We start from the raw sequence: 57,500 nt of genomic DNA on the forward strand, positions 1-57,500 counted from the left end.
GCCGCGCTGGGCGCGCCGCGCCGCCTCAGCGCCGGCCTGCTGACGCTGGCGGTGCCGGCGCTGGCCGCCGCGCTGTACCTGCAACTGGGCACGCCCGACGCGCTTGATCCGAACCGCATGACGGCCTCGGCCGAGCAGGCGCGCCAGACCGAGCTGGCCGAGCTGGTGGAAGGCATGGCGGCGCAGATGAAGAAACAGCCGAACGACGTCGCCGGCTGGACCATGCTGGCGCGCTCCTACGCCAGCATGGGCAATTTCGAGGACGCCGCCAACAGCTATCGCCACCTGATCAGCCTGGACCGCGACAACCCCGACCTGCTGGTCGACTTCGCCGACGTGCTGGCCATGTCGCGCGGCAAGACCATGCAGGGCGAGCCGGAACAGCTGGTGCAGCAGGCGCTGCGCATCGATCCGGAAAACGTCAAGGCCCTGTCGCTGTCGGGCAGCACCCTGTTCGAACGCGGCGAATATGACGGCGCGATCCGGCAATGGAAAAAAATCCTGCCGCTGGTGCCGCCCGATTCGGAAACCGCACGCAACACCATCGACAGTATCGGCATCGCGCAACAGCGCGAGGCGGAACTGAAAGCCCCCTGATTTCTTACTTGAGAGGTAGACCATGAAGATGCATATCGCGGCCGTGTTGGCCATTACCAGCAGTTTCATGTTGGGCAGCGCGTTGGCTGCAGATACGCCGGCGCCGGCTGCGGCCTCGCCGCACGCGGGCATGCACGGCCAGGCCGCCAGCGCCGAGCCGCTGAAACCGTTGCCGAAGCAGGACAAGCTGACCGTGCGCGGCTGGTCGTCGCCGGCGCCGGCCGCGTGGACGCCGGTGCAGCCGGCCAGCGCCATGCGCGCGGCGCAGTTCATCCTGCCGGGCGGCACCGGCAAGACCGACGATGACGGCGAGATGGTGGTGTACTTCTTCCCGGCCGGCGACGGCGGTTCGCAGGACGCCAACATCCAGCGCTGGACCGCCGAGGTCACCGATGCGGCCGGCAAGCCGGTCAAGCCCGCCGTCACCACCAGCAAGACCGGCATGACCAAGGTCACGCTGGTGACGCTGCAAGGCGCCTACACGCGCGGCGCCAACATGCTGCCGGACGCCAAGCGCAAGACCGGCCAGACGCTGATGGTGGCGATGGTCGAGACCACCATGGGCCGCATCACCTTGCAGGCCTATGGCCCGAGCAAAACCGTGGCGGCGCACCGCGACAGTTTCATCAAGCTGGCCAACGGTTTCGTGCCGGGCTGATTGTTATGGCTTGATCCGCAGTGTGCGCGCCACCAGCGCCGCATTCTGCGGACTGTCCCATTCCTTGCTGCCGTAATGGCGCGCCAGGATGCGGCCGTTGGCGTCCACCAGCAGCGTCAGCGGAATGCGGTCGGCGCCCAGCATGGTTTCCAGTTGCAGCGCGTGGTCGAGGAAATTCGGGAAGCTGACGCGCGCGTCTTTGAGGAAGGCGCTGGCGTCGTTGCGGTAATCGTCGGTGGAGATGCCGATCACGTTGAACTGGCCGGCATAGCGGCGCGCCAGCCGGTCCACCGACGCCATCTCGGCGCGGCACGGGCCGCACCAGCTGGCCCAGACGTTGATCAGCAGCGGCTTGCCGCGGAAGGAGGACAGGTTGCGCGCCGCACCGCCCAGCGGGTCGAGCGCGGCCTGGCGCAGCGGGGCGCCGACCGCGACCGGATCGGCGGCGCTGGCGTTGCCCAGGGCCAGCGCCAGCAGGAGGAACAGGGTTTTCATGGAGCGCAAGTATAGAGACCTTGCGCCCCTGCAAACCTTGACTTACATCAACTCCACCTCGATCAGCGCATCGTTGGAATAGCGCTTGTTGCCGATGGGAGCGGAATACGACTTGCCGTCCTTGGCGACCTTGAGCGGCACCCGCACCTCGCCGTCCACCAGCGTGGCGCTGGCGATCGCCACATCGCTCTTCACGCCCATGTCGAAGTCCTTGAAGCCGCACCAGTCGGTGCTGAGCATCAGGGTGTTGATCATGGCGCGCATCAGGAAGGGGATGTAGTTCTTCGCCACCGCCATCAGCACGCGGCACTCGAGCCGGATGTCGCCCAGCCGCCGCATGCCTTCCGGCACGCCGGGGCTGCGCACCAGCGGCATGAAGCCGTAGTAGTCCTTTTTCTGGTTGAGCACGACGTCGGCGTTTTCGTCTTCCGCCTGCTCGTTGCGCGGCAGCAGAAAGCTGTGCTGGGCGTCCAGCGGCAGCGCGATGTCGGTCTTCTCGCCGGACAGCCGCACGGCCAGGCTGTCGAGCGCACCGGCCGGCGCCTTGCCGCGCGGCGTCATGCGGAAGCGGACTTCGGTGGCCCTGGGCGCCAGCTCGTGGTTGTCCTCGAAGGCATCCAGCCCGGACAGCATGTAGCGGTACGGCTGCAGGTCCGGGCTGCGGGTGCCGTTGACGACCACCATCGGGCCCGGATCGTCCTCCGGTTCCGCCGCCATCGCCGGCTGCCACAATATCGGCAGCAGCAACAGCAGCGGAACAGCGCGCAGCTTAGACTTCCTCACGGCGACGGCGCATGTACACGGCGACGGCGATCATCGCGATACCGGCCACGACGCCGACCCACACGCTCGGTCCGGCCAGGGTCTCCCACGAAGTCCTGAAGATGGCGTCCGGCAGCGGCGGTCCGTTGCCTTCGTGCGACAGGGTGACGGTGTCGCGGCTGAAGGCGAACCACGATCCCGGCACCACGCCCAGCAGGATGCGGTTGGTGATGTGGCTGGCGAACCAGGGCGCGTTGATGCCGAAGTGCAGCGCCTTCTGCGCCCACAGCAGCAGCAGCGTGGTGATCACCGGCGTGCCGACCGCCCACAGGAATACCTTGGAACGCGCCATGCTCGACACCATCAGCAGCCAGCCCACGGTCGGCAGCGCCCACAGCACGTACACCGGCAGCAGGCCCACCAGCCGCAGCGGCGCCAGGTAGAACTCCGGCGAACCCAGCACGGCGCCGAACAGATTGGTGCCATGGTTCAGCAGGATGGCGCAGCTGACCACCAGCACCAGCAGGCCCAGCACAATGGTGATGCCCATCGTGATCAGCGGCGCCACCACCATCGCCAGCAGCACCTTGGACAGCACGGTGGTGGCGTCCGACACCGGCAGCGATTTCCAGAACAGCAGGCTGCGGTCGCGGCGCTCGTCGTGCAGCGCGCCGAGGCAGTAGAAGAACACCAGCAGGCCCAGCACCATCAGCACCGGCATGCCCGCGCCGAGGTAGGCCTGGGCCAGCGTGTCGGCGATGCGCGCGCGCACCGCGCCTTCGATGGTGACCGTGCCGATGGCCTGGCCTTCGATGAAGATGCTGTCCAACTTGCCGAGGAACAGGGCGCTCAGCGCGAGCAGGGCGATGGCCGAGGCGATCGCCACCGGGGTCCACACCAGCATGCCCTTGTTTTCCCACATCTCGCGCTTGATCAGCCATTTCATGGTTTTCATGCGTAACTTCCTTTCATGGTCGCAACGAACAGGTCAGCCACGCTGGGCGTGCGCAGTTCGCCGAAATTGGCCAGTTGGCCCCGCTGGACGCCGTCGAACAGCATCACCGGCTTGCCGAACACGGTGCGCTGGCTGACCGGCTGCAAGGCGTTGGCGGCGGCGACGAATTGCGGCTCGACCATCACCTCGGTGAAGCGCTCGCCCACCTCGTCCATGCTGGCGGCCAGCGCGATCCTGCCGTTTTCGATGAACAGCAGGTCAGTGAGGATGTGCTCGACTTCCTCGATCTGGTGGGTGGTGATCAGGATGGTCTTGTTCTCGTCGAAGTAGTCTTCCAGCAGGTTCTGGTAGAACTGCTTGCGGTACAGGATGTCCAGGCCCAGCGTCGGCTCGTCCAGCACCAGCAGCCTGGCGTCGATCGCCATCACCAGCGCCAGGTGCAGCTGCACCACCATACCCTTGGACATGGCCTTGACCTTCATGTCCGGCGTCAGCTTGGTGTTGGCGATGTACTGCTCGGCCTTGGCGCGGTTGAAGCGCGGGTGCACGCCTTCGACAAAGGCGATCGCGTCCTTGACCTTGAGCCAGCGCGGCAGGATGGCGACGTCGGCGATGAAGCAGACTTCGTTCATCAGCGCCTCGCGCTGGGTGCGCGGGTCCATGCCGAGCACCGACAGTTCGCCCTGGAACTGCGTCAGGCCGAGGATGGCCTTGAGCGTGGTGGTCTTGCCGGAGCCGTTGGGGCCGATCAGGCCGACGATGCGGCCCGCCTCGACACTGAAGCTGGCGCCATCCAGCGCGGTCTGCTTGCCGTATTGCTTGCGCAGGCCGCCGGCGGTGATGACGGCGCTCATGCCGCACCTCCCGGCGCCGCCTTCAGCAGCGCTTCCAGGTCCAGGCCCAGGCGGCGGATACGTTCCAGCATCACCGGCCAGTCTTCGCGCAGGAAACGTTCGCGTTCGCTGGCCAGCAGTTTGTCGCGGGCGCCATCAGTTACGTACATACCTAATCCTCTCCGTTTTTCCACCAGCGTTTCGTCCACCAGTTCCTGGTAGGCGCGCGATACCGTGATGGGGTTGAGTTGATAATCGGCGGCGATCTGCCGTACCGAGGGCAGGGCGTCGCCCGGTTTGAGCAGGCCGTCGAGCATCATGCCGACCACCTTGTCCTTCAGCTGCCGATAGATCGGCGCGTTGTCATTCCACATACATGTTTACCCCTTACGTGTGTTGATGAAGTGGTGTTGTAGTGAACTATAACACTAGGAATCAAAAAGGCAAGCAATGTTTATATTTTACCGACGCACGATTGAAACAAGTTCATTATTGATGGAATGCTATATAGTCACCGAGTAACCTCAACTAACACACTAGGGGATTTATGAGTGCCAATAACATCGCTCAGCGCCTGAGCACGCTGATCACACAGCACGAAAGCAGCATTCTGGCGGCCTGGACCGCCGAACTCGGCAGCAAAACCTTCCGCAGTGACGAAGCGTCGGTGCAGCGCCACACGCGCCAGTTCCTGGCCCTGCTGCCGGCCGCCATCGCCACCGGCGGCACCGACGACATCAATCACCGCAACTGGGACGAGGTGCGCAACCTGCTGAACGAAATCTCGGCGCAGCGCGCCAAGCAGGGATCGACGCCGAACGAGACCGCGACCTTCGTGTTCTCGCTCAAGCAGCCGCTGTTCACGCTGCTGCGCACCGAGCTGGCGGCGGAGCCTGGCGTGATGGCGGAAGTGTCGTGGGCGGTCAGCACCTTGCTCGACCAGCTGGGCCTGTACACGGTGGAAGTGTTCCAGAAGAGCCGCGATCAGATTATCGTGCGCCAGCAGCACGAGCTGATGGAGCTGTCGACCCCGGTGGTCAAGCTGTGGCAGGACATCCTGGCGCTGCCGCTGATCGGTACGCTGGACAGCGCGCGCAGCCAGGTGGTGATGGAAAGCCTGCTGGAAAAAGTGGTGGAAACCGGCGCCGCCATCGCCATCATCGACATCACCGGCGTGCCGACCGTCGACACCCTGGTGGCGCAGCACTTGATGAAAACCATCGCCGCCGCGCGCCTGATGGGCGCTGACTGCATCATTTCCGGCATCCGTCCGCAGATCGCCCAGACCATCGTCCACCTGGGCGTGAACCTGGAAGACGTGATCACCAAGGCCACCCTGGCCGACGCCTTTGTCGTGGCGCTGGACCGGGTTGGCGCCACCATCAGCCGCAAGGGTTAAACGCACGATGGAACGCATACCTATTCTGCGTATCGGCGACCTGCTGCTGGTGACCATCCAGGTCGACATGCACGACCGCCTGGCCATGACGCTGCAGGACGACCTGACCGAGCGCATCGTGCGCGACCGCGCCAAGGGCGTGCTGATCGACATTTCCGCGCTGGACCTGGTGGATTCGTTTATCGGCCGCATGATCAGCAACACCGCCGCCATGGCGCGCGTGCTCGACGCCCAGACGGTGCTGGTCGGCATGCAGCCGGCGGTGGCGATCACGCTGGTGGAACTGGGCTTGACCTTGCCCGGCGTGAAAACCGCGCTGAATGTCGAGAAAGGCATGAAGCTGCTAGGGAAGAGCTACGAGTGATGAACACCGCAACCGTGGATGTCAGCCGCTACCGCTCGCCCCTGGTGAACAGCTATGTTGACCGCGCCGACCTGCATCAAGTTTTGCCGCTGGAGACCGACGAACACGTGGTGGCCGTGCGCAAGGCGGTACGCGAGCACGCCATCGACATGAAGCTGAGCCTGGTCGACCAGACCAAGCTGGTGACCGCCGCCAGCGAACTGGCGCGCAACACCATCAAGTACGGCGGTGGCGGCGTGGTGGTGCTGGAACGGCTGCGCGACGGCCTGCGCAAGGGATTGCGGCTGGTGTTTGCCGACACCGGTCCCGGCATCGAGGATATCGAGCTGGCCTTGCGCGATGGTTACACCAGCGGTGGCGGGCTGGGACTGGGACTGGGCGGCACCAAGCGCCTGGTCGACGAATTCAATATAGACTCACGCCCCGGCGAGGGCGCAGCGGTAGCGATTATTAAATGGAAAATCTAAGCAGTTCGCTCGACCCCGCCGCATGGATCAGCATCAGCCATGCGAGCGACGTCGGCGCCGCCCGCCGCAGCGGTCAACTGCTGGCAACGCAGCTGGAGATGGACGAGACGCGCAGCGGACAGCTGGCCCTCATCATCACCGAAGCCGCCACCAACATCCTCAAGCATGCCGGCGAGGGGCGCCTGCTGGCGTCCATCGTCAACCACGCGGACCAGGCCTGCATCGAAGTGCTGGCCATCGACGACGGCCCCGGCATCGGCAACCTGACACAGGCGATGACCGACGGCGTGTCCAGCGCCGGCACCGCCGGCACCGGGCTGGGCGCGATCCGCCGCCTGGCCGACCAGTTCGACGTGTACGCGCCGTCCGGCAAAGGCACGGTGTTGTTCGCGCGCCTGTGGCGCACCGCGCCGCCGGCCAAACAGGAGGAATTTGCCAGTGGCGGCGTCTGCCTGCCGCTGGCCGGCGAAACCGAGAGCGGCGACGCCTGGGCCGTGGCGCGCCAGGCGGGCCGCGTCACGCTGATGCTGGCCGACGGCCTGGGCCACGGCGAGCAAGCCGCCAAGGCCGCCGCCGCCGCACTGGAGACCTTGTCGGCGACGCCGGCGTCCGGCCCGCAACGGCTGATCGCCTCCTGCCACGAAGCGCTGCGGCCGACGCGCGGCGCGGCGCTGGCCATCGCCATGCTCGACCCGTCCCAGCAGCAACTGACGTTTGCCGGCATCGGCAATGTCAGCGCCAGCGTGTATGCGGATGGCGCGCGACGCCACCTGATGTCGCACAACGGCATCGTCGGCCACAATATGCGCACGGTGCAGGAACTGAGCTTTCCATGCCCGGCCGGTGCGCTGGTGATCCTGGCCAGCGACGGCATCACCACCCAGTGGGATCTGGCCCACTATCCGGGGCTGGAAGCGCGCACGCCGGCGATTATCGCGGCGGTGTTGCTGCGTGACCACAGCCGTGGCCGCGACGACGCCAGCGTGCTGGTGGCCGCCATGCCGGGGAGCGCATGATGCCCTTCGTTCGCATTCTGCAGGTCGGCATCGACAGCGCACCGGATGTGGTGGCGGTACGGCAGCGTGCGCGGCAGATCGCCGGCATGCTCAATTTCGGCGTGCAGGACCAAGTGCGCATCGCCACCGCCGTGTCGGAAGTGGCGCGCTGCGCCTACGGCCGCCTGTCCGGCGGGCGGGCGACGTTTGCCATCAACGCCCAGCACAAGCCGCCGCAGTTGCGCGTGATCGTCAGCGCCGAGGGCGCGGCGCGGCCGCCGGCCAGCATCGAGATCGAGACCGCGCCGCCGCAGCTGGACGTGGCGCTGGTGACGGCGCAGCGCCTGATGGACGACTGCAGTGTGGTCAGCGCCTCGGCCAGCTCGCTCAACGTGGTGATGAACAAGACGCTGCCGCCGATGTCGGAAGTGCAGGCGCAGGAACTGAGCACGCAGATCGGCGCGCGGCTGGCCGCCATGCCGGTGCAGAGCACCTATACCGAGATCGAGCAGCAGAACCGCGAGCTGGCGCAGGCGCTGGCCGAACTGCGCGAGCGCCAGGATGACCTGCTGGCGCTGACGCGCGAACTGGAAGACACCAACCGCGGCGTGGTGGCGCTGTACGCCGAGATCGAGGAAAAGGCCGAGCGGCTGCGCAAGGCCGACGAAATGAAATCGCGCTTCCTGTCCAATACCAGCCACGAGCTGCGCACGCCGCTCAGTTCCATCCGCGCGCTGACCCAGCTGCTGCTGGACCGCATGGACGGCCCGCTGACGCCGGAGCAGGAGCGCCAGGTGGCCTTCATCGCCAGCGCCGCCGGCGACCTGTCGGAACTGGTCAACGATTTGCTGGACCTGGCCAAGATCGAGGCCGGCAAGGTCGAGGTAACGATGGCGCCGATCAGCATCGGCGAGATGTTCAGCGCGCTCAAAGGCATGCTGCGGCCGCTGACGCGCCACTCGACGGTGGAGCTGGTGTTTGTCGAGCCGGCGCCGACCACGCTGGTGTCGGACGAAGGCAAGGTGACGCAGATCCTGCGCAACTTCATCTCCAACGCGCTCAAGTTCACCGAGCAGGGCCAGGTGGTGGTGGAGTTGGTGGATGAAGCCGAGGGCCGCATCACCCTGGCCGTGACCGACAGCGGCATCGGCATCAGCCCGGAGAACCAGCAATTGATTTTCGAAGAATTCAGCCAGATCGAGCACCCCTTGCAGCGCCGCGCCAAAGGCACCGGCCTGGGACTGCCGCTGTGCCGCAAGCTGGCCACGCTGCTGGGCGGCGAGGTCGAGGTGCATAGCGCCGAGGGCCAGGGTTCGACGTTCTATCTGCGGCTTCCCGCCGTTCCCCATGAATAAGGATACCGTCATGGATAACAGTTCCATCCTGATCCTCAACGTCGACGACAACGACGGCGCCCGCTACGTCAAGACGCGCATCCTGAAAAGCGCCGGCTTTGCCGTGATCGAGGCCGCCAACGGCACCGATGCGCTGGAGATGGCGCGCAAGCAGGCGCCGGCGCTGGTGCTGCTGGACGTCAAGCTGCCCGACATCAGCGGCATCGAAGTGTGCCGCCGCATCAAGGCCGACGTGGCCACCTGCACCGTGCTGGTGTTGCAGACCTCGGCCGCGCTGATCGGCCGCGACGACAAGATCCGCGGCCTGGACGGCGGCGCCGACAACTACCTGGCCGCGCCGATCGAGGCCGATGAACTGATCGCCAACGTCAACGCGCTGCTGCGCCTGCAACGCACGCAGATGGACCTGCGCAACAGCGAGGAACGCTTCCGCCAGCTGACCGAAAACATCGAGGACGTGTTCTGGATGTTCGGCGTGGCCGACCACCAGCTGCTGTACGCCAGCCCGGCCTACGAACGCCTGTTCGGCCGCCCGCTGGCGCAGTTGCAGCAGTCGCCGGACGACTGGCTGGAGGCGGTGCACGCCGACGACCGCGCGCTGGTGCAGGCCGACTGGCTGGCGTTTGCCAACAGCGGCCATTACGACCAGGAGTTCCGGCTGGGGCAGGACGAGGCCATCCGCTGGGTGCGCGACCGCGCCTTCCTGGTGCGCGACGACCAGCAGCGGCCGTACCGCATCGCCCGCATCACCAGCGATATCAGCGAGCGCAAGAACATGGAAGGTCTGCTGCGCCAGGCGGACGAACACAAGGACGATTTCTTGGCCACGCTGGCGCACGAACTGCGCAATCCGCTGAGTCCGATCCGCAGCGCCGTGACGCTGATGAACACGGTGCCGGCGACGCAGCCGGAAGTGCACCAGCGCGCCCGCGACGTGATCCTGCGCCAGGTCGACCATCTGACGCACCTGGTGGACGACCTGCTGGACGTGGCGCGCATCTCGCAGGGCAAGCTGACCTTGCGCCAGCAGGATGTGGAATTGCATGCGGTGGTCGATCCGGCCATCGAGACGGTCAAGGCGCTGTTCGAGGCGCGCGGGCACGTGCTGACGGTGGACCTGCCGCCGCAGCCGGTGTGGCTGCACGGCGATCCGGTGCGGCTGTCGCAGATCATCGGCAACCTGCTGCACAACGCCGCCAAGTTCACCGATCCCGGCGGCCGGATTGCCGTCCGCGCCACGCTGCCGCAGCCGGAGCGCATCCGCATCGCGGTGACCGATAACGGCATCGGCATCACCTCGTACAACCTGGCGCGGATTTTCGACATGTTCGCGCAGGGCGCCTCGACCCGCGACCGCGTGCACGACGGGCTGGGCATCGGCCTGTCGCTGGTGTCCAAGCTGGTGGAGATGCACGGCGGCACGGTGCAGGTGCGCAGCGACGGCATCGGCCAGGGCAGCACCTTCATCATCGAGTTCCCTTTGCAGCAGCCGGCGCTGGTGACGCCGGTGGTGGCGGAAGCGGCGCCGCTGCTGGGCGCGCAACGCCTGCTGCTGGTCGACGACAATATCGACTCGGTGGGCGTGATGGCCGAGCTGCTGACGCTGATGGGGCACGAGGTGCACACGGCGCACAACGCCGAGGATGCGCTGGTGCTGGCGCGCGCGCAACTGCCGCAGACCATCGTGCTGGACCTGGGCCTGCCGGGCACCGACGGCTACACGCTGGCGCGCATGCTGCGCGCCGAGCCGGCGTTTGCGCACACGCGGCTGATCGCCCACACCGGCTACGGTTCCGACCAGGACCGCGAGCGCACCCGCGCCGCCGGTTTCGACTTCCACCTGGTCAAGCCGGCCAACTTCGACGACCTGGAGCAGGCGCTGCGGCCGGTGGCCTGACGTCAGCCCGCGCCTTGCAGCAGTTTCAGCTGCAAGGCGTTGAGGATGGCGGCGCCGGAGGCGGTGTTGTCGAAGATGCACCAGCCGTTGCGGTCTTGCAGCCACGCCGCCACGCCGGCCAGGTAATCTTCATCATAGGACGAATAGTAGATGCGCGGACTGCCGTGCAGGCGCACGTAGGCGTCATCCGTGGTCGCCACATACGGCCCCGGCTGGCCGGCCGGCGGATCGGCGATCACGCGCGTGATGCGGTGGCGTTGCAGCAGGGCGCTGGCGTCGTCGCCGAACCAGCTGCCGTGGCGCGCCTCGCAGGCCAGCATGCCATCGAAACGGCCGCGCAGTTGGTGCAGGAAGTCATCCGCCACGGTCGCATCCAGCGCCAGGCTGGGCGGCAGCTGCACCAGCACGCAGCCCAGCTTGCTGCCCAGCGCGCCGGCCTCGGCGGCGAACCGGTCGAGCAGGGCGGCGACATCCTTCAGGCGCCGCTCGTGCGTGATGGTTTTCGGCAGCTTGACCGAGAAGCTGAAATGGTCCGGCACGCTGTCGGCCCAGCGCGCGTAGGTCTGCGGCTGGTGCGGGCGGTAGAAGGATGAGTTGATTTCCACCGCGTTCAGCACGGCGGCGTAGCGTTCCAGATGGCTGCCCGCGCCGTCAAAAGACGGCGCGGCGTCGCGGCTGATACTCCAACCGGCACAACCCAATCGCGTCAGAGTCATATAATGCGCAGGTTCCGTATTTTTGAAGGATGTTGCAATGGATCTTAAACGCTACGCCAAAATCGCCGCGCCACTCATGCTGGCCGGCCTGGTGGCCGCCTGCGCCAGCCTGATCGGCCCGCGCGAAGTGGTGCTGCCGCAGGAGCGTCTGCAAGCCAGCCTGGACCGCAAGTTCCCGCTGCACCAGCGCGCGCTGGGCGTGTTCGAGGTCGAACTGAGCCATCCACGGCTGGCGGTGATGCCGGAGAACGACCGCGTGGCGCTGACCGTGGATCTGGGCGTGACGCCGCTGCTGGCGCGCCAGTCCTGGCATGGCAGCATGCTGGTGTCCGGCCGCATGCGGGTGGATAGCGTGAACAACGCCATTTATATCGCCGACGCCCATGTCGACCGTTTCATCGTCGACAACATGGACGAGGGCAAGCAGGCGCAATTGGCCAGCGTGGCCAATCTGCTCAGCGACAAGCTGATCCGCGATGTGCCGTTGCATACCTTCCGCCCGGAAGAGTTGCGCTATGCCGGCGTGCAGTTCGTGCTGACCGGCATCGATACCCGTCCCGGCGGTCTGGTGGCCAAGTTGCAGCCGGCGCAGTAGGAATTTCGCGCCGGCCGGCTGCATTTCGCGCCGCGCCGGCGCATTTCGTCGCATGGCAATCCGTCGCGCCCGGGCCGGGCGCATAGTGGCTACATCGCAGTTCAACCACTACTTAAACGGAGCACGCCATGATCCAGCAAATCGTTTCCCACACTCCTCTCTACGTCTGGGCCCTGTTGGCCTTCCTGCTGTACCGCGGCTGGCTGGCCAGCAAGGACCGCGAAACCACGCTGCAAAAAGTGGCGCTGATTCCACTGGTGATGGTGGGGCTGGCGCTGTCCGGCATGCACACCGGCGGCGTGCTGGGCGAGGGCGTCTGGGCGGTCTGGGCGCTGGGTGCGGCGGCTTCGGCGGCGGCGATCTGGATGTTGTCGACCAGCGAAGTGGTGGTCAACCGCGCGGCCGGCACCGTCTGCCAGCGCGGCAGCTGGATGCCGCTGGGCCTGATGGTTGGTATTTTTGTCACGAAATACACGGTGGCGGTGGCCTCGGCCATGCATCCCGAACTGGCGCAAAGCCTGGTTTTTGCGACCGCTGTTACCTTGCTGTTCGGCGTGTTCAACGGCCTGTTCCTTGGTCGCCTGGCGCGCTATGCCGCCGCCTGGCTGCGCCAGCCGGCGCCGGTCGCCGCCTTGTGATGCGGGGCCAGAGCTTCTACAATCTGTTCCATTGTTTAATTGTAGAGGCAAGTCATGACGATTTTCGGTATCGGGTTGCATGTGCTGGTGGCGATTTTCTTCGCCATCCACGCCATCCGCAGCGGCCAGCAGTTGTACTGGGTGGTGATTCTGTTCCTGTTCCCCGGCCTCGGCAGCATTGTGTATTTCTTCGCGGTCTACCTGCCCAATTCGAAATTGCAGCACGGCGCCCGCAAGGCGGTAAACGTAGCGGCCAGGACGCTGGACCCGGGTCGCGAACTGCGCGAGGCGCGCGATGCCTACGAATTCACGCCGACCGCGCAGAACCAGATGCGTCTGGCCAGTGCCTTGCTGGAAGCTGGTAACGCCGAGGAAGCTGCCGCCACCTACGAAGCGTGTTTGCAGGGGCCGTTTTCGGGTGATCTGGAAATTCGTCTTGGTGCGGCGCGGGCCACGCTGGCCAGCGGTAGGGCGGCAGCGGCGGTGGCGCATTTGCAGACCATTCGCGGTAGCGATGACAAGTTCCGTCCCGAGCAGGTGTCGTTATTGCTGGCGCAGGCGCTGGCGGCGGCAGGCCGTCAGGATGAGGCGCGGGCCGAGTTTGAGTTGGCGTTGAGTCGGTATAACAGCTTTACGGTGCAGGCCGAGTTTGCAATTTGGGCGGCTGGGGTGGGTGATGCGGAGCGGGCGAATCAGTTGTATGCGGAATTGCAGCGGACCATGGAGCGCTGGGCGCGGCATACGCGGGATTTGAATCAGCAGCTGGTGCGCCGCCTGAATACCGCAATGTCCTCGATGAATCGTTAGTACCCCCAAACGAAAGGGTCTGACCCCGTACGGGGTCAGACCCTGGCCGCAGTGGTGTGCGGGTTGTACGGGTGCCGCAAGCTGTTACAGCAGTACCGCGCCACTCAAATCATGGCGTGTTATCTTGCCCTGCGCGTCTATGGCAATCCAGCCCCCGCGGGGTGGGGTCGCATCCACCTCCCAATCCGGCAGCACATAGCGCCGTTTGTCGCCGATGTGATGCAGCGCGGGGCGGTGCGTATGGCCGTGAATCATGACATCAGCCCCAGTTTCGGCAAACACCCCGGCAATCGCCTCGGGGGTAACGTCCATAATCTCATAGGACTTGCCGCTCTGCTCCTTGCGGCTGTCGGCGCGCAAACCGGCCACGATGGCCTTGCGCTGCGCCAGCGGCATGGCGGTGAATTGCGCCTGCCACGCGGGCTGCCGCACCATGGCGCGGAATTCCATGTATTTGATATCTTGCGTGCACTGGGCGTCGCCGTGCAGCACCACCACGCGCTGGCCGCCGATGTCGGCAATCCAGGTCTCGGGCAGCAGGGTCAGGTTGACGGCTTCCGCAAAGCGGGCGCCAACCAGGAAATCGCGGTTGCCGGCGATCCAGTAGACCGCCACGCCGGCGTCGCTGACGGCGCGTAGCGCCGCGACCACCTGCGTGTGGAAGGGATCGGCGATGTCGTCATCGCCGGCCCAATACTCGAACAGATCGCCGAGCAGATACAGTTGCTGCGCGTGCCGCGCATGCCGCTCCAGAAAGTCGAAAAACGCCGCACTGGTCGCGGGATGCGCAGGCTGCAAATGCAGATCGGAAATGAACAGCGCGCAGACTTCAGACATTGCTTAGGCTGCCAGTTCGATGCTTTCGATGATCACGTCTTCCGCCGGCACGTCAGCGAACATGCCGCTGCGGGTGGTTTTGACTTTCTTGATCGCGTCCACGACTTCGGTGCCTTCCACCACTTTGCCGAACACGGCGTAACCCCAGCCGTCCTGGCCTGGGTAGTCCAGGAAGGAGTTGTTTTTCACGTTGACGAAGAACTGGGCCGATGCCGAGTGCGGCGCCGAGGTGCGGGCCATCGCCAGGGTGTATGGCTCGTTTTTCAGGCCGTTCTTGGCTTCGTTTTCCACGGTGGTGTCGGCTGGCTTTTGCTTCATGCCTGGCTCGAAACCGCCGCCCTGGATCATGAAACCGTCGATGACGCGGTGGAAAATGGTGTTGTTGTAGTGGCCGGCTTCCATGTAGGCCAGGAAGTTGGCGACCGATTTTGGCGCTTTTTCCGCGTCCAGTTCGGCGGTCATGGTGCCCAGGTTGGTTTTGATGATTACTTTGGTCATTTTATTAGTCCTGAATAGGTTAAAAAATCCGGCAAGGCCGCTATTTTACTGTTTTGGCTGGATTGGTGTCTTCAAAATCGTCGCGGACTTCACGGTGACGGGCACGACCGGCAAGTTCTGGAACATGCCCTTGTCATCCACCAGCACCGCCTTGATCTTGTCGACGGTCTCCTGGCCCTTGATGACTTTGCCGAACACGGCATAGCCGCCGCTGCCGTCCGGGCCCGGCGCGTCCAGCCCCGCATTGTCCTCGACGTTGATGAACCATTGCGAGGTGGCCGAGTTCGGATCTCCCATGCGCGCCATGGCCAGCGAGTACTTGACGTTGTGCAGGCCGTTGCTGGCTTCCAGCGGGATCGGCTTGTTGGTCGGCTTGCCCTTGAGCTTTTCGTCGTAGCCGCCGCCCTGGATCATGAAGCCGTCGATCACGCGGTGGAAGATGGTGTTCTTGTAATAGCCGGATTTCACGTAGGCCAGGAAGTTGTCGACTGACTTGGGCGCCTTGTCATGGTCCAGTTCCAGCACGATATCGCCCATGGTGGTCTTGAGCTCCACCTGCGGCGCGGCGGCCAGGACGGCGCCGGACAGGGTCAGGCCGGCGAGGGCGGTCATCACTGTTTTGTACATCGGTCTTCCTCTTGTTGATGTTGAATAGGCAAAATCCCGTTGCAGATGCGGCCTATGCTGTTTTTATCAATGCTATACTTGTTCCATTCTACCCCTTAGAAGGTGGAAACAAGAACATTCCCGAGGTTCCCCCAGGCACACGATGACAACTGGTGCGCGCTGTTTCAGATGACGCGCCGGGCCATTGTATTGTCCGAGGCACCCAGTAAAACGCATGAGTCCGATGAGCAATTTAAAGATTTACAACACGCTGGCGCGTGACAAGCAGACCTTCGTACCTGTCGAGCCGGGCAAAATCCGCATGTATGTCTGCGGCATGACCATCTACGACTACTGCCATATCGGCCACGCCCGCATGATGATGGCGTTCGACGTCATGTACCGCTGGCTGATGGCGTCCGGTTATGAGGTCACCTACGCGCGCAACATCACGGACATCGACGACAAGATCATCAAGCGCGCGGTGGAAAACGGCGAGACCATCTCGCAGCTGACCGGCCGCTTCACTCGCTACATGGACGAAGACACCACGGCGCTGGGCATCCTGCCGCCGACGCTGGTGCCGCGCGCCACCGAATACGTGCCGCAGATGCTGGCGCTGATCGAAACGCTGGAATCGAAAGACCTGGCCTACCAGGGCGAGGACGGCGACGTCAACTACGCGGTGCGCAACTTCCCGCAATACGGCCGCCTGTCGGGCAAGTCGCTGGACGACCTGCGCGCCGGCGAGCGCGTCGATGTCAACACCGGCAAGCGCGATCCGCTCGATTTCGTGCTGTGGAAGGCGTCCAAGGAGTCCGAGCCGGAAGAGGTGAAGTGGGATTCCAAGTGGGGCAAGGGCCGTCCGGGCTGGCACATCGAGTGCTCGGCCATGTGCTCGGCGCTGCTGGGCGAGCATTTCGACATCCACGGCGGTGGCGCGGACCTGCAGTTCCCGCACCACGAGAACGAAATCGCGCAGTCGGAAGGCGCGTTCGGCCGCAAGATGGTCAACTACTGGGTGCACAACGGTTTCGTGCGCGTGGATAACGAGAAGATGTCCAAATCGCTGGGCAACTTCTTCACCATCCGCGACGTGCTGAAGAAATACGATGCGGAAGTGATCCGCTTCTTCATCCTGCGCGCCCACTACCGCAGCCCGCTGAACTATTCGGACGCCCACTTGGACGACGCCCGCGTCGCGCTGACCCGCCTGTACACGGCGCTGGACGGCGTGGACGGCGACGGCGCCGCGCTGGATTGGCAGGAGGCGCACGCCGTGCGTTTCGCCGAGGCGATGGACGACGACTTCAACACGCCGCTGGCGCTGGCCGTGCTGTTCGACCTCGTAAGCGAGCTGAACAAATCGAAATCGCCGCTGCTGGCGCGCCAGCTCAAGGGCCTGGCGGACGTGATCGGCCTGCTGGCCCGCACGCCGCAGCAGTTCCTGCAGGCGGCCGTGGGCGGCGAGGGCGGCGATGACGCCGGCATCGTCGACGCCATCGCGCGCCGCGCGGAAGCCAAGAAGGCCCGCAACTTCGCTGAATCGGACAAGATCCGCGCCGAACTGCTGGCCCAGGGCGTGGTCCTCGAAGACAAGCCTGACGGCACCACCAACTGGCGCCGCGCATAACTATGGTCAACGCCAAGGACAACGAGGGCGCAGGCAGCCCGGTATCGGCCGTGCCGCCGTACTGGGAGCAAGCCAAGATTGAGCTCATGAAGCGGGACCGCATCATGAACAAGCTCATCCCGCAATTTGGCGACCTGCACCTGGTCGGCCATCACGACCCGTTTACCACCTTGGCGCGTTCCATCGTCGGCCAGCAGGTGACCGCCAAGGTGGCCGATGTCGCCTGGAAGAAATTGCTGGTGATCAGCCCGAAATGTACGCCGGCGCAAATCATCAAGGCCGGCGCCGAGCAGTTGAGCGCCTGCGGCCTGTCCAAGCGCAAGACCGAATACATCCTCGACCTGGCCGACCACTTCAAGAACAAGCGCGTGCATACGGCCCAGTGGGACCAGATGGACGACGAGGCGGTGATCGCCGAGCTGGTGCAGATCCGCGGCATCGGCCGCTGGACAGCCGAGATGTTCCTGATATTTAATCTGCTGCGGCCCAATGTTTTGCCGCTGGACGACCCCGGTCTGATCCAGGGCATCAGCCAGAATTACTTCTCCGGCGAGCCGGTGTCGCGCAGCGATGCGCGCGAGGTTTCCGCCAATTGGGAGCCTTACCGGACGGTAGCCACCTGGTACTTATGGCGTAGTTTGGATCCGGTTGCTGTAGAATAGATACTCTAATCGCTGCGCGAGGCCTTTTTGTGTCCGTCACAAGGAGCCAACTGAGCCGCAGCCGAGAATAAACACGGAGGTACAATGACCAAAACGACTTTCCTCAATTTTGAGCAACCGATTGCTGAACTCGACGGCAAGATCGAAGAATTGCGCTTCGTCCAGGACGATTCGGCAGTCGATATCTCTGAGGAGATCGACCGTCTGGCCAAAAAGAGCCAGCAACTGACCAAGGACATCTACGCCAAGCTGACGCCATGGCAGGTCTCGCAGATCGCGCGTCACCCGCAACGTCCATACACCATGGACTACGTGAACGAAATCTTCACCGACTTCCACGAACTGCACGGCGACCGCACCTATGCGGACGACCTGTCGGTGGTCGGCGGCCTGGCGCGCTTCAATGGCCAGGCCTGCATGGTCATCGGCCACCAGAAGGGCCGCGACACCAAAGAGCGCGCCATGCGCAACTTCGGCATGCCGAAGCCGGAAGGCTACCGCAAGGCCATGCGCCTGATGAAGCTGGCCGAGAAGTTCGGTATTCCGGTGTTCACCTTCGTCGACACCCCGGGTGCGTTCCCGGGCATTGACGCGGAAGAGCGCGGCCAGTCGGAAGCGATCGGCCACAACCTGTACGTGATGGCGGAACTGAAAGTGCCGCTGATCGCCACCATCATCGGCGAAGGCGGCTCCGGCGGCGCGCTGGCGATTGCCGTGGCTGACCAGGTCATCATGCTGCAATACGCGACCTACTCGGTGATCTCGCCGGAAGGTTGCGCCTCGATCCTGTGGAAGACCTCCGAGCGCGCCGCCGATGCGGCCGAAGCGCTGGGCCTGACCGCACACCGCCTGAAAGCCATTGGCCTGATCGACAAGATCGTCAGCGAACCGCTGGGCGGCGCGCACCGCGATCCGAAACAGATGGCAACGCTGCTGAAACGCGCGCTGGCCGACTCGCTGCGTCAGTTCCACGGCATGAAAACCAAAGACCTGCTGGAAGCCCGTCACGAGAAGCTGATGAGCTACGGTAAGTTCAAGGAAACCACGCCGCAAGAATAATTCCGCGCGACGTGAACACCGACCGGGGGCTTGTGCCCCCGGTTTGCATTTGGAGCAGACAGTGAAGCAGCAGAAGCCAACCCTTACCTCAACCTTTGAACAAGCTGTCGGCGCCGCGCGCGCCCAGAGCGGCGCGGGCGAGGGCGCGGCCCGGCGCATCGCCGTCGCCCTCAGCGGCGGCCTGGACTCGTCGGCCCTGCTGCACCTGGCCCACGCCTACGCGCAGGCGCACGGCGTGGCGCTGTACGCCTTCCACGTCCACCACGGCCTCAGCCCCAACGCCGACGCCTGGCTGGCCCACTGCGAACAAGCCTGCGCCACCCTGGGAGTCACCTTCGAAGCGCGCCGCATCCAGCTGCAAGACCAGAAAAAGTCCGGCACCGAAGCGGCCGCCCGCAAAGCCCGCTACGCCGCGCTGGGCACGCTGTGCCACGAACACCAGGTCAACCTGCTGCTGACCGCCCACCACCTCGACGACCAGGCCGAAACGGTGCTGTTGCAACTGCTGCGCGGCTCCGGTCCGGCCGGCCTGTCCGGCATGGACGCCGCCAACGCCGCGCCCGACCTGCTGAACAACGCCACGCTGGTGATGGCCCGTCCGCTGCTGCCGGCCTCGCGCAAGCAGCTGGAGGCCTATGTCGCGCAGCACAACATCAGCCACATTCACGACGAATCCAACGACGACCCACGCTACGCCCGCAACGCGCTGCGCCACACCGTGATGCCGGCGCTGGAAGCGCATTTTCCCGGCTTCCAGGAGCGCTTCGCGCGCAGCGCCCAGCACGCGCAATCGGCCACCCGTCTGCTGACCGAGCTGGCCGAGCAGGATCTGGCCGCCGCGCTGGACGGCGACACCCTGGACATCAGCAAGCTGCGCGCACTGAGCCAGGACCGCAGCTACAATCTGCTGCGCCACTGGTTTGCCACGCGCGGCTACAGCATGCCGAGCACCGCCTGGCTGTCCGAAATGCTGACCCAGCTGCTGGAAGCCAAATACGATGCACAGCTGCTGGTCACGCATCCAGACTGCCACGTGCGCCGCTACCGCGACCGCCTGCACCTGACGCCGAAGCTGGAAGAACTGGAAGGCGAACGCGAAGACCAGTTCGACGACAAGCCCGGCACCAACTTCATCTGGAACGGCGAAGCCGAGCTGTCCTTCCCGGCCTACGGCGGCGTGCTGCACTTCGAGCCGGCCGACGAAGGCTTTGATCCCGCCTGGCTGCGCAGCCAGCCGCTGCTGATCGAGTTCCGCCGTGGCGGCGAACGCCTGAAGCTGGCGCCGAACCGCTCCACGCGCCCGGTCAAATACCACTACCAGGCGCTTAACATCCCGGCCTGGGAGCGTGGCCGCCTGCCGGTGGTCAAAAATGCAAAAGACCTGCTGTTCGCCGCCGGCATCGGCATGGACTGCCAGCATGTCGGCGCGGGAGCAGGGCGGGTGCGTCTGCGCTGGCAAGCTGTATAGACATTAACCCCCTATCTGCCGAATTTTGTATGTAGATATGTCTATTCAGTATGAGATTATGAGTTTTTTGACTTGTTATTTTGCACTGCGGCAGGTAGAGTTTAGGGTTCCATTTACCTTTATTTGAGCGGAAAACTCTCTGTTATGGCTTTAATCGTGCACAAATATGGCGGTACGTCGATGGGTTCGACGGATCGTATCAAGAACGTCGCGCGGCGCGTCGCCAAGTGGCATGACGCCGGGCACCGCATCGTGGTCGTGCCGTCGGCAATGTCGGGCGAAACCAACCGCCTGATCGCCCTGGCCAAGGAAATCCAGGCCCAGCCGGACCCGCGCGAACTGGACATGATCGCCTCGACCGGCGAGCAGGTCTCGGTCGGCCTGCTGTCGATGGCGCTGCTGGCGATTGGCAAGAAAGCCGTGTCCTACGCCGGCTGGCAAGTCGCGATTAAAACCGATTCCGCATTCACCAAGGCCCGCATCCAGTCGATCGACAACGAAAAGGTCAACCGCGACCTGGACGATGGCAAGATCGTCATCATCACCGGTTTCCAGGGCGTGGACGAGGGTGGCAACATCTCGACCTTGGGCCGTGGCGGTTCGGACACTTCCGCCGTGGCGATCGCCGCCGCGATGAAGGCCGACGAATGCCTGATCTTCACCGACGTTGACGGCGTCTACACCACCGACCCGCGCGTGGTGTCGGAAGCGCGCCGGCTGAAGGCGATCACGTTTGAAGAAATGCTGGAACTGGCGTCGCTGGGCTCGAAAGTGCTGCAGACCCGTTCGGTGGAATTTGCCGGCAACTACCGCGTGCCGACCCGCGTGCTGTCGTCGCTGACCGACCCGATGCTGGACCTGGAAGTGGAAGCCAACTCGGGCACCCTGATTTCGTTTGAGGAAGATAAAAACATGGAACAAGCAGTCATCTCCGGTATCGCCTTTAACCGCGATGAAGCCAAAATCACCGTGCTGGGCGTGCCGGACCGTCCGGGCGTGGCCTACCACATCCTGGGCCCGGTGGCCGACGCCAACATCGAAGTCGACATGATCATACAGAATCAGTCGGTCGACGGTAAAACCGACTTCACCTTCACCGTGTCGCGCAACGACTACGTGCGCGCGATCGACGTGCTCAACAGCACCAAGGAACAACTGGGCGCTGCCAGCATCACCGGCGACGCCAAAGTGTCGAAAATCTCGGTGGTGGGCGTGGGCATGCGCTCGCACGTGGGCGTGGCCTCGCAGATGTTCCGCACGCTGTCGGAAGAGGGCATCAACATCATGATGATCTCGACCTCGGAAATCAAAATTTCCGTGCTGATCGACGAAAAATACATGGAACTGGCCGTGCGCGCGCTGCACAAAGCGTTCGAGCTGGAAAAGGCATAATTTTCTCAAAAAACCGTCAAGTTGCCTTGACCAAACGGGTCGTGGTCTATACTATGACGGTCGTCTGCTCCAGCGCGGTTTGTTGGAAAAGACATAGTTGAGCAATCGACTAGGAGACGTGGCCGAGTGGCCGAAGGCACATCCCTGCTAAGGATGCATACGGCTTATACCTGTATCGTGGGTTCGAATCCCACCGTCTCCGCCAGAACAAACAAAAAAGCCTCCCCTGCGGGAGGCTTTTTTGTTTGCGCCGGACGGAGCCGGTGCGCCAAGGCGGCCGGTTCGAAAGGCTGGGCCGTGCGGGCCCAGCCCTCTCCGAATCGCCCAACTGCTGGCGCTGTGCGCCAGCTCCGCGCGCCGGGGGCGCGCGACGCCCGCGTCACCACACCGCCAACCTTGACCAAACGCACACCACCCTATAATATTGCGCTCGTCTGATCTACACATGTAGAAACGACATAGTTGAGTAATCGACTAGGAGACGTGGCCGAGTGGCCGAAGGCACATCCCTGCTAAGGATGCATACGGCTTATACCTGTATCGTGGGTTCGAATCCCACCGTCTCCGCCAAAACACTAAAACCCGCTTCGTGCGGGTTTTTTCATTTCTCGGCCTCCTATGTTCTGCGTCCGGCGGCATGATTTGTGCCAAGTCCCCATGTTTGGTATATTGATCTAAAAATCATATCGATATATGGTTTGCTTCGAACCATTCATCCTTATTTAGCGAGAGAATCGCTATAAAATTTATATCAAAATAGGGCGAAAAATGAACGAGAAGGACCTGGAAAAAGATCTGGCATGTCTGTGCAACGAGCCTGACTTCCGCGCGTTGCGCGAACAGCGCTACAAGTTTGATCCGTTCAAGGTGTTGAAAGTGGAGCGTCAGGAACTGCGACATACGACCACGCTCTCCTGGCTGCTCGATCCGCAGCAGACACACGGCCTGGGCGATTCGTTTCTTCGCTCATTTTTGACGGAGATAGGCGGCGACGGCACCATGCCCGATCTGCTGATCAGCGACCAGACAGCACTCATGGGCCGCGTCGCGGTGCAACCGGAACTGCGATTGGGCGGTGAGCAGCTCCTTTCCCAGGTGATCCTGGACGACGAGGAGGCGCCAAGGGCGCGGCCCCGGGTCAATGGCGAGCTCGATGTCTTGATCGAGAGTGAAACCTGGGCGGTGGCGATTGAAGCAAAAATCGACAGCAAAGAAGGGGAAGCGCAGCTTCATGACTATCGCAGCTACCTGGATCAGCGATTCTCTGGGCACAAGAAACTGTACTGCTTTTACCTGACTGTCCACCCGGAACCTGATGTTCTCGGGAAAAATCTGGAATGGCGCGGCATACAGTGGGGCGATCAGGTGGCCAAGGCACTGAAGTCCGCCTTGCTGGGGAAATATGGTTCGTCGCCGGAGCAGGCCCTGGCGCGCTGCCCATCGGACGAGCGGGCGCTTTGTGAATTCCTGCATCACTACATGGTGATGCTCGAGCGGCTTGCCGACGCCCTGCACGGTGTCGCCGACACCGTGCAGGTGCTGGCAGACAGGCATTACGGCACGCTGGTGGCGCTGAAAGAGGACCTGCTACGGCGGGAAAACCACCGTTTCCCTATTTTCCCCTGGTCGACCTCGCCGAGCTGGGCAAGGCAGTATTGGGAATGCCGCGACGTGCTCGATATCTTGATCCGCAGTGTGCGTTCGCCCGAAGCCAGCTTCACCGCCAGCGTTGTTCAGCGCATGATCGCGCAAGCGCCGGGTCATATGCAGGTGAGCTACCTGAGCGGGGAGGGGGCGAACAAGGCGACCATCCGTTTTGTTCCCGGAGTGTGGATGGACTGGCAGGTCACGAGCGGTGGCCAGCAAACGCCGCTGCACGCCCTGATGTTCTACCACGTGGCCTTGCGGCGTCACAGGAAAGACATCGAAATCAAGCTCTTGTTGCCCGGCGCCGGCAATCAGCAGCTGCAGACTGAACTGGTCAGGCGACTTCTGGCAGTAAAAGAAAGTCATGGATCGGAATACACCAGGCCCAAGGAACCCTACCTTGCGGACTTCATCGAGGGGGAGCTCAATACGCTCAAGCTCTATACTCTGTCGCTCGGATGGGAGGTGCGCGACGCTGAACTGGTCCTCAACGATGGCGCGGACGAGAAAATCGCCACATTCTGGAAGGCGGTCAATGAACACACTGACCTTCTGGAGCGCCTGCCAGGCGCACACCAGGCGGATTTTTGGGAGGATTGGGTAGCGCATCGCGCAAAACGATGACTGGCGCCTTGCCTGCGCGATATGACAAGTATCGATACAGGCGTCGCCGGGATGCGACGTGATTTGTCGCGTGACGCCTTATCATGAACATGCGCCGAGGGACTCCGGGCGCAACGTTGTATATGCAATTTTTAATGAAAGATTTTTCCATGACAGACAGCACCAGCATAGATACCAGGTTTACGCTCAACGATATCGAGGTCGGCTCGCGTTTGTACGAAGCGCTGGTCCGGCATGCCCAGGCCACCCAGGGCGCCCCGATTGTCTACGGCGACCTGCTGGCGCTGGCGAAAAGCCTGCATCCGGAAGACCCTGTGGTGCAACGCGCGGTGCCGGTCGGGATCGGGATGAAACTGCTGTTCGTGGAGGCGTTTTGCCGCTCCCACTCTTATCCGAACCTGGCCTGCCTCGCGGTAAATAAACTGACCTTGACGCCGGGGCCGGGATACATCGGTGACTGGGAGGCCGACAAGCGCGCCGTTGCCGCGTTCGACTGGTCGACCGCCGACGCGCGGCTGCCCGCGTATATCAGCGAAGTGCGCTCCGCGCTGCCGAAAAAAATCAAGCGCCGCAAGGAGAACGAGGCGGACGAGGTGTGGTGGACCTACTTCAACGCCAACCGGAGCGCTTGCGCGCAGGTCACGGCGGACGATAAGGAAGAGATCATCAATCTTCTGATGGCAGGGCTCGACCCGGCTGCTGCGCTCGAACAGGTCCTGGCCGCGAAAGCCGAATTCGGCAACGAATAGCGAGCTGGCCATGCCCCAGCTGATCGAACACATCGACGCGATCGCCCGCCAGAAACGGCGCGCGGTGCTGTATCTCGAATTTCATCCCGCAACCGGGTGGCGTCATTACCGGTATCAGGCGGATGCGGCGCGCGACATTGTGCTGGCCTGGCTCGACGCGCACCAGATCGGCTGGCAGCCGTGCGGACCCATTGCCGATCCCTGCACCATGCCGCCGTACCTGGGGCAGGTGTACCTCGACGTGCCCTACGACGAGGCGTTGCCCGCTTACCGCACCCTGCGCGATTACCTCGAACTGCCGGACGGCAGCATGCGCCATGCCGGCGTGAATTTTTATGCGCTGCCACTCGAGCTGGCCGATAACATCGCGGAACACGACGAGGAAAAAACGTCAAACGGCGTCGGTCCTGACTGACGGACCAGAAAACGCCATTCCCTGGAGGGAGGCGGTTTTTCTGATGCACCCTCAGATTGTATAAAATATCCAAAGTGGGTTATGATCGGTCAGACGGCGCCGTGCTGCCGTGCCTACCTTTCAACGCATTTCAAAGGATCTACCGTGAGCGACAATATTTTCACCGGCACCATTCCCGCCCTGATGACCCCGTGCACGGCCGACCGCCAGCCGGATTTCGATGCGCTGGTCGCCAAGGGGCGCGCACTGGTGGATATCGGCATGAGCGCGGTGGTGTATTGCGGCTCCATGGGCGACTGGCCGCTGCTGAGCGAAGCGCAGCGTCAGGAGGGCGTGGCGCGTCTGGTGGCGGCCGGCGTGCCGACCATCGTCGGCACCGGCGCCGTCAATTCGAAGGAAGCGGTGTCGCACGCGGCGCACGCGGCCAAAGTCGGTGCGCATGGCCTGATGGTGATTCCGCGCCTGCTGTCGCGCGGCGCCTCGCCGGCCGCGCAGAAGGCGCACTTTTCCGCCATCCTGGCCGCCGCGCCGGCGCTGCCGAGCGTGATCTACAACAGCCCGTACTACGGCTTCGCCACCCGCGCCGACCTGTTCTTCGCGCTGCGCGCCCAGCATCCGAACTTGATCGGCTTCAAGGAATTCGGCGGCGCCACCGACCTGCGCTATGCGGCCGAGCACATCACCAGCCAGGACGACGAGGTGACGCTGATGGTGGGCGTCGACACCCAGGTGTTCCACGGCTTCGTCAACTGCGGCGCAACCGGCGCCATCACCGGCATCGGCAATGCGCTGCCGCGCGAAGTGCTGCAACTGGTCGACCTGTGCCGCCGCGCGGCCAAGGGCGATGCGGTGGCGCGGCGCCAGGCGCGCGAGCTGGAGTCGGCGCTGGCGGTGCTGTCGTCGTTCGACGAGGGCACCGACCTGGTGCTGTACTACAAATATCTGATGGTACTCAACGGCGATAAGGAATATAGTCTGCACTTCAACGAAACCGACGTGCTCAGCGACGCCCAGCGCCGCTACGCCGCCGATCAATACGCGCTGTTCCGCACCTGGTACGCCGCGTGGTCGAAAGAACTTGCCGCCTAAATGAATTTGCCCGCCACCTCGCTTCGCCTTTCTCCCACCACGGTTGCCGACCAGGCGGCCGACGCGCTGCGGCGCAAGATCATGTCCGGCGAGCTGCCGGAAGGATTCCAGCTGCGCCAGGATGCGCTGGCCAGCGAATTCGGCATCAGCCGGATTCCGGTGCGCGAGGCGCTGGTGCAGCTGGAGGGCGAGGGCCTGGTGCGCATCGTGCCGCACAAGGGCGCGGTGGTGTCCGAACTGTCGGTCGATGAGATCAGCGAGCTGTTCATGCTGCGCGCCTTGCTGGAGCCGGTGCTGCTGAAGAAATCCGCGCCGCGCCTGACGGCGGAAGACTTTGCCCAACTCGACGCCATCCTGGCCGAATACAAGCAGGAACTCGACGCCCAGCGCATGACGCGCTGGGGCGAACTCAACACCCGGTTGCACGACGTGCTGATGTCGCGCGCCGGCCAGCCGCGCACGCTGGCCATCGTCGCCACACTGTTGCAGCAGACCGACCGCTACACGCGCTTGCAACTGTCGCTCAGCGTCGACAGCTGCCGCCGCGCCGAAGAGGAGCACGAGGCGCTGGTCAACCTGTGCAGGGCCGGCGAAGTGCGCGCCGCCGCCGCCCTGCTCAAGCGCCATATCGAGCATGCCTGCGAGGAGCTGGAGCAGTTCATCCTGTCGCGCCGCCGGCAATAGTGCGGCCAGACACCACGTTATAATGCCTGGCGATCAACTCTCCGAAAGTCAGGCTTAAGGTGTTCTTGAAAACGACAGACGCTGCCCGGGACCTGGCTTCGCTCAGCCGTGCCGAGCTCGAAGAGCAGCTGGCGCTCAGCAGCGTGCGCCGCCACGCCTTGTTCGAAGCGATTGACGACGGTTTCTGCATCATCCAGTTCATCGACGGCCCGCACGGTCCGCTCAGCGATTACGTCCACATCGAGGCCAACTCGGGTTACGAGCGCCACACCGGCATCGGCAACATCATCGGCAAGCGCCTGCGCGAAATCGAACCTGACCACGCCCAGACCTGGCTCGACCTGTACGGCAAAGTGCTGCTGACCGGTGAACCGGCGCGCTTCGAGCAGGAATTTGTCGCCGCCGGCCGCTACATCGAGGTCTCCGCCACGCGCGCCGGCCCGGTGGAGATGGGCCAGGTCTCGGTGCTGTTCCGCGACGTTTCCGAGCGCAAGAAAACCGAAGCCGCGCTGCGCGAGAATGTGCAGCGGGTGCAGCTGGCGCTGGCCGCCGGCGCCATCATCGGCACCTGGTTCTGGGATGTACCGGCGGACCAGTTCAGCGTTGACGAAGGTTTCGCCACTGCTTTCGGTCTGGACCCGGCCAGGGGCCGTGCCGGCTTGCCGTTGGCGGAGATTGTCGCCACCGTCCATCCGGACGACCGCGAAGGCCTGGCGGCCGCCATCGCCGAAGTGTTCACGCGCGGCGGCGCCTACGCCCACCAGTACCGTACCCGCCGCCAGGACGGCAATTACTACTGGCTGGAGGCCAACGGCCGCGTTGAACTGGCGGCCGACGGTACGCCAGCCGCTTTCCCCGGCGTGCTGATCGACATGGAAGGGCGGCGCGCGGTGGAGGCCGAGCGTGACCGCGCCATCGCCGCGCTGCGCACCCTGAACGACACGCTGGAACAGCGCGTCGAAGAACGCACCGCCGCACTGCTCAAGGCCGAAGACGCCCTGCGCCAGGCGCAGAAAATGGATGCTGTCGGCCAGCTGACCGGCGGCCTGGCGCACGATTTCAACAATATCCTGGCCGGCATCAGCGGCAGCCTGGAACTGATGAAGATCCGGCTGGCGCAGGGCCGCATCGCCGACCTCGATCGCCACGTCCACGGCGCGCAATCGGCCGTCAAGCGCGCCGCCGCACTGACCCAGCGCCTGCTGGCGTTTTCGCGCCGGCAGACGCTGGACCCCAAGCCATCCAATCTGACCCGCATCGTCGCCAGCATGCACGACCTGGTGTGCCGCAGCGTAGGGCCGGCGATTGCGGTCGACACGCGGGCGCCGTCCGAGTTATGGAATACCTTTGTCGATATCGGTCAGATCGAGAACGCGCTGCTCAACCTGTGCATCAACGCGCGCGACGCCATGCCCGACGGCGGCAGGCTGACCATCGAGATGGCCAACCAGACCCTCGACAGCGAGGCCGCCGCCTTGCGCGGCGTGGCGGCCGGCGAATACGTTTCGCTGGCTATCCGCGACACCGGCATCGGCATGGCGGCGGACGTGCTGGCGCGCGCCTTCGATCCGTTCTTCACCACCAAGCCGGCGGGCAAGGGCACCGGCCTGGGGCTGTCGATGGTGTACGGCTTTGCCGGCCAGTCGGGCGGCGCGGTGTATATCGAATCGGCGGAAGGACAGGGCGCCACGGTAAGCCTGCTGCTGCCGCGCTATGCCGGCGACAGCCAGCGTGAGGAAGGTGCGACGGAAGAGCGCCGCGCGCCCGCCGCGCTGTGGCGCAAGAAAATCCTGGTGGTCGACGACGAGCCGCTGGTGCGCACCGTGACGGTGGAAGTGCTGGAAGACCTGGGCTATGACCTGATCGAAGCGCAAGACGGGCCGGCCGCGCTAAGGCTGCTGTCCGCGCATCCGGATATCGACCTGCTGATCACCGATGTCGGCCTGCCGAACGGCATGAACGGCCGGCAGCTGGCCGACGCGGTCCGCGCACGCCTGCCGGAAGTGCCGGTGCTGTTCGTCACCGGCTACGCCGAGCACGCGGTGCTCAACTACGGCCATCTGGAGCGCGGCATGCAGGTCCTGACCAAGCCGTTTGCCGCCGACGCATTGGCGCTGCGGGTCAAGGAGCTGGCCGGCGCGGAGCGGCGCGCGGACTAGACCGGCACGGCGCGGCCGAAGTAGGCATATACCTGTTCGCGGTACGCGGCTTTGGTGGCGTCGTCGAGAAAGGCTGCGTCGAAGCTGTTGCAGGCCAGCCGCAGGGCATGGTCGCGGCCGAGCGGCAGCGCCGTGAAGATCTCCGCGAAATTCTCGTTCAGGTAGCCGCCGAAATAGGCCGGATCGTCGGAGTTGATCGTCACCATCAGCCCGGCGTCCAGCAGCGCGCGCAGATTGTGCTGCGCCATCTGCGGGAACACTTTCAGCTTGACGTTGGAGAGCGGGCAGACCGTCAGCGGCACCTGGCGCGCCCGCAGCAGTTCAACCAGCGCCGGATCTTCGAGACAGCGCACGCCGTGGTCGATGCGCGCCACGTGCAGCAAGTCGAGGGCGTCGCGGATGTAAGCCGGCGGTCCTTCTTCGCCGGCGTGCGCCACCAGCCGCAGGCCCAGTTCGCGACAACGCGCGAAGACGCGCGAAAATTTTTCCGGCGGATGATCGCGCTCCGATGAATCAAGGCCGACGCCGACGATGGCCGGCAGGTAAGGCATGGCCTGTTCCAGCGTCGCAAACGCGTCCTCTTCGGACAGGTGGCGCAGGAAGCACATGATCAAGCCGCTGGTCATGCCCCATTCGTCGGCGGCATCGCCCAGCGCGCGGTCGATGCCGCCGACGATGGCGGCAAAGTTCACGCCGCGCGACAGATGCGATTGCGGATCGAAGAACAGTTCCGTGTGGCGGATATTGTCGGCGTGCGCGCGCTGCAGGTAGGCCCACGTCATGTCGTAGAAATCCTGCTCGGTCAGCAGCACGCTGGTGCCGGCGTAGTAGATGTCCAGAAAGGATTGCAGGTCATTGAAGGCGTAGGCGCGCCGCAACTGTTCGACGGAATCATATGGCAGCGTCACGCCGTTGCGGCGGGCCAGTGCGAAGATCAGTTCCGGTTCCAGCGAGCCTTCGATGTGGATGTGCAGTTCGGCCTTGGGCATGCCCTTGACCAGCGCCAGAAGCGCAGCCTGCGTGTCGCGGCTCATTTGCCCTCCACGGTGTAGGCAGGCGATGGCGCGACCGGCACGGCGGCCGTCAGGCCGTCGACGTAAAAGTCAAAGAAGCGGCGGTTGTCAAAGCGCTCCACGATGGTCGCCGGTTGCAGCCCTGGTTGCGCGGTGGCGTGGCCGATCGAGCGGCCATTGGTGGCGCCGACCCTGGTGTCGATCTCCACCCAGCGCTGCACGGTGCGCCTGGCGTATCCCTGGTCGAGCAGGTAGGCCAGCGTCAGCGTATCCCACACGTCGGTGCTGTAGGCTGGATTGGTTTCGAAGCCGTTCCTGCCGTCGTAGCCGTAGCCGTTGAGCTGCTTGAACAGCCGCGCGATGATGCCGTCGCGGGCGGCGCCATATACCACGCGGTCATACACCTGCTTGTCGATCTTGACGGTGTCGGTAACGTCGAGCGGGAAGATCACATGCCGCACCGGCAGTCCAAGCACTTCGCGCGCCGCCTGCGGATCGAACCACCAGTTGAATTCCGCCGCCGCCGTGGTGTTGCCGGCCACGTCGAAGGCGCCGCCCATGTAGATGATCTGTCCGATCATCGGAACAATTTCCGGATGCCGCCGCACCGCCAGCGCGATGTTGGTCAGCGGCCCGATGGCGAGAATCGTGACTTCGCCGGGATGGCGGCGGATGCTGTCGGCGATGAATTCGGCCGCGCTTTGTTCGCGCAGCTCCGTATGGCTGGCATAGCCGTCCGGCGGCGCCACCAGGTCGGCGTCGGAGCGTGGTTCCGGGCGGCTCCAGGCGCCCAGGTAGCCGTCGCCGCCGGGATGCATCTGCTGCTCGGCGCGCACGGTGGCCAGATCGTGCGACAGCGGGTAGTTGGCGCCGGCGTACACGCCGACCTGCTGCGCAATGCCCAGCCGCTCAACGGATTTCAGCGCTTCGGCGGTCTCCTGCCGCAGCCACTTGTTACCGGAGACCAGTGTCAAGCCCAGTATCTCGACGCGACCGCGCGCCTGCAATTGCGCGGCGATGGCCAGCAGCTGGCCGTCGTCGTTCAGCGTGCCGAAGTCGCTGTCGATGATGATCTTCGGCGGCGGCGAGGCCGCCATGCTGTGCTGTCCACCGCAAAGCGCCACCACGCTGGCCGCCACGATGAGAAGTCGCCGCATATTCGTCTCCGGTTCAAGGTTGGGAAAAATCGCAGGCCAGTTTAACCGGCAATGCGCGGCAGCTCATCAAAAACGATGCGGCACACCGCCTCGCATTTGGCGAGGTCGAAGCGGCCTTCGCTACGAACGCCGGATTCCATGTCGATCCAGTAGGCGGCGCCGGAGGCGACGGCAAACTTCGGCAGCGTATCGCGCACGGTGTCCGGTCCCAGGCCGCCGGAGTAGCCGCAGAACGGCAGGCTGGCGGTCGTTGCTGGCCAGGTGGTCGGCCGCACGCCGGTGCCGAAGGAAACGTCATACAGCCAGTCGACCCGCAGGTCGGCCGGAAATTCGCCCTGGCATTGCAGCGCCGCCCGCACGCCATGGCGTGCGGCGAAGCTGGCGCTGTGGCGGATCTCGCTGTCGCTGCTGCCGGCGCGCGCATGGTTGATCTGGACCCGCGAGAAGCCGGCCAGGTTCAACTCCGGATCGCCACCCTGGACGATGGCCTGCGCGGCGCCGCCGCAGATGTGGGCGGACAGGCGCAGTGGCGCGGCCCGCAGGGCGTCGCGTACCGACGCAAGCGGGAACAGTGGCGCGCCTTCCTGGGCGGCGTCCAGCAGCACGCCCCATTCAATCGGGTAGCGCGCGGACAGCGCCAGCATGCCGGGCAGCAGGTCGGCGCGGTCGATGCCGGTGAAGGTGATGTAGGCGGGGGCGGTATAAGGTATGGTCATGGTTGTTTTTGTGTTTTAAAGGTACGTACCATTGTTTCACGGTTGCTTGCCGATTTCAATAGCTGTTCCGCGTAAACGCAACAGAATTGTCTGAGCATGAAAATTTATAATTTAAGTGGTACATACCACTGTAGAATTTCTTCCAAATTAACGACGGGAGAAAGAGCATGACTAGCAGGGAAATCGTGGTGGTGGTACTGGGCTTGACTGCGGTGGCGGCAGCGATGGCACAGGAAGAGCAGCCAGCGGCAGTGGCGGGCCAGCTGCAAACGGTGACCGTCAGCGCCGAGCGGCGCGCGGAGAATGTCAAGAATGTGCCGGTGTCGGCGACCATCATTGCCGACGACACGCTGGGGGCGCTCAACTCCGGCGGCTTGGACATGCAGATGCTGGCGGGGCGTGCGCCAAGTCTTCAGGTGGAATCGTCCTTCGGCCGTGGTTTTCCGCGTTTTTACCTGCGCGGCTACGGCAATGTGGACTTCCACCAGAACGCCTCGCAGCCGGTCTCGCTGATCTATGACGACGTGGTGCAGGAAAGCGCGGTGCTGAAAGGCTTCCCGGCCTTTGACCTGGAACGGATCGAAGTGCTGCGCGGGCCGCAAGGTTCGCTGTTCGGCCGCAATACGCCGGCCGGCGTGGTCAAGTTCGATTCGGTGCGGCCGTCGCAGACACCCGGTGGCTACCTGACGCTGTCCGACGCCACGCACAACACCGCCGGCCTGGAAGGCGCGGTGAACCTTCCGCTCGGCGGCGACTGGGCCGCGCGCGTTTCCCTTCTCAGTCAGCACCGCGACGACTGGATCGGCAACGCACACACGGGCCAGTCCGACCAGTATGGCGGCTATAACGACACTGCGGCGCGCTTGCAAGTGCTGTATCAACCGGGCGGCGGCTTCAGTGCGCTGGCCAATCTGCACCAGCGCAGCATGAATGGCAGCGCTTCGCTGTTCCGCGCCAATATCATCCAGAAGGGCAGCGATGCGCTGGCGCCGGGTTTCGACATCGGCAGCGTATCGACCGATGGCCAGAACGGCCAGCACCTGAACAACTACGGCGGAAACCTGCGGCTGACGTGGCGCCTGGGCGATGTGACGCTGCATTCGGTGACCGGCTACGAGACCGTGCGTGTCTACAGCCGTGGCGATGTCGATGGCGGTTTTGGCGCGGTGTATGCGCCGCCCTCGGGACCGGGACTGATTCCGTTTGTGGTCGAATCGGCGGACGGCACCAAGGGGCACCACCAGCTGACGCAGGAACTGCGGCTGGAGTCCGACGTGGCGCAGGCGTTCAAATGGCAGGCCGGCCTGTTCTACTTCGATGAGAAATACCAGATCGACAGCTACAGCTACGACACGCTGGTCGGCGGCGCGCTCACGTCGGACATCCGCTCGCACCAGAAGAACGACGCCTACGCGGTATTCGGCTCCATCAACTACGATATCAGCCCGCGTTTCAACCTGCGCGCCGGCCTGCGCTACACGCGTGACAACAAGGATCTGAACACGGAACCGGACAACAAGCCGGGCGGCGGCTCCGATATCGATGCATCGGCGGGCCTGGCCACCAGCACCGGCGTGTCCAAGGTCAACTGGGATATCAGCGGCGTGTACAAGCTGAATCAGGCCGCCAACGTGTACGGCCGCGTCGCCACCGGCTTCCGTGGCGCGACCATCCAGCCGGCGGCATCGTTCAATCCGATGTCGGTGGCGCGGCCGGAAACCATCACTTCCTATGAAGCCGGCTTCAAGACCGATCTGCTGGATCGCCGCGCGCGCCTGAGCTTCGATGTCTACAGCTACACGGTCAAGGATCTGCAGCTGACGGCGGTGGGTGGCACCTCCAATTCCGCCATTTTGCTGAACGCCGACCGCAGCGCCGGCCGCGGCGCGGAGCTCGATCTGGACGCCTACCTGACCGAGAACCTGTTGTGGAGCTTCGGCGGCAGCTACAACTACACCCGGATCAAGGATGCCGGGCTGACGGTCGGCGCCTGCGCCGCCTGTACGCTGCTCAATCCCACCATCGTCACGGGCGCCGGCGGCACGCTGGTGCGCATCGACGGCAATCCGCTGCCGCAGGCGCCGCGCTGGAGCGCCAACACCTCGCTCAAGTACAGCCACGCGGTCGGCAACGGCGAGTGGTACGTCTATACCGACTGGGTCTATCGCAGCGCGGTCAACTTCACCTTGTACCGTTCGGCGGAGTTTGTCGGAAACCCCTTGTTGACAGGCGGTTTGCGGCTCGGGTACAAGTGGGATAACGATCGTAACGAGGTGGCGCTGTTCGGCCGCAATATCACCAATCGCGTCCAACTGGTGGGCGGGATTGATTTCAATAACCTGACTGGTTTTGTCAATGATAACAATCCGCGCATCTTTGGCATCCAGGCCAGCCGCCGTTTCTGAACCTGACGGCTATACAGGACCGACCGCATGAGTGATTTTCTGCATTTTCCGCAAGCACGCCCGTTTGATCTGCTGGCCTTTGGCGACCCGAACATCGACCTGCTGTTCACGGTGGACCGGGCGCCTCAGGCCGACCAGAAGGTACTGGGACGCCGCCTGCCGCCATACGCCGGCGGCACGGTGGCCAACGTGGCGTGCGCCGCCGGCCTGCTGGGCCGGCCGACGCTGGCCTACGGGCGCATCGCCGATGACGGCGAGGGCGAGTTTCTGCGCCGCGAGTACGAGCGTTTCGGCGTCGTCACCAGCCACTTGCGGGTGGTGCCGGGCGCCACATCGCCGACGGCGCTGATCATCATCGAGGCCAACGGCGAGAAGGCGCTGGTGTATTCGCCGATGCCCGGTCCGACGCTGCATGCGGAATCGTTTGCGGCGGCGCTGGCGCAAAGCCGGCTGCTGTATGCGATGCCCTACAACTTGCCGGAATTCGAGCAGTTGCACGGGCTGGCGCGCGCCGCCGGCGTGCCGCTGGCGATCGACATCGAGACCGCGATGGTGCCGGACCGCGCGCATCTGCACCGCCTGTTGTCGCTGTGCGACCTGGCCTTCATGAACGACACCACCTACCGCGCGATTCTCGGCGCCGCGCCGCAGGAGGAGGGCATGGCCGGCCTGCTGGAATTTGGTGCGCGCATGCTGGTCATCAGCTGTGGTGCGCGCGGCGCCATGCTGGTTACGCGCGACCAGGCCATCACCCAGCCGGCGTTTGCCGCCGAAGTGGTGGACAGCACCGGCGCCGGCGACAGCTTCAATGGCGCTTTCCTGGCCGCGCTGCTGGAAGGGCAGCCGTTGGAGGACGCGTTGCGCTTCGCCTGCGCGGCCGGCAGCATCGCCGTCACCGCCACCGGCGCGCGCTCGGCGCTGCCGACGCGGGCGCAAGTGGCGGCGCGGCTGCAACGCGCCTGAATCTCACATACAAGGAAGCCGCATGAATTTTGTTGAATGGGCCGACCGCTATTTCCAGCTCAGCGCGCGCGGCACCACGCCGGCGCGCGAGGCGGTCGCCGGCTGCACCACCTTTGCCGCCATGAGCTACATCCTGGTGGTCAATCCGCTGATATTGTCCGGGGCGGGCATGGACCGCAATGGGCTGTTCCTGGCCACCATCGTCTCGGCCATGGCGGCCACGCTGGTGATGGCCTTGTGGGCCAACCTGCCGATCGCGCTGGCGCCAGGCATGGGAACCAATATCGTGTTTGCCCAGGTGGTGGTGGGGCAGATGGGCGTGCCGTGGCAGACCGGCCTGGCGATGGTGCTGTTGAACGCCCTGGTATTCCTGGTGCTGTCGCTGACCAAATGGCGCGCGCGCATTGTCGCGGCATTCCCGGAGCCGGTGAAGCTGGGCATGCAGTGTTCGATCGGCGTGTTCATCGCCTGGCTGGGTTTGCGCAGCGGCGGCCTGCTGGTGGCCGATGCCGGTTCGCTGGTGGGCTTCTCGCGGCTGCATGACGGCGGTGCATGGCTGACGCTGGGCGGCATCCTGCTGACCGCCATGCTGCTGGTGCGGCGCGTGCCCGGCGCCTTTCTGCTGACGATGCTGGCGGTGAGCGTGCTGGGCGTGTTTGTCGCCGGCGCCGATGGCCGTCCGCTGACGACGCTGCCGTCCAGCTGGATCGGCCTGCCGGTGTTCACCGACCAGCTGCTGTTCGCGCTGGACTTCCGTGGCTTCGCCTCGCACTTCATGCTGCTGCTACCGGTGACGCTATATTTTCTGCTGATCGAATTTTTCGCCGGCACCGCCACCATGTTCGGCGTGATCCGCAGCGCCGGCCTGCTGCAAGCGAACGGCGACCTGCCGCACGCGCGGGCCGCCTTCGCGGCGGATGCGCTGGGCAGCGTGATCGGCGCGGCCACCGGCACGTCGACCGTCACGGCCTACGTTGAATCGGTGGCCGGCGTGGAAGCCGGCGCGCGCACCGGCTTGAGCGGCGTGGTGGTGGCAGCGCTATTCGGTCTGGCGTTGCTGTGCGGTCCCTTGCTGACGGCGATCCCCGCCTGCGCCACCGCGCCGGTATTGGTGATGGTCGGTTTGTGCATGCTCGACGGCCTGCGTGAGCTCGATACCAGCGCCCCGGAAAATTATCTGCCGCCGCTGCTGATGTTGCTGGTCACCGCGTGCAGCGCCGACCTGATGGTGGCGCTGGCGCTGGGCTGCTTCATCTACACGCTGATGCTGCTGGCGCGACGCCGCTGGCCGGGCGCCATGGTGCTCGGGCTGGACGCGGTGTTCGTGCTGTACCTGGCGCTGCGTGGCCATATCGGCTGAGCGGCCGAAGCCAGCGCGCCACGTCAGCCGGCGCTGCCCTTGCTGATGCGGGTCTTGTAGCGATAGGGTGGTACGTACTTCATTTCGCAGTATTCGACCGGTTCGCGCCGGTCGGACAGCATCACGCGTTCGCACAGCAGCAGCGGTGCGCCCAGCGTCACGCCCAGCAGCGCCACATCTTCCGCCTGGGCCGCCACCGCGCCCACGCTCTCCAGGCTTTCCGACGGCTTGATGCCGAACTTGTCGATCAGGATGCGGTACAGCGAGCCGACTTGTTCCAGCTCCTTCTGGGTCAGTTGCGCGCCTTCCGGCAGCCGCAAGAACGATTCCTGCAAACCGATAGGCTTGTTGTTCATCAGGCGCACGCGTTTGATGCGCAGCAGCGGCTCGTCCGGCTGCATGTGCAGCAGGCTGGCGATGGCCATGTTGGCCACCACGGTTTCCATACTGAGGATGGTCTGTCCCGGCACGCCGCCGCGCTTGATGGTGTCGTCGGTGAAGCTGTCAAGGAAGCGCGACATCTGGCGCACCGATTCCGGCGCGGCAAAGGTGCCGCGTCCGTGGTCGCTGTACAGCAGGCCCTGTTCTTCCAGCAGGCGGATCGCCTTGCGCACCGTGTCACGGCTGACCTGGTAGGTGATCGCCAGCTCGCGCTCGGCCGGCATCGGCTCCTTGGCGCCGATGTTCCCCGACGCCATCAACTGCTTGAGTGTCTCGGCCAGTTGCTGGTACAGCGGCACGTTGGTCTTGGTGGATCGCATTGTGTTTACCTGCTGGTGATCGTGATGGCCGTATTGTAACGAAATGATTTACACCCCGGTGAAATATGACAGTTTGATGACGCAGGTACGTACCTTTGTATTAATTTAGTGATTGGTGTCTATTGCAGGCCGCATTAGAATTTTTCGCTTTGAATATTGGTACGTACCATTGTAATATTGTTGACGACATCAACAGGTGCGCAGGCATCGACTATCCATCACAGGGGAACTTATGTATTCAAAATTGGGTGTGATCGCGGCCGGATCGGTGGCGGTACTGCAATGCGGCGTGCCGGCGCAGGCGCAGGAGGCGGGGGAGGCTGTGCCGACCGTGGTGCAGGTCACCGGCCAGGTACTGGGCAAAGGCGAGGCGCGCGCCAACAGCGTGATCGACCAGGCGGTGATCGCCGAGCAGCCGGCGGGTCTCGATCCGCTCAAGCTGCTGGCGCGCGTACCGGGCATGCAGGTCAGTTCCAGCGATGCGCTGACCGGCAGTTTTTCGATGCGCCTCTCGATGCGCGGCTTTAACAAGGAGCAGATCGGCATTTCCATCGACGGCATTCCGAACGGTTCGACCTTGTCGAACGGCGGCACCATGCCGAACCGGCTGCTCGATCCGGCCAACCTGGTACGCGTCGATGCCTCGCAGACCGCCGGCGACCTGGGCACGCCGTCGAACCAGGCGCTGGGCGGCTATATCGATTTCAAGACGCGCGATCCATCCAGGGAACGCGGCGGCGAGGTGGAACTGTCGACCGGCAGCTTTGGTTACCAGCGCGGCTTCGTGCGGGTCGATACCGGCAAGTCGGCGTCGGGCACCAGCGCCTATCTCGATTATTCGCATGAATATGTGCGCACCTGGCCGGGCGACGAATCCGGTCGCAACACCCGCCGTCACATCGACGCGCGCGTGTTGCAGGATCTGGGCGGCGGTTCCAGCCTGCGCGCCACCGTCAGCTACAACAAGTTCAGCGACAACGACTATGACGCGGTGGCTTTGCTCGCCGCATCGTCGAAGCTGTACAAGGCCACCTTCTACGGCGATCCGACCACCGACGGCCTGACCGACCATTGGACCGGCAATCCGGCCATCGACCAGAACTACCGCGGCACGCGCGGCATCAACAGCGAAGACACCCTGATGCACATCGACTGGACCCAGCGTTTTGGCGACAGCGGCAAGCTGACGGTCAAGCCGTACTGGCACAAACAGGACGGCAACGGCTGGTTCTACGTGCCGTATGTGCAGTTGCCCAGCAATGGCCTGGTGTACAGCCCCGTCGCGGCAGGCGGCAAGCCGACCGCCGTGGTGCAGGAGTGCTACCAGAACCAGTATCAGCGCACCGCCAGCGGCGCCCTGATTCCGGTCAGCGCGATCAGCTATCCGTCCGGTTCCAGCAGCGCCTCGCTGGCCACCGCCGGCTGCCCGGCGGCCGCAAAGTATGCGATGAATCCGGTCGCGCAGTGGGGCGCGCGCGAAGCCAGCACGCGCCGCAGCGACAACGCCATCGACCGCAAGGGCGCGCTGGCGGAAGTCTCCAGCATGCTGGGCGAGTACCAGCGCATCCGTGTCGGCGGCTGGGTGGAACGGACCACGCGCGACAAGGACCGCAACTGGTTCGCCGTCACCGATCCAATCGTCAGCGGCGCCTTCAAGGACAGCGCACTGTATTCGATCACGCAGGACCGCCATTATTCGTCCAACACGGCGATGGCCTACGCGCAGGACAAGGTCAGCCTGATGGACAACCGCCTGCAACTGGATCTCGGCGCCACCTATCAGCGCTTCAAGGAGGATTATTCGTCGCCGGTGGAGTTCAACGGCGTGCGCACGCTGGAAGTCAGTTCACGGCTGCTGCCCAAGCTGGCGGCGCTGTACCGCGTGAACGACGACTGGGAAGTGTTCGCCAGCGGCTCGAAGAACTTCAGCGCGATTCCCGACACGGTGTTCGAAGGCACGGCGGCGGTCGATTCGAAAAATGGCATCAAGCCTGAAACGTCCATCAACAAGGACATCGGCGTGCGCTGGACCAGCGACAACGGCTATGGTGCGGCGCTGACCGCCTACAAGATCGATTACCGCGACCGCATCTCGATCCAGAACGGCAATCCGAACGGCGACATCTTCTCGCGCGACGCCACCACCACCTTTGCCAACCAGGGCGGCATCAGCTCGCAGGGCGTGGAGCTGACCTTGCGCGCCAGTGGCGCCAGCTACGAGCTGTATGCCAACGCCTCCTACAACGATGCGCACTATGTCGGCGACACGCCGGCCGAAGGCATCAAGGCCAACGATCCGGTACTGGGTGCGCCGCGCCGCAGCGCCTTTGCGGAAGCCACCTGGAAGCCGTCGGAAGCCTGGCGCCTGACGGCCAATGCGCATTATGTCGGCGAGGCGGCCGGCACTTATGGCGACTTGCCGAACACCGTCATCACCGGCGGCCCGGCGGTCTATCCGCGCCAGTACATGCCGGCTTACACGCTGGTGGGCCTGAACTTCAGCTATAAGCCGAGCGGCAGCCTGTTCGGCTACGGCAGCCGCACCGAGTTTGCCGTCAACGTCGACAATCTGTTCGACCGCCGCTACCTCGGCGGCGTCGGTGCGGAGCTGACCAGTTCCAGCCCGCTGACCACCGGGCGTTATTTCCTGGGCAGTCCGCGCACCTTCTATGCCACCATGCGGGTGAAGTTTTGAGGGCAGGGCTTTGCTTCGGCATCGCGGCGACGCTGTTGTCGCTGGCGATGCCGGCCACCGCCGCGGAGCAGGCGCGCTTGCGCCTGATCGGCGAGCAGCGCATTCCGCACCGGCTGGTGTTTGACGGCACGGTGGTGGGCGGCCTGTCCGGCATTGACTACGATGCGCGCTCCGGCGCCTGGATGATGGCCAGCGACGACCGCTCGGAATTCAGCCCGGCGCGCTTCTACACGGCGCGCCTGGACTATGACGCGGCGCAGTTCCGGCAGGTCAGGCTGGAGGCGGTGCATCTGTTCCGGCAGGCCGACGGCAGCACTTATCCGGCGCAGGGCGGCGAGGTGGCGGACATCGAGGCGGTGCGCGTCGATCCGCAGGACGGCAGCATCTGGTATGCCAGCGAAGGCAGCGGCAAACTGGGGCTGTCGCCGTTCGTGCGGCAGGCTGCAGCCGATGGCGGCTACCTGGCGGCGCTGCCGATGCCGGCGTTGTTCAGGGACGATCCTGCGCACCGGCGCGGCCCGCGCAACAACCTCAGTTTCGAAGGACTGGCGTTTGCGCCGGACGGCCGGTCGCTGTGGCTGGGCATGGAGGCGCCGTTGTACCAGGACGGTCCGGTGGCGACGCCGGAGCATGGCGCGGTGAGCCGGTTTACCCAGTTCGACCGCAGCGGCAAGGTGCTGGCGCAATACGCCTATCCGCTGGATCGCGTGCAGGGTGTGCCGGCGGCCGGGCGCTTCGGCGACAACGGCGTGTCGGAAATCCTGGTGCTCGATACGCGCCACCTGCTGGCGCTGGAGCGCTCCGGCGTGCAGGATGCCGCCGGCCATTTCGCCTTCCACATCCGCCTGTACATGGTGGAGCTGGATGGCGCCACCGACGTCGCCGGCCATCCCGCGCTGGCGGGCGCCGACTACCAGCCGCTGCGCAAGCGGCTGTTGCTGGATCTGGACGCGGCGGGCCTGGACAAGGTGGACAACCTGGAAGGCATGAGCTGGGGGCCGTTGCTTGCCAACGGCCACCGCAGCCTGGTGATGGTCTCGGACGACAACTTCAGCGACGATGAGGTGACGCAGCTGTTGGCGTTCGAGTTGCTGCCGGCCTCTGACTGACAGGCGTCAGCGCGGCGTGGCCGGCAGCACCTGCACTTCAATGCCGGAGTACATCGCCGGCGCATGGTAGACGCGCTGGGTGGCTTTCTGGAAGTCTTCCGGCTTGGCCTTCGGGATGTCGACGAAGGTCTGCGGATTCAGGTCCACCAGCGGGAACCACGAACTCTGGATCTGCACCATGATGCGGTGGCCACGACGGAAGGTGTGGTTGATGTCGCTCATGCTGTAGCTGACCGTCTCCACTTTGCCCGGCGTGAACGGCTGCGGATTGTCGAAGCCGTTGCGGAACTTGCCGCGCAGCGGATCGCCGCGCACCAGCTGCTGGAAGCCGGCCATGGTCACCTGCGGCTTGGCGACGTCGCCGCCGCGTGGACGCTCTTCGTCGTCGCCGGCCGGGTATTCCGGCGGGTAGACGTCGATCAGCTTGACCACCCAGTCGGCGTCGGTGCCGGTGGTGGAGACGAACAGCTTGGGTTTGACCGGACCGGCGAAGGTCACGTCTTCATCCAGCGGCTCGCTGCGCCAGGTCAGCACGTCCGGACGGGTGGACGCGAAGCGCTGGTCGCCGACCATGTATTCCTTCGGCGCGCCGTTGGCCGGGTAGGAGGTGAACGGCACCGGCTTGCGCGGATCGGCCACGTATTCGTCGAAGGCGGCGCCGGCGGCCGGCTGTTTCCAGCTCAGCGTGCCGTTCTCGCCCAGGTACAGCGTGCGCGCCTGCGCCTGTTTCGGCGGCCACACGGCGTAGTTGCGCCAGACGTTGCTGCCGGTTTCAAACGCATAGACTTCAGCGCTGTTCTTGTTCTTCGCATCCTTCAGGTGCTGCTCGAAGAACGGGAACTGGATCTGGCTGCGGAAGTATTCGCCGGTCTTGCTGTCGAAGTTGACATAGCCCAGGCGCTTGCCTTCGCCGCGCGCCCAGCCGCCGTGCACCCACGGGCCCATCACCAGGCCGCTGTAGGTGTTGGGATTGTTTTTCTTGATGCTGGCGTAGGTGGTCAGCGGACCTTGCAGGTCTTCCGCGTCGTACCAGCCGCCCACCGTCAGCACGGCGGCCTTGATGTTCTTCAGGTTGGCCGCGATATTGCGGGTCTTCCAGAACTCGTCGTAGGTGCTGTGCTCGATGGTTGGACGCAGCAGCGCCTGCTGTTTCGGCGTCATGGTGCCGAGGATGTTGGACATCGTCAGGTGTTTGAGGAAGAACTCGTAGCCGTCGGCGGTGCCGTAGTCGAAGCGGTCCCAGGTCTTCGGCAGCGGCGTCGGATTTTCCGCTTCCACGAAGGCCGAGTAGAAGTCGAAGTTCGCCGCCAGCATGAAGGCGCCGCCGTGGTAGGAGTCGTCGTTCATGAACAGGTCGGTCACCGGCGCCTGCGGCGAGGCTGCCTTGATCGCCGGATGCGAATCGATGATGCTGGCCGAGGTGTAGAAGCCCGGATACGAAATGCCCAGGATGCCGACCTTGCCGTTGTTGTTGGCGACGTTCTTCAGCAGCCAGTCCACGGTGTCGTGCATGTCCTCGCTCTCGTTGCCCTGGCCCTTGGCGCGCTGGGCGTTGACGTGCGGCGTCATTTCCTGCCACTTGCCTTCGGACATATAGCGGCCGCGCACGTCCTGCTTGACGAAGATGTAGCCGCTGTCCTCGAATTCCTGCGACGGGCCGATGTGCTCGGGATAGAAATCCACGCCGTAATGCAACTCGCCGCCCGACTGCACGCCCGCGCTGTACGGCGTGCGCTGCATCAGGAAGGGATAGCTCTTGCTGCTGTCCTTGGGCACATACACCACGGTGAACAGCTTGACGCCGTCGCGCATGGGAATGTTGAATTCGTATTTGGTGTAGTGCTCGCGCAGGCTGTATTTCGGCGCCTCGGCGGCGAGGACTTGTTGCTGGCAAACGCCACCCAGCAGCATGGACAGGGCGAGGGCGGTAAGGCGGGCTTTCATGGAATCCTTGTGGATGAGATGGCAAACCCGCCTAGTGTAATCCTGCTGGATGGGTTAAATTGAAAAAATTTACGAGTTTCAAGAAAGACCGCCGCATGAAGTTGCAATCTATGAAATTGTGGGCGTTGCTGCTGGCCGCCTGCGCGCTGCCGGCGCAGGCGCAGGACACGCGCTACGTGCCGCACGGCTCCTGGACCCAGCTGGCGATTCCGGCGCCGGCCTGCCTGACCATGAGCCAGCCTTGGGAGGGCGTGTGGAATCCGTGCACCAAGGCCGACCACGACGAATGGCTGCAAGACCTGCGCCACTGGCGCGACGAGCGCCGCATCCGCGTCGGCTACGACGGCCAGCGCTACGCGCAGCCGTCGGTGGCATGGACCCAGTCCAGCTTCATGCAGGCGCAGATGATGGTCGAGGACCGCTACTTCTACGATCCGGCCACGCGCCAGTACACGGTGGACCGCTATCTGGACGACCTGGTCAAGCGCTTCGGCGGCATCGACGCGGTGCTGGTGTGGCCGACCTATCCGAACATCGGCCTGGACGACCGCAACACCGTCGACATGGTGCGCTCGCTGCCGGGCGGCATTCCGGCCGTGAAGAAGATGGTGGCCGATTTCCACCGGCGCGGCGTCAAGGTGATGTTCCCGATGATGCTGTGGGACCAGGGCACACGCGCCATCGGCCGTTCCTGGCCCGACGAGCTGGCCGCGCTGATGGCCGACATCGGCGCGGACGGCGTCAACGGCGACACGCAGGATGGCGTGCCGCTGGCCTTCACCCAGGCCGCCGACAAGATCAAGCACCCGCTGGTGTTCCAGCCGGAAGGCCTGCCATCCGACGAGGCGCTGGCGTGGAACCTGATGACCTGGGGCCAGTACACCTTCCCCTTCGCGCCGACGGTGGACCGCTACAAGTGGCTGGAGCCGCGCCACATGGTCAACATTTCCGACCGTTGGAACCGCAGCAAGACCGACGACTTGCAATTCGCTTTCTTCAACGGCGTCGGCTGGGAAAGCTGGGAAAACATCTGGGGCATCTGGAACGGCATCACGCCGCGCGACGGCGAAGCCACCCGCCGCGTGGCGACGCTGGAGCGCATGTACGCACGCTTCCTGGTCAGCCCGGAATGGCAGCCGCATTATCCGATGCGCCAGTACGGCGTGTTTGCCAGCCGATGGCCGCTGGCGGAGGGCACGCTGTGGACCATCGTCAACCGCAACGAGTATGACAGCAACGGCGTCCAGCTGCGCGTGCCGTATCGCGTCGGCGCGCGCTACTTCGATGCCTATCACGGCGTTGAACTGCAAGCCACGCGCGATAATGACGGCGTGCTGCTGTCGTTCCCGATCGAAGCGCGCGGCTTTGGCGCCGTGCTGATGACCGACGCCGCACCATCGCAGGCAAACCTGGACACCATGCGCAACATGAGCGCGCGCCCGCTGCGCGACTTCGCGGCGGAATCGGCGCCGCTGCCGCAGACGCAAACGCCGGTGACGGCCACCAAGCCAGCCAGTGCGGCGCCGGCCGGCATGGTGGAAATTCCCGCCGGCCCGTTCGACTTCACCGTGCGCGGCCTGGCCATCGAAGGCGGCAACAGCATCGGCGTCGATGTCGCCTATCCGTGGGAAGACGGCGCGCGCCGCTTCCACCAGCGCAGCATGCGGATGAAGCGCTTCTTCATCGACCGCTACCCGGTCAGCAACGCGCAGTTCAAGGCATTTATCGATGCCAGCGGCTACCGTCCGGCCGACGACGCCAACTTCCTCAAGCACTGGAAGAACGGCAGCTATCCTGCCGGCTGGGGCAACAAGCCGGTCACCTGGGTCGGCCTGGAGGACGCGCGCGCCTATGCCGCCTGGGCCGGCAAGCGCCTGCCGCATGAATGGGAATGGCAATACGCCGCCAGCGGCAGCGACGGCCGCACCTACCCATGGGGTAACGACTGGCGCGCCGACGCCGTGCCGAAGCCGGCCGGCGGCCGTCTGGTGGCGACGCCGGACGATGTGGACGCCCATCCGCAAGGCGCCAGCCCGTTCGGCGTGCAGGATCTGGTCGGAAATGTGTGGCAGTGGACCGACGAATACAGCGACGAGCACACCCGTTTCGCCATCCTGCGCGGAGGCAGTTCCTACCGTCCGCAAGGTTCGATCTGGTACTTCCCGCAGGCGCAGCGCAACGACCAGCACGGCAAGCTGCTGCTGATGGCGCCGGGCCGCGATCGCGCCGCCACACTGGGCTTCCGCTGCGTGACCGACGCCGCCGACTGAACGAACGCACTGTTTGACATGCATAAAAGCATCACATTTGCCTAACCTTTATACTGTGGCCCACATGACTACAAAAGCATTGCCAGAATATTAAATGAGTACCTTCGATCCCTTGACCGGTGTTGCGGACCGCCCAGGATTCCGCGAAGGCCTGCGCGGCGCGCTACAGCGCTCGCAGCGCGCCGGCGCCCAGGTGGCGCTGGTGCTGATCAATCTGGATGCTTTCCAGGCAATCAACGATTTGCACGGCCAGGACTGCGGTGATGCGCTGCTGCGCGAAATCGCCCGCCGGCTGCAGCATCTGGCGCGCGCCAGCGAGCTGGTGGCGCGACTGGGCGCCGATGAATTTGGCATCGTCTGCGAGCAGGTGGCGGCGCCGACGGATCTGGCGGCGCTGGCCGAACGCATCATGGGCGCCGTGCGCACGCCGGTCGAAGTGGGCGAGGTCACGATTACGGTCACGGCCAGCATCGGCATCGCGGCCACCAGCGACGCCGGCGCCGGCGATTCCAGTGACGAGCTGCTGCGCTTTGCAAAGACCGCGATGCAGGCGGCGCGCCAGGCTGGCGGCGATGGCTGGCAATTCTTCAATCCGCAGATGCACGAGCGCGCCTTGCACCGCATGGACCTGGCCCACGGCCTGCAACTGGCGCTGGAACGCGAAGAGCTGGCGCCGCGCTTCCAGCCCATCGTGGAGGCCGGCAGCGGACGCATCGTCGGCGCCGAGCTGCTGCTGCGCTGGTTCCCGCAGCAGGGCGAGATTTCGCCGGTCGAATTCATTCCCATCGCCGAAGCCAGCGGCTCGGTGATCGCCATCGGCGCCTGGGTGTTCCGCCAGGCCTGTCTGGCCGAGCGCGACTGGCACCGGCGCTGGGGCGAAACGGCGCCGTATGTGTCGGTCAACGTTTCGGTGCGCCAGCTCGATGATCCGGCGCTGGCCGACGTGTTTGCCGACATTCTGCGCGACACCGGCGCCGATCCGGACCGCCTGCTGCTGGAAATCACCGAGAGCATGCTGATGGTCGACATCGACGCCAAGCTGCGCGTGCTGGACCAGTTGGCCGGTATGGGACTGCGCATGGCGATGGACGATTTCGGCACCGGCTATTCATCGCTGGCGCAACTGGCGCGGCTGCCGGTGGACGTGCTGAAGATCGACCGCTCCTTCATCCAGGACATCGCCGAGAGCGGCGAGAGCCGCGCCGTGGTGGAAGCCGTGGTCGGCCTCGGTCGCGCACTGGGCCTGAAGCTGGTGGCGGAGGGCGTCGAAACCGCCGCCCAGCAGCTGGAACTGTGCGGCTATGGCTGCGATCTGATCCAGGGTTACTATTTCTACCGTCCGATGCCGGCCGACCAGATGGTCGAGGCGGTCGAGCGGCAGACCGCGCTGGTGGAGCCGTCCAAGGCTACCGGCCTGTATTTCCTGCTGTACGTCAGCGAAGCGGTGGCGCCGCTGTCGCCGCAGCAGCTGGACCAGCTACTGCACCGCACCCGCGCCAACAACGCCCGCGCCGGCATCACCGGCTGCCTGCTGTACGAGAACGGCCGCTTCATGCAGATGCTGGAGGGCGAGCGCGGCGCGGTGCTGGAGACCTTTGAGCGCATCCGCAACAACCACATGCACGCCGGCGTGAGGGTGGTGATGAAGGCGCCGGCCCGGCGCCGCATCTTCACCCACTGGAGCATGCTGCTGCCCGACGACACGGCCGCGCGCCGCGATGGCCCGGATTTCCATGGTTGGCAGGCGCAGCCGATGGAATTCGACGTGCTGGCTGAAGACGCGCGCGTCTGCTACGCCTTCATCACCGCCTGCGTGCCGGACGTGAAGCACTAGGCGGGGCAGCGTACATACCTGAGCACGCCGATCGGGCATGCTGCTACCATTGCCCTTTTTATGGACCGCTTACCATGGCTGCTGACTTCGACGGCTACGTCCGCGTGCGCGGCGCGCGCGAACACAATCTGAAAAACGTGGATGTCGACATCCCGCGCAATGCGCTGGTGGTGTTCACCGGCGTGTCCGGCTCGGGCAAGTCGTCGCTGGCGTTCGGCACGCTGTATGCGGAGGCGCAGCGGCGCTATCTGGAATCGGTGTCGCCGTATGCGCGGCGGCTGTTCCACCAGATGCCGGTGCCGGAGGTCGATGTGGTTGATGGCCTGCCGCCGGCGGTGGCCTTGCAGCAGCAGCGCGGCACGCCGACCACGCGGTCATCGGTCGGCAGCGTCAGCACCTTGTCCAATTCGCTGCGGATGCTGTATTCGCGCGCCGGCGATTATCCGGCCGGGCAGGAGCTGTTGTACGCGGAATCGTTTTCGCCCAATACGCCGCAGGGCGCCTGTCCGCAATGCCACGGCCTGGGCCGTGTGTATGAAGCCACCGAGCGCTCGATGGTGCCGGACGACAGCCTGACCATCCGCGAACGCGCCGTCGCCGCCTGGCCGACCGCATGGCACGGCCAGAACCTGCGCGATATCCTGGTCACGCTGGGCTACGATGTCGATACGCCGTGGCGTGACTTGCCGAAGAAAACCCGCGACTGGATACTGTTCACCGACGAGCAGCCGACAGTACCGGTCTACGCCGGGCTGACGCCGGCCGAGACCAAGCGCGCGCTCAAGCGCAAGGAAACGCCGAGCTACCAGGGCACCTTCACCGGCGCGCGCAAGTACGTGCTGCAAACCTTTGCCGGCACCGAGAGCGCGCTGATGAAAAAGCGTGTGGCACAGTACCTGGTCAGCATGGCGTGTCCGCTGTGCGAGGGCAAGCGGCTGCGCAAGGAGGCGCTGTCCATCACCTTTGCCGGCCACGATATTACGGAGATCAGCCGCCTGTCGTTGCGCCAGCTGGCGCAGTTGTTGCAGCCGTTTGCTATCCTCAAGGCGAGCAAGCGCCATCCCGAGAAAGCCGTGGTCACCCAGCGCATCGCCGCCGATCTGCTGGCGCGGCTGGAGGTGATGCTGGATCTGGGACTGGGCTACCTGAATCTGGAACGCGGCACGCCGACCTTGTCGCCGGGCGAATTGCAGCGTCTGCGGCTGGCCACGCAGGTGCGGTCCAGCTTGTTCGGCGTGGTGTATGTGTTGGACGAGCCGTCGGCCGGCCTGCATCCCGCCGATACCGAAGCCTTGCTGCGCGCGCTGGACCGGTTGAAGGCGGCCGGCAATTCGCTGTTCGTGGTCGAGCATGCGCTGGACGTGATACGGCATGCCGACTGGATTGTCGATGTCGGCCCCAAGGCGGGCCAGCACGGCGGGCAGGTACTCTACAGCGGCAAGCCGGCCGGTCTGAAGGCGGTGAAGGAGTCGCGCACCGCGCACTATCTGTTTGGCGAGGCAAAGGCGGCGGCTCGCGCGCCGCGCACGCCGTCGGCATGGCTCAAGCTGCGCGGCGTGGTACGCAATAATCTGCAAGGGCTGGATGCGGATATTCCGCTGGGCGTGCTGGCCGGCGTCAGTGGCGTATCCGGCTCGGGCAAGTCCAGCCTGGTCAGTCAGGCCCTGATTCAGCTGGTGCAGGCGCAACTGGGCCATCCGGTCGTTGCCGAGCCGGCCGAGTCCACCGAGGATTTGCTGGATTCCGCCGACAGCGGCGAACTGCAAGGCCAGATCGTGGCCGGCATGGAATCGCTGCGGCGGCTGGTACAGGTGGACCAGAAGCCGATCGGCCGCACGCCGCGCTCCAACCTGGCGACTTACACCGGCCTGTTCGATCACGTGCGCAAACTGTTTGCCGCCACCAGGGCCGCGCGCGCCAAGCATTTCGATGCGGGACGATTTTCGTTCAACGTCGCCAAGGGGCGCTGTCCGCACTGTTCCGGCGAAGGCTTTGTCATGGTCGAGCTGCTGTTCCTGCCAAGCGTGTACACGCCGTGCCCGGAATGTGAAGGTGCGCGCTACAACCCGCAAACGCTGGCGGTGCACTACCGCGACCACAACATCGCCGAAGTGCTGGCCATGACGGTGGACGCGGCGTGGGAGTTCTTTGAAGACGTGCCGCCGCTGCGCCACGCGCTCGATGTGCTGCGTGCCGTCGGCCTCGGCTACCTGCGGCTGGGACAGCCGGCCACCGAACTGTCCGGCGGCGAGGCGCAGCGCATCAAGCTGGCGACCGAATTGCAGCGCGCCAGCCGGGGCGACACCTTGTACGTACTGGACGAACCGACCACCGGCCTGCATCCGTCCGACATCGACCTGCTGCTGCAGCAGTTGCATGGGCTGGTCGATGCCGGCAACAGCGTGGTGGTGGTCGAGCACAACGTGCAGGTGCTGGCAGATTGCGACTGGCTACTCGATGTCGGTCCCGGCGCCGGTGAGGAGGGTGGGCGGGTTGTGGCCAGTGGCGTGCCATCGGCGGTGGCGAAGAGCAAGGAAAGCCGCACCGCGCGATACCTGCGGTCATAGCGTGCGGCACCTGCGCAACCCGCACACCGCTGCGGCCAGGGTCTGACCCCGTACGGGGTCAGACCCTTTCGTTAGGGGTACTAACGTGCGGCGTAGTCGGTGACCAGTTCTGACCCCGGACGGCGTCAGACCCTTTCGTTAGGGGTACTAACGCGCGGCGTAGTAGGCCGCCAGCTCGGTGATTTCGGCATCGGTCAGCTGGCGCGCCATGTTGCGCATCTGCTGATTGAGGTCGTTGTGCCGGCTGCCGTCGCGGAAGGCGTGCAGCTGATTGCGGATGTACAGTTCCGGCTCGCCTTCCAGCACCGGCGCCGCGCTTTGCTGCGCCAGCCCGCCGTGACAGCTGGCGCAGGCGCCGATATTGCGCATCGGCGCGCCGTTGGTCACCAGTTGCGGCGCGACGCGCGGATTATCCTGCGGCAGCCGTTCATGCGGCAGATAGGAATAGTACGCCGCCAGATCGCGCATGTCCTGGTCGTTCAGGTTGACCGTCATCGGCTGCATGATGGCGCTCAGCCGGTGGCCCGACTGGTAATCGCGCAATTGCTTGTAGATGGCCGCCTCGATCTGCCCAGCCAGATTCGGCGAGTCGGCCTCGCTGACGCCGCGTATGCCGTGGCACATGGTGCAGCGCATGGCCAGCGTGGCGCCACGGCCGATGGATTCGGCATTCGCCGGTCGCATCATGCTGGCGCTGACGATCACGTCGCTGGGCCGCGCGGTGGCATCCGCGCTCAATGAACGCGAGCGGCTGGCGCCCGGCACGCCGGCGGCGCTGCAAATCGCATCCCACAGCGAGCCGGCCGCCGCGCCGTTGTTGGCGATCGGCACCCACAGGAAGCCGACGGCCGCCGCCAGCACGGCCATCAACAGCACGGCGCCGACGCTGTAGCGCATCCAGCGGTTTTTCAGGGAAAGGACAGAAGGTTCTTGCATGGCATCACCTGATCGGAACGGCCGGCACGGCGGTATTCGGAGTGTTGATCAGCTGCGCGATGGGGAAGCCGTAGTTGATGACGCTCAGGCCGATCATCAACGCCAGCCACAACCCAAAGCCGTTCAGCGCCGCCGGCATGCGCGCGCCCGCATGCACCGGCGCGCTGAAGCGGAATGACGGCAGCGGCACCGTCGCGCCGCGATGGCCGGCGGCCAGTATCCACAGGAACAGCGCGCCGGACGCCAGCAACAGCAGGCCGCCGCTGAAGGTGATGATGACCGACAGCGACATCGGCGCCAGGTCGGTGGCGGTGTAGTCGTAGTAGGCCATGCGGCGCGGCATGCCGAGTATGCCGACCCAGTGCCACGGCATGGTCAGCACCATCATGCCGACAAACCACAGCCACAGCTGCACGCGCATCAGCTTCCAGGCGTTGAGCGCGCGGCCGGTCAGGTGCGGCCACAGGTCGTAGGCCAGCGCAAAGTACATGATGACGATGGCGCCGCCGAAAATCAGGTGGAAGTGGCCGGTGATCCATTGCGTGTTGTGGATGGCGAAGTCCAGCTGGTAGCTCATGTTGATCAGGCCGCCCGCGCCGCCGAAGCCCAGCATGATGAAGGACAGTGCCAGGGCCAGCATCATCGGATTCTTCCACGGCAGCCTGGCGATCCAGGCGAAGCTGCCGGCGCCGCCGCGCAGCCGGCCGGCAATCTCAACCGAGGCGCAGATGGTGAAGATGGTCAGCAGTGTCGGCACCGACACCATGGCGGTGAACACCGCATGCAGGAACTTGACGCCGCTGCCGACCTGCGGATCCTGGAACAGGTGGTGTATCCCGATCGGCATCGAAAACACCAGGAACAGGATGAAGGAGATGCGCGCCATGGCGTCGCTGTACAGGCGGCCGCCGATCGCGCGCGGCACCAGTGTATAGAAGGCGATGTAGGCCGGCATCAGCCAGAAGTAGACGATGGCATGCAGCGTCCACGAGAAGAACACGCGCGCCAGGCCGGCGTCGATGGTGGTCTTGAAGCCCAGCGCCACCGGCAGGATCAGGAACAGGATTTCGACGGCGGCGCCGATCGAGGTCCAGGCCCACAGGTAGGCGCCGGCGTTATTGGCAAACATCGCCAGCGGCACGGTGGCGCCCGGATTGGCGCGGCGCCAGACGCGCAGGTTGACCGCCATCAGCGCCACCCAGATCCACGAGCCAACCACCACCAGCACCACGCCGATGTAGTAGAAGGGATTGCCGATCAGCGGCGGGTAGAAGGTGTACAACACCGACGCCTTGCCCAGCGCCACCGGCACCATGGCCACCACGGTGCCGACCACCACCAGCCCAAAGCCGGCCCAGGCCCAGCGCAGGCCGACCAGCGCCTGCTTCAGCGCCAGTTCCACGATCGCATAGCCGAAGCCCATCGCCACCAAGGTCGGGAACACATAGCCCATGGCCGAGCCGTGCGCGGTGACGGAACGGTAATACAGTTCCGGATTGCCAAGCCAGCTATGCAGCGGGCTGCGGATGTACATCTGCCACTCGCCGAGGATCAGCGCCAGGAAGAAAGCCAGGAACGCCAGCCAGAAGTGCGCCAGCACCAGCCGCCGGTTAGGAATGTTCAGCACAGCTCAGCCTCCCTTGCTTTTGCGCCAGCCGCGCGTACGTATCCTTGTCCACCACCTTGACGTGGGCCCACATGGCGGCGTGGCCGATGCCGCAGAATTCGTGGCAGGGCATGGTGTGGTCGCCGGTCTTCTGGAAGCGGGCGTGGAAGGTGGAGACGTAGCCCGGCACCAGGTTGACGTTGACATTGGTGCCGGTGACGCTGAAGCCGTGCACCACGTCGGCGCTGGTGGCGCGGATCACGATCGGCGTGTCGGCCGGCACCACCACGCATTGCGGCGTGAACGAATACTGGCTGCCGACCAGCCGCACGGTGACGCTGCCGTCGGCCTCGGTGGCGCTGCCCAGGTTGGCCTCGACAAATTCGCCGGCCAGGTGCAAGGTGCCGGGATTGACGGTTTCCATGCGCTGCGGCGGCATGGTGATCCAGTGCAGGCTCATGTACGCCATCATGCCGAGCAGCAGGGCGATGATGGCGGCGACGATCCATACCCAGCGCGTTTCGGCCTGTTCGGCGGCGTGGGCGGCGCTATGCTGGTCGCTCATCTAGGCACCTCCGCGCGCAACGAAGACCAGAAAGTAAAACGCGAACCAGATGGCCACCACCACGGCCGTCGCCACGCCGGCCAGCGCGAAGGCGCCACCGGGGCCGCGCGCGACAATGTCGTCCACGCGCTGCTGGTTGGCCGCTTCGGACTCCGCGGGCGTATCGGTCTCCACGATCATGACGTTCCTCCTATTCAAGCAGCGCGCTGCGCAACTGGTTGACCTGCTGCGGCGTGACCGGCGTGGCGGCATTGCCCCAGGCATTGCGGATGTAGGTCGCCACAGCGGCGACTTCGGCGTCGTTCAGCTCCTGCGCGAACGGCGGCATGCCGTAGGGCGTCGGGTTCTTGCGGGTGCCGGGCGGGTAGCCGCCGTTGAGGATCATGCGGACCGGATTGACGGAGGAGCTCATCAGGATCGACTGGTTGGCGGCCAGCGGCGGGAAGTGCGGCGGCATGCCGCGCCCGTCCACCGCGTGGCAGGTGGCGCAGCGGGCGTCGTAGATGCGCTGGCCTTCGGCGAACATCTGCGACACTTCGTTGGTCAGCGGTGCGGCGGGGGCGGCCGGCGGATCGTCGCCGGGCAGTCCTTTCAGGTAGACCGCCATGGCGCGCACGTCGGCGTCGTTCAGGTATTGCAGGCTGTTGAAGGTGACTTCGGCCATCGGCCCGTAGACGGTGCCGCGATGCGAGACGCCGGTTTGCAGCAGGTCCATGATGTCCTGCAGCGCCCAGTTGCCCAGGCCGGCCTCGCGGTTGGAAGTCAGCGACGGCGCGTACCAGTTCTGCATCGGGATCAGGCCGCCCTGGAAGGCCTTGGCTTCGGCCGAACCGCCCAACGCGTTGATCGGCGAGTGGCACATGGCGCAGTGGCCCAGGCCCTGCACCAGGTAGGCGCCACGGTTCCATTCCACCGACTGCTGCGGATCGGGCTTGTATTCTCCTTCCTGGAAGTACAGCGTGCGCCAGCCGATCAGCAGGCTGCGGTTGTTGTAGGGGAAGCGCAGCTCGTGCTCGCGGCTGGCGCGCTTCACCGGCGGCACCGACATCAGGTAGGCAAAGATGGCGTCCGAGTCGTCGCGCGTGACCTTGGTGTAGGAGGCGAACGGCATGGCCGGATACAGCAGCTTGCCGTCCGGCGAGCGGCCGGTGTGCAGCATGTTGTAGAAGTCGGCTGGCGTCCACTTGCCGATGCCGGTTTCCTTGTCCGGCGTGATGTTGGGCGCGTACAGGTTGCCGAACGGCGTGGGCATGGCGCGGTTGCCGGAGAAGATGGCCTGGCCCGGTATCGTGTGGCAGGCGATGCAGTCGCCGGCTTGCGCCAGGTATTTGCCGCGTTCGATCTGGGCGCTGCTGACGGTGGTGGCGGGCGCGGACGAGCCTCGGTTCATCAGCCACCAGGCGCCGCCGGCCAGCAGGATCAGGATCAGCAGGAGGATGAGCAGGAAGCGCTTCATGGCTTGGCCTCCGCCGCGTGCGGGTTCTGGCTGCCGCAGGCCATGGGCAGTTGCGTGGTGTCGGCGGCGACCGGTTTGTCCTGCTGCGGCACCGGCAGCGTGGCGAGGTAGGCGGAGACGGCGGCCACTTCAGGTTCGGACAGCGTCGAGGCGACGATCTGCATGCAGTCCGGCGCCAGGGCGGTGCGGGTGCCGTAGCGCCAGGCGCCGAGCTGCGCGCTGACGTAATCGGTGCGCAGGCCCAGCAGGCCGGGGATGCCGGGTTCACGGCCGGTCAGCGCCGTGCCGTGACAGGCGGTGCAGGCGGGGATTTTCTTGTCCGGCAGGCCCTTGCTGACGATCTGCTGGCCTTGGGCGATGGTGGCCGGCGGCGCGGCGGGGGCGGTGACTGCCAGCGGGGCCGGGCTTTGGGCGGCGAAGTAGTCGGCCATCTGCTTCAGGTAGGCCGGCGGCAGGTAGGCCAGCAGATAGTTCATCGGCGCATAGCGGCGGCGGCCTTCCTGGAAGGCGATCAGCTGGTTGTACAGGTAGCCGGCCGGTTTGCCGGCCAGGCGGGGAAAGTAGACATTGGCGACGCCACGACCCTTGTCGCCATGGCAGCCGACGCAGGCGAGGGTGCGCGCCTCCATGGTATCGGGCGCGCGCTGCGGAGGCACGGTCGGCTCCGGCTGGGCATACGCGTGGCCGAAGATCGTGCCGAGAACCAGTAAAGCTGAAAAACACCGGGATGGGACCATGCCTTCTCCTCAGGGCTGCAACTAGTGGCTTTCTAACCAATATTTATTTTACAACCGCTTGCCCGCTTGTTATGAACCTTTCAAATAATTCGTTGCGTATCAGTCACATTTACTCGCCTTGCCAGCCGCCGCCCAGGGCCTGGAACAGGGCGACGGTGTCGGTGTAGCGGGCGGCCTGGGCCTGGATCAGGGCGATGCTGGCCTGGCGCCAGGCCTGGCCGGCTTGCAGGACGGGCGGGTAGCCGGTCTGGCCCAGTTGCCACTGGCGTTGGGCGATGGTCCAGCTTTTGTGGGCGGCTTGTTCGGCGTTGACGGCGGCGCGCAGGGATTGTGCATCGGCGTCGATCGCGTGCAGGGTGTCGGCGACGTTCTGGAAGGCGGTCAGCACGGTGCTGCGGTATTGCGCGGCGGCCTGGTCGTAGTTGGCTTCGGCGGCGCGTTGCTGGTGAAGCAGGGCGCCGCCGTGGAACAGCGGTTGCGCCAGGTCGGCGCCGATGCTCCAGAAGCCCGCGCCAGACTTGAACAGGGTGCCTGCGTCCAGGGCCGAGCTGCCCAGCGTGGCTGTCAGTGCGATGTTGGGCAGGCGCGCGGCCTTGGCGATGCCGATCTGGGCGGAAGCGGCTTGCAGTTGCGCTTCGGCGGCGCGGATGTCCGGGCGTTGTTCGACCAGGCGTGCTGGCAGGCTGAGTGGCAGTTCGGCGGGCAGCGTCAGGTGGCTGAAGTCCAGGCGCCGGGCAATGCCTGCGCTGGGATAGCGGCCGGCCAGTACGGCCAACAGGTCGTGCTGCTGGGCGAGTTGTTTTTGCAGCGGCGGCAGGTTGGCTTCGGCTTGCGCCAGTGCGGCTTCCTGCGCGGCGACGTCGGCCGCGCCGAGTTGGCCGGCTTGTTGTTGCTTGCGCACGGCGTCCAGCTGCTGGCGGGCCATGACGGTCAGTTGCTGCATGGCGTCCAGCTGCGCGCGCAGGGCGGCTTCGTTGATGGCGGCGTTGACGATGTTGCTGGTCAGCGTCAGGCGCGCGGCTTCGCGCTGGAAGCGGGCGACGTCGGTCTGGGCATCGATGGCTTCGACCAGGCGGCGGGTGGCGCCGAAGACGTCCGGCGTGTAGCCGATGTTCAGCTGGGCGGTATGCAGGCTGTACAGGTTGGTGCCGGATGCGGTGGGGCTGGACAGCGTGTCGGCCACGCGCTGGCGCGTTGGTTGCAGATGCAGGTCGGCGGTCGGCAAGTAGGTGCCGCGCTGGGCGGCGGCGGTTTCGCGGGCGGCGCGCAGGGCGGCATCGGCGGCTTGCAGATCGGGATTGGCTTGCAGGGCGGCGGCGATCAGCTGGTTCAGGTCGTCGGAGCCGAACACGGTCCACCACTGCGCGGAGACGTCCTTGCCTTCGGCGAAGTGCTGCGAAGCGCCACCGGCAACCGGCGATGCTGCGGTGTTGGCGGCCAGCGGCTCGGCGGTGTAGCGCGTGGCCGTTGGTGCGGCCGGGCGCACGTAATCGGGACCGGCCGCGCAGCCGGTGGCCAGCAATGCGACCAACAGGCGGGCGAGCAATGCCAGCGCCGTTGCCTCCGGCGCGCTGGCGAAGGGCGCGGCCAGCTCCGCCGCGCGGACGCCAAAATGCGTGGTCAACTTTTTCATCATGCTTGTTCTCCTTCGGGCGCGGGCGCCGGGTGGCGGGCGAAGCGCTCTTCGATCAGGTAATACAGGGCCGGCAGCAGCACCAGCGTCAGTACGGTGGCCGTGACCAGGCCGCCAACCACCACGGTGGCGAGCGGGCGCTGGACGTCGCTGCCCAGGCCGTGCGCCAGCGCCGCCGGCACCAGGCCCAGGGCGGCGACAGTGGCGGTGGTGAGCACCGGCCGCACGCGCTCGCGGGCGCCGTTGATGACCGCCGTGCGCAAATCGTCCGGCAGCAGCGCGCGCCAGCGGTTCAGGTTGGCCAGCATCACCACCGCGTTCAGCACCGACACGCCAAACAGCGCGATGAATCCGACCGCCGACGACACGTTGAGCGTCATGCCGCGCATCTGCAAGGCCACCAGCCCGCCCAGCAGCGACAACGGCACCGCCAGCAGGATCAGTCCCGGCTGACGCAGATTGCCGAATTCCGAGAACAGCATCACAAACATCAGCGCCAGCACCGCCGGCACGATCACCGCCAGACGCGCCTGCGCGCGCTGCTGGTTCTCGAACTGGCCGCCCCAGGTGATCTGGTAGCGCGCGTGGTCATACGGAATCTCACGCTGGATGCGGCCCTGCGCCTCGGCCAGGAAGGACGACAGATCGCGGCCGCGCAGATTGGTGCGCACCGTCAGGTGACGCCGGTTCATCTCGCGCGTAATCGTGGTTTCGCCTT

General features: G+C 65.0%; 52 protein-coding genes and 2 tRNA genes (1 of these 54 running past the window's edge). 32 read left to right on the top strand and 22 right to left on the bottom strand.

Annotation, left to right across the window (positions count from 1 at the left end):
* Both GJ695_RS18305 and GJ695_RS18310 read left to right on the top strand, forming a co-directional pair.
* Positions 1-597, top strand: a 597-nt coding sequence (locus GJ695_RS18305; protein WP_154367222.1) for a tetratricopeptide repeat protein, incomplete at its 5' end; no start/stop codon positions are given.
* Between the two features lie 22 nt (positions 598-619).
* Positions 620-1,255, top strand: coding sequence for a hypothetical protein (locus GJ695_RS18310; protein WP_154367224.1), 636 nt, complete (start codon positions 620-622; stop codon positions 1,253-1,255).
* A gap of 3 nt (positions 1,256-1,258) precedes the next feature.
* Here the strand turns inward: GJ695_RS18310 and GJ695_RS18315 are convergent, their stop codons facing one another.
* From GJ695_RS18315 to GJ695_RS18335, 5 genes are read right to left on the bottom strand one after another with little or no spacing between them, the layout of a single operon-like run.
* Positions 1,259-1,750: a TlpA family protein disulfide reductase gene (locus tag GJ695_RS18315; protein WP_154367226.1), complete on the bottom strand. Its 492-nt coding sequence runs from the start codon at positions 1,748-1,750 to the stop codon at positions 1,259-1,261.
* A gap of 42 nt (positions 1,751-1,792) precedes the next feature.
* On the bottom strand, positions 1,793-2,533 hold the full coding sequence (locus GJ695_RS18320) for a hypothetical protein (RefSeq protein WP_371866562.1): 741 nt from the start codon (positions 2,531-2,533) through the stop codon (positions 1,793-1,795).
* Complete coding sequence (locus tag GJ695_RS18325) at positions 2,520-3,467, bottom strand: hypothetical protein (RefSeq protein WP_154367228.1); 948 nt, start codon at positions 3,465-3,467, stop codon at positions 2,520-2,522. The genes GJ695_RS18320 and GJ695_RS18325 overlap by 14 nt, the downstream gene beginning before the upstream one ends.
* On the bottom strand, positions 3,464-4,321 hold the full coding sequence (locus GJ695_RS18330; protein WP_154367229.1) for an ABC transporter ATP-binding protein: 858 nt from the start codon (positions 4,319-4,321) through the stop codon (positions 3,464-3,466). Before GJ695_RS18330 ends, GJ695_RS18325 begins: the two co-directional genes overlap by 4 nt.
* Positions 4,318-4,674 (bottom strand): GntR family transcriptional regulator, encoded by a 357-nt coding sequence (locus GJ695_RS18335; RefSeq protein WP_154357966.1) that lies wholly within the window; start codon positions 4,672-4,674, stop codon positions 4,318-4,320. Before GJ695_RS18335 ends, GJ695_RS18330 begins: the two co-directional genes overlap by 4 nt.
* Positions 4,675-4,847: 173 nt before the next feature.
* Between GJ695_RS18335 and GJ695_RS18340 the strand changes: the two genes are divergently transcribed.
* The 6 genes from GJ695_RS18340 to GJ695_RS18365 are packed head-to-tail and all read left to right on the top strand — an operon-like array spanning position 4,848 to position 10,777.
* Complete coding sequence (locus GJ695_RS18340; RefSeq protein ID WP_154367232.1) at positions 4,848-5,699, top strand: STAS domain-containing protein; 852 nt, start codon at positions 4,848-4,850, stop codon at positions 5,697-5,699.
* A gap of 7 nt (positions 5,700-5,706) precedes the next feature.
* Positions 5,707-6,063, top strand: coding sequence for an STAS domain-containing protein (locus GJ695_RS18345; RefSeq protein ID WP_154367234.1), 357 nt, complete (start codon positions 5,707-5,709; stop codon positions 6,061-6,063).
* Positions 6,063-6,530 carry an anti-sigma regulatory factor gene (locus tag GJ695_RS18350; RefSeq protein WP_154357963.1) on the top strand — a complete coding sequence of 156 codons (468 nt, stop codon included), beginning with the start codon at positions 6,063-6,065 and terminating at the stop codon, positions 6,528-6,530. The genes GJ695_RS18345 and GJ695_RS18350 overlap by 1 nt, the downstream gene beginning before the upstream one ends.
* Complete coding sequence (locus GJ695_RS18355) at positions 6,518-7,546, top strand: ATP-binding SpoIIE family protein phosphatase (RefSeq protein ID WP_154367236.1); 1,029 nt, start codon at positions 6,518-6,520, stop codon at positions 7,544-7,546. The genes GJ695_RS18350 and GJ695_RS18355 overlap by 13 nt, the downstream gene beginning before the upstream one ends.
* Complete coding sequence (locus GJ695_RS18360) at positions 7,543-8,880, top strand: ATP-binding protein (protein ID WP_154367238.1); 1,338 nt, start codon at positions 7,543-7,545, stop codon at positions 8,878-8,880. The genes GJ695_RS18355 and GJ695_RS18360 overlap by 4 nt, the downstream gene beginning before the upstream one ends.
* 10 nt (positions 8,881-8,890) lie before the next feature.
* Entirely contained in the window at positions 8,891-10,777 is a 1,887-nt protein-coding gene (locus GJ695_RS18365; protein ID WP_229260437.1) for a hybrid sensor histidine kinase/response regulator, read from the top strand.
* A gap of 2 nt (positions 10,778-10,779) precedes the next feature.
* Here GJ695_RS18365 and GJ695_RS18370 read toward each other — a convergent pair whose 3' ends face one another.
* Positions 10,780-11,493 (bottom strand): DUF72 domain-containing protein, encoded by a 714-nt coding sequence (locus GJ695_RS18370; protein ID WP_154367242.1) that lies wholly within the window; start codon positions 11,491-11,493, stop codon positions 10,780-10,782.
* A 37-nt stretch (positions 11,494-11,530) separates the two neighbouring features.
* On the opposite strand from GJ695_RS18370, the gene GJ695_RS18375 reads away from it, so the two are divergent.
* From GJ695_RS18375 to GJ695_RS18385, 3 genes are all read left to right on the top strand, one after another.
* Entirely contained in the window at positions 11,531-12,088 is a 558-nt protein-coding gene (locus GJ695_RS18375) for a YceB family lipoprotein (RefSeq protein WP_154367244.1), read from the top strand.
* A 128-nt stretch (positions 12,089-12,216) separates the two neighbouring features.
* On the top strand, positions 12,217-12,726 hold the full coding sequence (locus GJ695_RS18380; RefSeq protein ID WP_154367246.1) for a DUF6622 family protein: 510 nt from the start codon (positions 12,217-12,219) through the stop codon (positions 12,724-12,726).
* Between the two features lie 54 nt (positions 12,727-12,780).
* On the top strand, positions 12,781-13,533 hold the full coding sequence (locus GJ695_RS18385; protein ID WP_154367248.1) for a tetratricopeptide repeat protein: 753 nt from the start codon (positions 12,781-12,783) through the stop codon (positions 13,531-13,533).
* 84 nt (positions 13,534-13,617) lie between these two features.
* On the opposite strand, the gene GJ695_RS18390 is transcribed toward GJ695_RS18385, so the two are convergent.
* From GJ695_RS18390 to GJ695_RS18400, 3 genes are read right to left on the bottom strand one after another with little or no spacing between them, the layout of a single operon-like run.
* Positions 13,618-14,370 carry a UDP-2,3-diacylglucosamine diphosphatase gene (locus tag GJ695_RS18390; protein ID WP_154367250.1) on the bottom strand — a complete coding sequence of 251 codons (753 nt, stop codon included), beginning with the start codon at positions 14,368-14,370 and terminating at the stop codon, positions 13,618-13,620.
* Between the two features lie 3 nt (positions 14,371-14,373).
* Complete coding sequence (locus GJ695_RS18395; RefSeq protein ID WP_154367252.1) at positions 14,374-14,868, bottom strand: peptidylprolyl isomerase; 495 nt, start codon at positions 14,866-14,868, stop codon at positions 14,374-14,376.
* Between the two features lie 45 nt (positions 14,869-14,913).
* On the bottom strand, positions 14,914-15,495 hold the full coding sequence (locus GJ695_RS18400) for a peptidylprolyl isomerase (RefSeq protein ID WP_154367254.1): 582 nt from the start codon (positions 15,493-15,495) through the stop codon (positions 14,914-14,916).
* 223 nt (positions 15,496-15,718) lie between these two features.
* Between GJ695_RS18400 and cysS the strand changes: the two genes are divergently transcribed.
* The 13 genes from cysS to GJ695_RS18465 all read left to right on the top strand — a co-directional run bounded on the left by cysS (position 15,719) and on the right by GJ695_RS18465 (position 29,055).
* Entirely contained in the window at positions 15,719-17,107 is a 1,389-nt protein-coding gene (gene cysS, locus GJ695_RS18405; RefSeq protein WP_154367256.1) for a cysteine--tRNA ligase, read from the top strand.
* A gap of 2 nt (positions 17,108-17,109) precedes the next feature.
* Positions 17,110-17,769, top strand: a complete 660-nt coding sequence (locus tag GJ695_RS18410) for a DNA-3-methyladenine glycosylase family protein (RefSeq protein ID WP_154357983.1) — start codon at positions 17,110-17,112, stop codon at positions 17,767-17,769.
* Between the two features lie 84 nt (positions 17,770-17,853).
* The gene (locus GJ695_RS18415) at positions 17,854-18,828 is read left to right on the top strand and encodes an acetyl-CoA carboxylase carboxyltransferase subunit alpha (protein WP_072786763.1); all 975 of its coding nucleotides are present in this window, start codon (positions 17,854-17,856) and stop codon (positions 18,826-18,828) included.
* 61 nt (positions 18,829-18,889) lie between these two features.
* Positions 18,890-20,296 carry a tRNA lysidine(34) synthetase TilS gene (tilS, locus tag GJ695_RS18420; RefSeq protein ID WP_166455137.1) on the top strand — a complete coding sequence of 469 codons (1,407 nt, stop codon included), beginning with the start codon at positions 18,890-18,892 and terminating at the stop codon, positions 20,294-20,296.
* Positions 20,297-20,440: 144 nt separating this feature from the next.
* Positions 20,441-21,688, top strand: a complete 1,248-nt coding sequence (locus tag GJ695_RS18425) for an aspartate kinase (RefSeq protein WP_154357949.1) — start codon at positions 20,441-20,443, stop codon at positions 21,686-21,688.
* A 112-nt stretch (positions 21,689-21,800) separates the two neighbouring features.
* Positions 21,801-21,893, top strand: a tRNA-Ser gene (locus tag GJ695_RS18430).
* A gap of 272 nt (positions 21,894-22,165) precedes the next feature.
* Positions 22,166-22,258 (top strand) — tRNA-Ser (locus GJ695_RS18435).
* Positions 22,259-22,456: 198 nt separating this feature from the next.
* A complete protein-coding gene (locus GJ695_RS18440) occupies positions 22,457-23,959 on the top strand; it encodes a PDDEXK-like family protein (RefSeq protein ID WP_154367260.1) in 1,503 nt (500 codons plus the stop codon).
* Between the two features lie 149 nt (positions 23,960-24,108).
* On the top strand, positions 24,109-24,708 hold the full coding sequence (locus GJ695_RS18445; protein ID WP_154367398.1) for a hypothetical protein: 600 nt from the start codon (positions 24,109-24,111) through the stop codon (positions 24,706-24,708).
* Positions 24,709-24,718: 10 nt separating this feature from the next.
* Entirely contained in the window at positions 24,719-25,123 is a 405-nt protein-coding gene (locus GJ695_RS18450) for a hypothetical protein (RefSeq protein WP_154367262.1), read from the top strand.
* A 144-nt stretch (positions 25,124-25,267) separates the two neighbouring features.
* The gene (locus GJ695_RS18455; RefSeq protein WP_166455138.1) at positions 25,268-26,212 is read left to right on the top strand and encodes a dihydrodipicolinate synthase family protein; all 945 of its coding nucleotides are present in this window, start codon (positions 25,268-25,270) and stop codon (positions 26,210-26,212) included.
* Positions 26,213-26,896, top strand: a complete 684-nt coding sequence (locus tag GJ695_RS18460; RefSeq protein ID WP_154367265.1) for a GntR family transcriptional regulator — start codon at positions 26,213-26,215, stop codon at positions 26,894-26,896.
* Between the two features lie 92 nt (positions 26,897-26,988).
* Positions 26,989-29,055 carry a response regulator gene (locus GJ695_RS18465; RefSeq protein ID WP_154367399.1) on the top strand — a complete coding sequence of 689 codons (2,067 nt, stop codon included), beginning with the start codon at positions 26,989-26,991 and terminating at the stop codon, positions 29,053-29,055.
* Here GJ695_RS18465 and GJ695_RS18470 read toward each other — a convergent pair.
* Genes GJ695_RS18470 through GJ695_RS18480 form a run of 3 tightly spaced genes read right to left on the bottom strand, consistent with a single transcriptional unit; the run spans position 29,052 to position 31,941 of the window.
* Entirely contained in the window at positions 29,052-30,089 is a 1,038-nt protein-coding gene (locus GJ695_RS18470; protein WP_154367267.1) for an adenosine deaminase, read from the bottom strand. The two genes, GJ695_RS18465 and GJ695_RS18470, sit on opposite strands and share 4 nt — an antisense overlap.
* The gene (locus GJ695_RS18475) at positions 30,086-31,225 is read right to left on the bottom strand and encodes a nucleoside hydrolase (protein ID WP_154367269.1); all 1,140 of its coding nucleotides are present in this window, start codon (positions 31,223-31,225) and stop codon (positions 30,086-30,088) included. The genes GJ695_RS18470 and GJ695_RS18475 overlap by 4 nt, the downstream gene beginning before the upstream one ends.
* Positions 31,226-31,266: 41 nt before the next feature.
* Positions 31,267-31,941 carry a beta/alpha barrel domain-containing protein gene (locus GJ695_RS18480; protein ID WP_154367271.1) on the bottom strand — a complete coding sequence of 225 codons (675 nt, stop codon included), beginning with the start codon at positions 31,939-31,941 and terminating at the stop codon, positions 31,267-31,269.
* 167 nt (positions 31,942-32,108) lie between these two features.
* Here GJ695_RS18480 and GJ695_RS18485 point away from each other — a divergent pair, with 167 nt between their 5' ends.
* From GJ695_RS18485 to GJ695_RS18495, 3 genes are read left to right on the top strand one after another with little or no spacing between them, the layout of a single operon-like run.
* Positions 32,109-34,346: a TonB-dependent receptor gene (locus GJ695_RS18485; RefSeq protein ID WP_154367273.1), complete on the top strand. Its 2,238-nt coding sequence runs from the start codon at positions 32,109-32,111 to the stop codon at positions 34,344-34,346.
* Between the two features lie 27 nt (positions 34,347-34,373).
* A complete protein-coding gene (locus GJ695_RS18490) occupies positions 34,374-35,309 on the top strand; it encodes a carbohydrate kinase family protein (protein ID WP_154367275.1) in 936 nt (311 codons plus the stop codon).
* Between the two features lie 22 nt (positions 35,310-35,331).
* Positions 35,332-36,669 (top strand): NCS2 family permease, encoded by a 1,338-nt coding sequence (locus GJ695_RS18495; protein ID WP_154367277.1) that lies wholly within the window; start codon positions 35,332-35,334, stop codon positions 36,667-36,669.
* Positions 36,670-36,692: 23 nt separating this feature from the next.
* Here GJ695_RS18495 and GJ695_RS18500 read toward each other — a convergent pair whose 3' ends face one another.
* Positions 36,693-37,430, bottom strand: a complete 738-nt coding sequence (locus tag GJ695_RS18500; RefSeq protein WP_154367279.1) for a GntR family transcriptional regulator — start codon at positions 37,428-37,430, stop codon at positions 36,693-36,695.
* 232 nt (positions 37,431-37,662) lie between these two features.
* Between GJ695_RS18500 and GJ695_RS18505 the strand changes: the two genes are divergently transcribed.
* Positions 37,663-40,125 (top strand): TonB-dependent receptor domain-containing protein, encoded by a 2,463-nt coding sequence (locus GJ695_RS18505; RefSeq protein ID WP_154367281.1) that lies wholly within the window; start codon positions 37,663-37,665, stop codon positions 40,123-40,125.
* Entirely contained in the window at positions 40,122-41,234 is a 1,113-nt protein-coding gene (locus GJ695_RS18510) for an esterase-like activity of phytase family protein (RefSeq protein ID WP_229260439.1), read from the top strand. The genes GJ695_RS18505 and GJ695_RS18510 overlap by 4 nt, the downstream gene beginning before the upstream one ends.
* A gap of 6 nt (positions 41,235-41,240) precedes the next feature.
* Here GJ695_RS18510 and GJ695_RS18515 read toward each other — a convergent pair whose 3' ends face one another.
* On the bottom strand, positions 41,241-43,178 hold the full coding sequence (locus GJ695_RS18515; RefSeq protein ID WP_154367283.1) for a CocE/NonD family hydrolase: 1,938 nt from the start codon (positions 43,176-43,178) through the stop codon (positions 41,241-41,243).
* A gap of 95 nt (positions 43,179-43,273) precedes the next feature.
* On the opposite strand from GJ695_RS18515, the gene GJ695_RS18520 reads away from it, so the two are divergent.
* The 3 genes from GJ695_RS18520 to GJ695_RS18530 all read left to right on the top strand — a co-directional run bounded on the left by GJ695_RS18520 (position 43,274) and on the right by GJ695_RS18530 (position 49,849).
* Positions 43,274-45,448: a formylglycine-generating enzyme family protein gene (locus tag GJ695_RS18520; protein WP_229260440.1), complete on the top strand. Its 2,175-nt coding sequence runs from the start codon at positions 43,274-43,276 to the stop codon at positions 45,446-45,448.
* 94 nt (positions 45,449-45,542) lie between these two features.
* The gene (locus GJ695_RS18525) at positions 45,543-47,282 is read left to right on the top strand and encodes an EAL domain-containing protein (RefSeq protein WP_154367285.1); all 1,740 of its coding nucleotides are present in this window, start codon (positions 45,543-45,545) and stop codon (positions 47,280-47,282) included.
* Positions 47,283-47,356: 74 nt separating this feature from the next.
* A complete protein-coding gene (locus GJ695_RS18530) occupies positions 47,357-49,849 on the top strand; it encodes an excinuclease ABC subunit UvrA (RefSeq protein ID WP_154367287.1) in 2,493 nt (830 codons plus the stop codon).
* 147 nt (positions 49,850-49,996) lie between these two features.
* Here the strand turns inward: GJ695_RS18530 and GJ695_RS18535 are convergent, their stop codons facing one another.
* From GJ695_RS18535 to GJ695_RS18570, 8 genes are all read right to left on the bottom strand, one after another.
* Entirely contained in the window at positions 49,997-50,785 is a 789-nt protein-coding gene (locus tag GJ695_RS18535) for a c-type cytochrome (protein ID WP_154367289.1), read from the bottom strand.
* Between the two features lie 4 nt (positions 50,786-50,789).
* Positions 50,790-52,412, bottom strand: coding sequence for a cbb3-type cytochrome c oxidase subunit I (locus GJ695_RS18540; RefSeq protein WP_166455139.1), 1,623 nt, complete (start codon positions 52,410-52,412; stop codon positions 50,790-50,792).
* Positions 52,396-52,956, bottom strand: coding sequence for a cupredoxin domain-containing protein (locus GJ695_RS18545; protein ID WP_154367291.1), 561 nt, complete (start codon positions 52,954-52,956; stop codon positions 52,396-52,398). Before GJ695_RS18545 ends, GJ695_RS18540 begins: the two co-directional genes overlap by 17 nt.
* Complete coding sequence (locus GJ695_RS18550) at positions 52,957-53,136, bottom strand: hypothetical protein (RefSeq protein WP_154367293.1); 180 nt, start codon at positions 53,134-53,136, stop codon at positions 52,957-52,959.
* A 10-nt stretch (positions 53,137-53,146) separates the two neighbouring features.
* A complete protein-coding gene (locus tag GJ695_RS18555; RefSeq protein ID WP_154367295.1) occupies positions 53,147-54,412 on the bottom strand; it encodes a c-type cytochrome in 1,266 nt (421 codons plus the stop codon).
* A complete protein-coding gene (locus tag GJ695_RS18560; protein WP_371866567.1) occupies positions 54,409-55,149 on the bottom strand; it encodes a c-type cytochrome in 741 nt (246 codons plus the stop codon). The genes GJ695_RS18555 and GJ695_RS18560 overlap by 4 nt, the downstream gene beginning before the upstream one ends.
* Positions 55,150-55,258: 109 nt before the next feature.
* Positions 55,259-56,785, bottom strand: a complete 1,527-nt coding sequence (locus GJ695_RS18565) for an efflux transporter outer membrane subunit (RefSeq protein WP_229260441.1) — start codon at positions 56,783-56,785, stop codon at positions 55,259-55,261.
* Positions 56,782-57,500 carry the end of an efflux RND transporter permease subunit gene (locus GJ695_RS18570; protein WP_154367297.1) on the bottom strand. It continues 2,380 nt past the right edge of the window, so only the last 719 of its 3,099 coding nucleotides appear in the window; its start codon lies beyond the right edge, outside the window; its stop codon occupies positions 56,782-56,784. The genes GJ695_RS18565 and GJ695_RS18570 overlap by 4 nt, the downstream gene beginning before the upstream one ends.

The organism is Duganella alba (genome assembly GCF_009674495.1).
Classification (GTDB): domain Bacteria; phylum Pseudomonadota; class Gammaproteobacteria; order Burkholderiales; family Burkholderiaceae_D; genus Rugamonas; species Rugamonas alba.

Coding starts and splice junctions, on each gene's coding strand:
- GJ695_RS18310 (WP_154367224.1), top strand. CDS start 620: ATGAAGATGCATATCGCGGCCGTGTTGGCCATTACCAGCAGTTTCATG.
- GJ695_RS18315 (WP_154367226.1), bottom strand. CDS start 1,750: ATGAAAACCCTGTTCCTCCTGCTGGCGCTGGCCCTGGGCAACGCCAGC.
- GJ695_RS18325 (WP_154367228.1), bottom strand. CDS start 3,467: ATGAAAACCATGAAATGGCTGATCAAGCGCGAGATGTGGGAAAACAAG.
- GJ695_RS18330 (WP_154367229.1), bottom strand. CDS start 4,321: ATGAGCGCCGTCATCACCGCCGGCGGCCTGCGCAAGCAATACGGCAAG.
- GJ695_RS18335 (WP_154357966.1), bottom strand. CDS start 4,674: ATGTGGAATGACAACGCGCCGATCTATCGGCAGCTGAAGGACAAGGTG.
- GJ695_RS18340 (WP_154367232.1), top strand. CDS start 4,848: ATGAGTGCCAATAACATCGCTCAGCGCCTGAGCACGCTGATCACACAG.
- GJ695_RS18345 (WP_154367234.1), top strand. CDS start 5,707: ATGGAACGCATACCTATTCTGCGTATCGGCGACCTGCTGCTGGTGACC.
- GJ695_RS18350 (WP_154357963.1), top strand. CDS start 6,063: ATGAACACCGCAACCGTGGATGTCAGCCGCTACCGCTCGCCCCTGGTG.
- GJ695_RS18355 (WP_154367236.1), top strand. CDS start 6,518: ATGGAAAATCTAAGCAGTTCGCTCGACCCCGCCGCATGGATCAGCATC.
- GJ695_RS18360 (WP_154367238.1), top strand. CDS start 7,543: ATGATGCCCTTCGTTCGCATTCTGCAGGTCGGCATCGACAGCGCACCG.
- GJ695_RS18365 (WP_229260437.1), top strand. CDS start 8,891: ATGGATAACAGTTCCATCCTGATCCTCAACGTCGACGACAACGACGGC.
- GJ695_RS18370 (WP_154367242.1), bottom strand. CDS start 11,493: ATGACTCTGACGCGATTGGGTTGTGCCGGTTGGAGTATCAGCCGCGAC.
- GJ695_RS18375 (WP_154367244.1), top strand. CDS start 11,531: ATGGATCTTAAACGCTACGCCAAAATCGCCGCGCCACTCATGCTGGCC.
- GJ695_RS18380 (WP_154367246.1), top strand. CDS start 12,217: ATGATCCAGCAAATCGTTTCCCACACTCCTCTCTACGTCTGGGCCCTG.
- GJ695_RS18385 (WP_154367248.1), top strand. CDS start 12,781: ATGACGATTTTCGGTATCGGGTTGCATGTGCTGGTGGCGATTTTCTTC.
- GJ695_RS18390 (WP_154367250.1), bottom strand. CDS start 14,370: ATGTCTGAAGTCTGCGCGCTGTTCATTTCCGATCTGCATTTGCAGCCT.
- GJ695_RS18395 (WP_154367252.1), bottom strand. CDS start 14,868: ATGACCAAAGTAATCATCAAAACCAACCTGGGCACCATGACCGCCGAA.
- GJ695_RS18400 (WP_154367254.1), bottom strand. CDS start 15,495: ATGTACAAAACAGTGATGACCGCCCTCGCCGGCCTGACCCTGTCCGGC.
- cysS (WP_154367256.1), top strand. CDS start 15,719: ATGAGCAATTTAAAGATTTACAACACGCTGGCGCGTGACAAGCAGACC.
- GJ695_RS18410 (WP_154357983.1), top strand. CDS start 17,110: ATGGTCAACGCCAAGGACAACGAGGGCGCAGGCAGCCCGGTATCGGCC.
- GJ695_RS18415 (WP_072786763.1), top strand. CDS start 17,854: ATGACCAAAACGACTTTCCTCAATTTTGAGCAACCGATTGCTGAACTC.
- GJ695_RS18425 (WP_154357949.1), top strand. CDS start 20,441: ATGGCTTTAATCGTGCACAAATATGGCGGTACGTCGATGGGTTCGACG.
- GJ695_RS18440 (WP_154367260.1), top strand. CDS start 22,457: ATGAACGAGAAGGACCTGGAAAAAGATCTGGCATGTCTGTGCAACGAG.
- GJ695_RS18445 (WP_154367398.1), top strand. CDS start 24,109: ATGACAGACAGCACCAGCATAGATACCAGGTTTACGCTCAACGATATC.
- GJ695_RS18450 (WP_154367262.1), top strand. CDS start 24,719: ATGCCCCAGCTGATCGAACACATCGACGCGATCGCCCGCCAGAAACGG.
- GJ695_RS18460 (WP_154367265.1), top strand. CDS start 26,213: ATGAATTTGCCCGCCACCTCGCTTCGCCTTTCTCCCACCACGGTTGCC.
- GJ695_RS18470 (WP_154367267.1), bottom strand. CDS start 30,089: ATGAGCCGCGACACGCAGGCTGCGCTTCTGGCGCTGGTCAAGGGCATG.
- GJ695_RS18475 (WP_154367269.1), bottom strand. CDS start 31,225: ATGCGGCGACTTCTCATCGTGGCGGCCAGCGTGGTGGCGCTTTGCGGT.
- GJ695_RS18480 (WP_154367271.1), bottom strand. CDS start 31,941: ATGACCATACCTTATACCGCCCCCGCCTACATCACCTTCACCGGCATC.
- GJ695_RS18485 (WP_154367273.1), top strand. CDS start 32,109: ATGACTAGCAGGGAAATCGTGGTGGTGGTACTGGGCTTGACTGCGGTG.
- GJ695_RS18490 (WP_154367275.1), top strand. CDS start 34,374: ATGAGTGATTTTCTGCATTTTCCGCAAGCACGCCCGTTTGATCTGCTG.
- GJ695_RS18495 (WP_154367277.1), top strand. CDS start 35,332: ATGAATTTTGTTGAATGGGCCGACCGCTATTTCCAGCTCAGCGCGCGC.
- GJ695_RS18500 (WP_154367279.1), bottom strand. CDS start 37,430: ATGCGATCCACCAAGACCAACGTGCCGCTGTACCAGCAACTGGCCGAG.
- GJ695_RS18505 (WP_154367281.1), top strand. CDS start 37,663: ATGTATTCAAAATTGGGTGTGATCGCGGCCGGATCGGTGGCGGTACTG.
- GJ695_RS18515 (WP_154367283.1), bottom strand. CDS start 43,178: ATGAAAGCCCGCCTTACCGCCCTCGCCCTGTCCATGCTGCTGGGTGGC.
- GJ695_RS18520 (WP_229260440.1), top strand. CDS start 43,274: ATGAAGTTGCAATCTATGAAATTGTGGGCGTTGCTGCTGGCCGCCTGC.
- GJ695_RS18525 (WP_154367285.1), top strand. CDS start 45,543: ATGAGTACCTTCGATCCCTTGACCGGTGTTGCGGACCGCCCAGGATTC.
- GJ695_RS18530 (WP_154367287.1), top strand. CDS start 47,357: ATGGCTGCTGACTTCGACGGCTACGTCCGCGTGCGCGGCGCGCGCGAA.
- GJ695_RS18535 (WP_154367289.1), bottom strand. CDS start 50,785: ATGCAAGAACCTTCTGTCCTTTCCCTGAAAAACCGCTGGATGCGCTAC.
- GJ695_RS18545 (WP_154367291.1), bottom strand. CDS start 52,956: ATGAGCGACCAGCATAGCGCCGCCCACGCCGCCGAACAGGCCGAAACG.
- GJ695_RS18550 (WP_154367293.1), bottom strand. CDS start 53,136: ATGATCGTGGAGACCGATACGCCCGCGGAGTCCGAAGCGGCCAACCAG.
- GJ695_RS18555 (WP_154367295.1), bottom strand. CDS start 54,412: ATGAAGCGCTTCCTGCTCATCCTCCTGCTGATCCTGATCCTGCTGGCC.
- GJ695_RS18560 (WP_371866567.1), bottom strand. CDS start 55,149: ATGGTCCCATCCCGGTGTTTTTCAGCTTTACTGGTTCTCGGCACGATC.
- GJ695_RS18565 (WP_229260441.1), bottom strand. CDS start 56,785: ATGATGAAAAAGTTGACCACGCATTTTGGCGTCCGCGCGGCGGAGCTG.